This window comes from Carboxylicivirga sp. (assembly GCF_982718395.1).
In genome coordinates this window covers 1-55,534 of record NZ_CEXQWX010000016.1, presented here as the reverse complement: position 1 = coordinate 55,534, position 55,534 = coordinate 1, and the positions used below count along the sequence as shown (strand labels likewise).

The following is a 55,534-nucleotide window of genomic DNA, read 5'->3' as shown; positions in this document are numbered from 1 at the left end:
CGACCCCTTGGGTGTAAACCAAGTGCTCTAAACCAACTGAGCTAATCGCCCTGAATACTTTCAGGTAATTCAATAAATTACATTCAATGATTTCGTTTAATCATTATCAGGTGGGCGATGAGGGAGTCGAACCCCCGACCCCTTGGGTGTAAACCAAGTGCTCTAAACCAACTGAGCTAATCGCCCTGAACTGCCCATCTCTTTAGAAAAGCGATGCAAATGTATATCTCTTTTTGCTCTCCTCCAAATTTAATTAGTACTTTTCTAGAATATCTGCTACAATGAAAGTGCTTCCACCGATGAAAATCAGATCATTGATGCCAGCGTTTTTTTTAGCTGCTTTTAAAGCTTCATCAACGTTTTCGAAAGTTTCTCCTTTTAATTCAGCTTTATGAGCAAGTTCCTGTAGTTTCTTTTCATTTAAACTACGTGGAATTGCTGCCTTTGTGAAATAATAAATGGCATTTTTTGGCAAAATTTCTAATACTGCTGCATGATCTTTATCGTTTACCATTCCTAAAACCATATGTAGCTTTTCGTGTGGGGTGTTCATTATTTGTTTAACCAGCATGGTCATCCCGTCAAGATTGTGGCCAGTATCGCAAATTATCCTTGGATTATAACCAAGGTATTGCCACCTGCCCAATAAACCAGTGTTTTTAGTAACATTACTTAAACCATTGTAAATATTAGTTCTTGATACATCTAGCTTTTTCCCAAGTTCTTCAATGGCCACTAATACGGTTAGAACATTTTTATGTTGGTATGTTCCTAATAAATCAAGTTTTAAGTCTTTGTATCTTATATTCCCCTCTTTGTAAATTTGAAGAATCTGTCTTTCATTAATTGACAAAGTAGCTGTAGAGATATCAAGCTCAACGTCTGCAAACCGAATTGTTGCACCGGCTTCCTTTGCTTTTACTTTAAAGATTTCTTGAGTTTCTTTTTGAGTTTGACCGATAATAACAGGTGTCTGTTCTTTAATTATTCCTGCTTTCTCAACTGCTATTGAACCTATTGAATCTCCTAAAAAAGCAGTGTGATCTAATCCAATGTTTGTAATGACTGAAAGTTCAGGATTGATGATATTGGTTGAGTCGAGTCGTCCACCCATTCCAACTTCAACCACTGCAATATCAACTTGTTCATGCCTAAAGTAATCAAAAGCCAATGCAACTGTCATCTCGAAAAACGAAGGTTGTAATTCGCTTATAATATTTTTGTGCGATGCAACAAAATCAGTAACGGCTTGTTCGTTTATCATCTGTCCGTTCACCCTAATTCGTTCCCTGAAATCTTTTAAGTGTGGTGATGTATATAATCCAACTTTATATCCGGCTTCTTGAAGAATGGATGCAATGCAGTGGGATACAGATCCTTTACCATTAGTGCCGGCAACATGAACCGTTTTGTAAGCTTTATGCGGATGCTTAAAATACTTGTCTAACTCAATTGTAGTTTCCAGGTCTGCCTTATATGCGGCTTTACCCACTCTTTGATACATCGGGAGTTGAGCAAACAAAAAGTCAAGTGTTTCTTTGTAATTCATGATGCAAATTTATTGCTTATTCCGAATCAAGAGGTGTTTTTTTCTATATCTTTAAGAGAAACAAAACCATAACTTATGGCGAAAAAACTTTTTATTTTAGACACTAATGTTCTTCTGCACGATCACGGATGTATTTACAATTTTGAGGAAAATGATGTGATAATTCCTATCGTTGTGTTGGAAGAGCTTGATAAATTTAAAAAAGGAAACGATTTAATTAATTTTCAGGCACGTGAGTTTGCACGCGAGATGGATAAAATGGCTGGAGAAAAGGTTTTTAACGAAGGTATTCCACTCGGTTCTGATAAAGGTAAACTATTTGTAGCTACAGGTAAACCTACACCTGAAGTAATGAAAGAATCTTTTAATGAATCTACAGCTGATCATCGGATTCTTGCCATATCACTTCATGTACAGACAGCATTTCCAGAAAGACTCACAGTACTGATTACGAAAGATATTAATCTGAGGCTAAAAGCTAAATCACTTGGATTATTGGCTGAAGATTATGAGAACGATAAGGTTAAGGATATTGATATTCTTCACAAAGGAGTTGAGATACATGAAGAGTTTGATAAGAGTTTGATTGAAGCGCTTTATCAACATCAGGGAATCCCGATAGATGAATTTCCTATGGATGAAAACCTTCCGGCCAATCAGTATTTTGTCTTGAGAAATGGCAATCAGTCTGTGTTGGCACATAATGATGCATTCTCAAATCTGATCCGAAGAGTCGAGAAGCATGGTGCATATGGAATTGATCCTCGTAATGCCGAACAAACTTTTTCATTAAATGCTCTGTTGAACCCTGATATTAAACTTGTTTCGCTCACTGGAAAGGCTGGGACCGGAAAAACTTTGCTTGCCTTAGCCGCAGCGTTGCAACAACACAAGCAATACCATCAAATATTATTGGCTCGCCCGATTGTGCCTTTAGCAAATCGTGACTTAGGTTTTTTACCTGGTGATATTAATGAAAAGATTGGCCCTTACATGCAACCTTTGTTTGATAACTTAGGAGTGATAAAGAGTAGGTTCAAAGCAACCAGTAAAGAGGTAAACAATCTCGATGAGATGCTAAAAAACGAGCAGTTAATCATTACGCCACTTGCTTATATCAGAGGTAGGAGTCTTTCAGATGCCTTTTTTATTATTGATGAAGCTCAAAACCTTACGCCTCACGAGGTGAAGACCATTATAACCAGGGCCGGGGAGGGAACCAAGATGGTATTTACCGGCGATGTGCAACAGATCGATTCACCATATTTGGATATGCAATCAAATGGTCTGGCCTATCTGACTGATAAAATGAAAGGGCAGGAAATCTTTGCACACGTCAATTTGGTAAAAGGTGAGCGGAGTTATTTGGCTGAACTTGCTTCTGATCTACTATAGTTTTATGGGCTTTTCACTTGAAAAGCCCTTTTAGGTAACTCCTTATAAGCTTTTTTCTACCTTTGCAGTTTCATTTATAATTTGCAATGATAGATAATTCAGTATTTGAGAATAAGAAAGTTGCGTTTCATACTTTTGGATGTAAGCTAAATTTTAGCGAAACATCAACTGTGGCGCGCACAATGATTGAGGCGGGATTTGCAAAAGTAGATATTTCAGAATCAGCTGATGTTTATTTGTTTAATACCTGTTCAGTAACTGAGCTGGCAGATAAAAAATGCAAACAGGTAATACGAAAGGCTATAAAAAAAAATCCGAATGCTTTTATAGTAGTCACGGGTTGTTTTGCACAGCTGAAACCAGATGATGTATCGAAAATTGAAGGCGTTGATTTAGTTCTTGGTTCCAATGAGAAGTTTGATATTCTGCAATATATCAATGACTTTAAAAAAGGTGATGATGTTGAGATTCATGCTGGAAAAATAGGAAGTAATAAGGAATTCAAACCTTCATATTCATTTGGTGATCGTACACGTTGCTTTTTAAAAGTGCAGGATGGTTGCGATTATTTTTGTAGCTATTGTACTATTCCATTCGCGAGAGGTCGTAGTAGAAATGATACTATTTCAAATACGGTAGAGCAAGCACAAAAAGCAGCTGCCAATGGAGCAAAAGAAATTATCCTGACAGGAGTTAATATTGGTGATTTCGGACAAGGGAATGGAGAATCCTTCCTTCAGTTGATAAAAGTTCTTGAAAAAGTTGATTCAATTCAACGATTCCGAATATCATCAATCGAACCAAATCTTTTAACCGACGAAATAATTGAGTTTGTAGCTGAGTCGAATAAATTTATGCCACACTTTCATATTCCATTACAATCAGGTTCTGATAATGTGCTTAAATTGATGAAACGGAAATATGATACTGCATTATTCAGATCCAAGATTAATAGAATAAAAGAGCTTGTACCTGATGCATTTATAGGTGTTGATGTTATTGTTGGAGTCAGGGGTGAATCAGAAGAAGACTTTAAGATAACCCATGATTTTCTGGCTGATTTAGAAATTTCGCAGCTGCACGTATTTACTTATTCAGAACGACCAAATACGCAAGCACTTAAAATTCAGGATGTGGTTCCTGTATCAATAAGAAAAGAGCGAAGCAGGATTTTGCATCAACTATCTGATAAAAAGTTCAGAGCTTATTATAAAGATTATATTGGGCAAACAAGATCAGTGTTGTTCGAGGGAACAGAAAACGATGGCATGATTAATGGTTTTACAGATAATTACATCAAAGTTGAGGTGCCTTTTAAGAAGTTGCTTGGTAACACCATTCAGAGGGTTAAACTGAAACATTTGTCGTTTGATTCACTTAATATGATAGGTGAACTCATCTAATTAAGTAATTTTAGTGTATGAATCACGAAGCAGTTTGTAAACAGGTCTGTGAAATAGCCAAGCAAGTTGGTAGGTATATTAAAGAAGAGCGAGCAATTAACCAGGTTAATGTCGAGATAAAAGGAAGCAATGATTTCGTTACCCAAGTAGATAAAGGTGCTGAGCGCAAGATAGTTTCTGAACTTCAAAAAATATTGCCTGATGCGGGATTTATAGCGGAAGAAGGAACAGCAGAGTCAAAAGGCGAAGTTTATAACTGGATTATTGACCCTATTGATGGTACAACTAATTTTATTCATGGAGTTGCGCCATATGCCATTAGTATAGCTTTAATGGAAAATGAAGAGTTGGTTATTGGAGTTGTTTACGAGATTGGACTGGATGAATGCTTTTATTCATCTAAAGGTGGGCCTGTGTACCTGAATGGAGAAACAGTTAATGTGTCAAGTACCTCAAGTATTAAAGATAGTTTAATAGCAACTGGTTTTCCTTATTCTGATTACTCACGACTTGATGGCTTTATGGAATCAGTGCGGTACTTTATGATTCACTCAAGAGGTCTGCGGCGGTTAGGATCAGCAGCTACGGATTTGGCGTATGTTGCTTGTGGTCGTTTCGATTCATTTTATGAATACAATTTAAAACCCTGGGATGTTGCAGCAGGAGCATTTTTAATCAAGCAAGCAGGAGGTAAGGTTTGCGATTTTGATGGGGGAGATAACTTTTTATTTGGAAGGGAGATAATTGCCACGAACAATGCAACATATAATGAGTTTAAGAAAGTCATATCTGAATTATTGACTTAGTATGAGTAAAATAGGTACATACATTGCATTAGTTTTTTTGTGGTTGCATAGTCTTCTACCCTTCTTTGTTCTTTATCTTTTCTCTGATATATTATATCAATTTATTCGATTAATTGGTTATAGACGCAGTGTTATCAACGAAAATCTAAGGTATTCTTTCCCGGAAAAGACAAAAGAAGAACTAAGATCAATTCGCTTGAAATTCTATAGAGGATTTTGCGATACACTTGTTGAGACCATTAAGATTCCTTCAATCAGTGAAAAACAGATGCGAAAAAGAGTACAGGTAAAGAATGTCGAATACCTGAATAAGCTAGCCGATGAAGGTAAGGATGTTGTTGCAGTTATGGGGCATTATGCTTGCTGGGAGTGGGTTTCTTCTATTAATCTGCACACAAAACATTTGTCTTGTGCTACATATCGTCCATTGAAAAATAAAGTATTCGACGAATATATGTTGAAATTAAGAAGTAAATGGGGCAGTCTTAATTTTACAATGAAGGATACAATGCGTGAAATTGTAAAGTTAAGAAGAAAGAACCAGCGTTTTTTAATTGGATTAATCGCGGATCAATCTCCGGATCTTTTTAAGATTCAATACTGGACCCAATTTCTTAATCAGAATACTGCAGTTTTGTTAGGTCCTGAAAAGATGGCTAAATCGTTGAAGGCACCGGTTGTTTTCTTAAAGATGTGGCGTATAAAAAGAGGGTATTACGAGTTAGAAGTTGTTCCATTGGTTGAGAGCCCGGAACACACAGATGAATTCGAAGTGACTGAAAATCATCTTAAATATCTTGAAAAAATTATATTGGAGCGACCTGAAGATTGGCTATGGTCGCATAAAAGATGGAAATATTCAAAGAATCGCAAAATTCAGACAGATAATTAAAAGAGAATATGATTAAGGTAGCTGTTGCTATATTGAATTGGAACGGAAAGGGTTTACTTGAAAGGTTCTTACCGATCGTAATCAAGAATTCCAATTGTCCTGGTGCAGAAGTCGTGGTAATCGACAATAATTCAGATGATGAAAGTGTCGATTATATAGCTCATCAATTTCCATCAGTTAAAATCATCGAGTTAGATAAGAATTATGGTTTTGCAGGTGGATATAATGAAGGACTGAAACAGATTGAAGCCGAATATTTCCTGTTGCTGAATAGTGATGTTGCGCCTGAAGCCAATTGGTTAAATCCACTTATGGAGCAAATAGAACAGGACACCAATATTGGTGCATGTATGCCAAAAGTGAGAGCATATAATGAGCCGAGTCACTTTGAATACGCAGGCGCTTCAGGTGGATATATTGATTATTTGGGGTATCCATTCTGTCGGGGTCGGATTTTAAATCATATTGAGGAGGACAAAGGACAATATGACGAACCGATTTCAATATTTTGGGCGACAGGTGCAGCTTTGTTAATTCGGTCAAATTTATACAAGATTACAGGTGGACTTGATGAATCGTTTTTTGCGCACATGGAGGAAATCGATTTGTGTTGGCGGATAAAGAACTTGGGTTATACAATTATGGCGGTTCCCCAGAGCGAAGTTCTTCATGTTGGAGGGGCTACTTTAAGCCAGCAGAACTCTCACAAAACCTATCTTAACTTCAGAAATAACCTGGTGATGATGGTGAAGAATCTTCCTCAAAAACAACTACTATCAGTGTTGTTTATCAGGATGGTTTTAGATGGGGTTGCAGGATTACATTTTATATTTAGAGGAGAAGTAAAACACTTTGTCGCTGTTTTGAAGGCTCACTTCAGCTTTTACAGCCGATTAGGAGATGTGTTACTAAAACGCAAGAAATTGACTGCTTACCGCAAAATAGGGCACCATCAAGAGGTGTATCCTCAAAGTATAATCTGGGCGTTCTATTTCAAGAAACTAAGAAAGTTTAGCGAGTTAAAGCACTTTCATCTTGATTAAAGATATTTAAGCACTTCTTCAAGTTTATTACTTCTCGACCCCTTAATTAGAATATAAGATTCGTAAATAGGGTGCTTGGTAATACCATCAATAAGAGATTTAGTATCCGGGTAAACCTCCATATCATTAGCATTGTCTTTTAGAAACTCAAATTCATCACCAATGAGCAAAACGCGTGTTGTGTCAATGGATTCGATTGCTTTTATCAGTTTCTTGTGTTCATTGATACAATCTTGCCCTAACTCTTTCATGCCACCCAAAATGAGAACCTTGTTTTCAGCATTCGTTTCGGAGAAGTTTTGAAGTGCCACTTGCATACTGGTTGGGTTGGCATTGTATGCATCCATAATAATTTGGTTACTTCCCGACTGAATAAATTGTGATCGGTTATTAGTAGGAGTGTATGTCTTAATTGCTGTATTAATATCTTCCTCAGATACGCCTAATTCCAAACCAACACAAATAGCTGATAGTACATTTTCAAGATTGTAAGCTCCAATTAGATTTGTGCTTATAAGGTGTTTATTTTCATTTGAGGTTTGCCAATTGATTGAGATAAATGGTGAGTTTGTATTTATTTTACCGGTTACACTTCCTTTTGAACTTCCATATTCAATACGATTGACTATTCCTTCTGCCATTTTATTAAGGTGAGGATTATCAGCGTTAATAAACAATTTTCCATTTGTTTGTTTCACGAATTGATAGAGTTCTCCTTTAGCTGTTTTTACCCCTTCAAAAGATCCAAATCCTTCCAGATGCGCTTTGCCAACATTGGTGATAAGTCCATAATTTGGTTCTGCTATATGACATAGTATTTCAATCTCTCCAACATGATTAGCGCCCATTTCAACAACACCAATTTCAATGGACTTATCCATGTTTAATATAGTTAGTGGCACCCCAATATGGTTGTTAAAATTTCCTTTTGTTGCACTTACAACATACTTCTTTGATAGAACAGCAGCTACCAGCTCTTTTGTCGTCGTTTTTCCGTTGGTACCCGTTATGCCAATAATCGGAATGTTTAAAAATCGTCGATGGTATTGCGCTAATTCCTGAAGTGAAGTTAGTACATCGTTTACTATAAAAACATTCTCAATATCTTTCAACGATTCATCATCGGCAACGGCATATTTAGCTCCATTCTCTAGTACTTCCTGTACATATTTGTTACCATTAAAATTTTCCCCTTTTAAGGCAAAAAACATAAAGCCAAGATTGTTCTGACGGCTGTCAGTAGATACACCTTTTGATGATAAATATGCCTGATGAATTAACGCGATCTGATCCATTGAAGATTTTGATTATTAATATCTGTTTGCTAAGAGCAAAAATAAAAAAAGAGGCTAACTTTTAAAGCTAGCCTCTTGAGATTATTCTGCTACGGGAATTATTTCTTTTTACTTTGTATTGGACTACCAACACGTGTCATGGCACAACGGAAGCCAAGATCATCACGACTTTCTCTTTCGTCAAGATAGCGGCGTGCACCTGGTGCTAACCAATAAGCGCGGTCTCTCCAACCACCACCTTTGTATACCCTTGAGCGATCTGATACCAAACTTCCAAGGTCGCTGTTTGCGGCACCTGAGTACATTGTACCTGTATTGTTGTCAACGTCGTTCCAGTTATCTCCAACAATAGCATTTGAGGTTGCGTCACCATCAGCATAATTACGGTTATCTGCCGTGCGGTAATTCTTACGGTTCAAGATATCTTTATCTTCTTCGGTACGGTAACGAATACGACCTAAACTATCTTTTTCAACAATGTATCCCTCTTCGTCTAAAACTTTTTGTTTAAATACATTACCACGGTAAGGACTGAATTCATCCATATCTTCAAACGAAAGTGGACGATAAACATCAGCTACCCACTCATTAACGTTTCCAGCCATGCAATATAAACCGTAATCGTTAGGGTAATATGATTTAACATTAACTGTAATGTCACCACCATCATTTAAGTTGCCGGCAAGACCCATCATGTCACCAGTACCTCTCACAAAGTTGGCCATCATTTTACCTCTTTCTTTTTTATCAGGATTTCTGGTAATATGACCATTCCAAGGATAAATACGACGATCTGTCATTCTTTCGTCATAAGAATTACCAATTAAACCAAGAGCAGCATACTCCCATTCAGCTTCGGTTGGGAGGCGATAACGAGGTAATAACATACCGTCGTCCCATCTTACTCTACGAGTATCATTATTTGGATTTAGATCTTCCATTGGGTTTTTACCCTGGATACCTTCATACTGACCATATAAGTATGCTTCTGTGTTGAAGTTATTTTCACCAATTTGGTTAACATCAAACTCAAGAATGCCTTCATCAACCAAGATCATTTCATTTACACGGTCTGTACGCCATTTACAGTAATCTTGGGCTTGAATGTGGCTTACTCCAACTACCGGATATTCAGCATAAGCTGGGTGACGAAGATAGTTTTCAACCATTGGCTCGTTGTAAGCCATCGGACGACGCCAAACTAAAGTGTCAGGTAAAGCTTTCCTATAAACTTCCGGATAATCAACATATACACGTTGAATCCAGAACAAATATTCCAAATAATCAATGTTTCTTACTTCTGTTTCATCCATGTAGAATGAAGGTACAGTTACTCTTCTGGGAGCATTGTTCCATTCGTATAGTACGTCTTGCTCAACACGTCCCATAATAAATGTACCACCTTCGATAAATATTAATCCGGGTCCGGTCTCTTGCTCATAGCCCGACTTATACTCAAAACCACCAAAGTCAGGATTGTTATATTCCCAACCTGTTGCAGAAGAAACAGTTTTGCTTCCACCGCTTTTACTACATGACGATAAGCCTACTAAGCTAAAAGTCAAAACAGCTAAAATAACTGCGGTATTTAATCTCATAGCAATTTGATATTGTGTTCTAATTATCAATTATTTACGAACTTAATTCAGATTCACGCTTGCCGTGTAACTGACTACTTTATACTGCAAAAATAAAAAAAGGTTATAGCTATGCTTCTTTTTCACTCGTTTTTTTAGAGTGTACAAAATACGCGCTATACAATTTTTCAAGATTCTAAACGTTAAAAATAGAAATTTCTTGCACAGATAAAGTTATTTTTGTGCTTTTTGATGAACAATTACCACTAAATGTAGTATAACTTGCATGTTGAGTATGCAAAAATAAGAGTAATTTAAATTGATTTACGGGAGGAAAGATGAGAAAATACCTATATATAATATTTTTGTTTTGCAGCGCTTTCATTGTCAACGCTCAAGAATTAAAAGTGAGTGAATCATTCACTTGGTTGGACAATGAGGTTATAGAAGACGACATTAAATTTAAAATTTCAGAATCAGCTGAAATTGATGATTTAACTGGTTTTCCCGTAAAAGTATCAATGTTTCCATTACCCGCATACTTAGATTTGGATTCTATCCGCATTACGCATCAAGTTAAAAGTAGTACTGTAGTTGAACCAGAAATTTATAATCAAATTGGTTTACACTTTGAAAATGTTAACCTAATTAGAAAGCGAATTGTGTGTATTCAACGGCAATACTATTTGCAACTGGAAATTATACCAATTATATACGATGATGAACAAAATGCATTTGCAAAAATAAATGAACTTGAGATACAAATTAATATACCTGAAATAAAAATTGCAAAACAGTTAAAAAGTAAGTCATCGACTATTAGTAGCTCAGTTTTGTCAAGTGGGAAGTGGGTAAAAATTAAAGTAGTTGAAAGTGGAGTTCATAAAATTCCCTATACACAGCTTTCTTCATGGGGTTTTAGTGATCCTTCAAAAGTTAATGTGTTTGGCAACGGTGGAAATTTGCTTCCAAGAGCCAATTCGGCTTTCCGGCATGAAGATTTAACTGAAAATGCGGTTATTCATGATGGAAATGCAATTTACTTTTATGCCCAAGGGCCTACTGGCTGGACTTATAATGAGCAACGTAAAATGTTTGTTCATCGCTTGCATGACTATACCGATGTGACCTATTATTTTCTATCAGATGATAATGGAGAAGGAAAAAGGATACAACCAAGTGAAGAAACAAGCGAGTCATTTACAAATGAAACAGATGAGTATGATAGTTATCAGTTTCATGAGTTAGAGAATCAGAATATTCTTAGCTCGGGCATAGAGTGGTATGGTTTAGGGTTTGATCCAGGACAAACACGTTCTTATTCATTTATTTTTAACAATAGGGTGAAAAGCTCTGAGGTTAAGGTCTTATCCAATGTAATTGGTCGTTCAAATCCATCATCAACCTTTCAGTTAAGTCACGGAGGTAATTTACTGAAAGAAGTTGGCATACCTTCCATTGACTATAGCAATAATGTAGGTGCTTTTGCTAATGAAGGTAATATTTTGAGTCTTTTTATGACAGATAGTGATGTTATTGATCTAGATCTGACATTTAATTCTCTTTCTGGAAGTGCCAGTGGTTGGTTGAATTATATCTGTATTAACGCCAAAGAATCAATTGAATTTGATGATCAATTGACGTTTAGGAATATGGATGTAACCGGACCAGAGCAATCAACAAGATTTTATTTGAATGGAACAAACACATCAACTATACTTTGGGATGTAACAGATCATACACAACCCTTAGAGGTAGACATTAATGCTTATAATGGTAAAAAAGGTTTCACTTATAAAACAGAAGAGCTAAAAGAGTTTGTTGCATTTAATAAAGATGGAAATCTACCGCAGCCAATATTTGAGGAAACTGTTGAAAACCAAAATATCCATGGAATTGATGTTCCGGATATGTTAATAGTTGCGCACCCATTATTTGAAGGTGAGGCCAAAAGGTTGGCAATGATTCACATGAATAACTCAGGATTACAGTGCGAAGTTGTTTTTCCATACCAGATTTATAATGAATTCTCATCTGGTTCTCCTGATATTAGTGCAATAAGAGATTACGCCCGATACCTATATAATAGCAATGATCGCTTTAAGTACCTTTTGCTTTTTGGAGATGGCTCGTTTGATAATCGTACCTACAATGATGATAATACCAATTTTATATTGACCTATCAGTCGGATAACTCAATTAATATTAAGGATTCCTATGTGTCCGATGACTTTTTTGGTTTTCTAGACGACAATGAAGGGAGCAATATGCTATATGACAAATTAGATATTGGTATTGGTCGTTTTCCTGTGAGCGATATTGATCAGGCTAAAGCAATGGTTGATAAAATTGAACGATATTTAAATGGAAGTGCTGTAGGCCCATGGAAAACTGAGCTAACATTTTTAGCCGATGATGGAGATGGCAATCTGCATATGCGTCAGGCTGATCAATTATCAGATCAGGTTTACTCAGATTTTCCGTCATTCAATCATAACAAGATATATCTTGATGCCTATCCTAAAACAACAACTTCATCAGGAGATCGATACCCAGATGTTAACAAGGCTATTATAGAAAAAGTTGAAGGTGGAACATTATTGTTTAATTATACTGGGCATGGAGGGGAACGTCAATTGGCTCATGAAAATGTATTAGATAAAACCGCTATTAAGCAATTCACAAATTTAGACCGCCTGCCTGTTTTTGTAACCGCAACTTGTGAATTTAGTCGATACGACAATTATCATGAAACATCAGCAGGGGAATGGGTAGTACTTTCTCCATTAGGAGGTGGTGTTTCAATGTTTACAACAACTCGTATTGCATGGTCAAATGAAAACTTTCAGATCAATAAGAGCTTTTATCGAAATATATTCAGGGAAGATCAGAATGGAGAAAAGATCAGGTTAGGGGAAGTTATTCGTGATACCAAAAATGAAATTGGAGGAAGTGTGAATAAGCTAAATTTCACCTTGTTGGGTGACCCAGCTTTGCGGTTGGCTTATCCAACTGGAGATATTATCACCCAAAGTATTAATGGAATACCTGTTGTTGAAGAGATAGATACTTTAAAAGCCTTGTCCTTGGCTGAAGTAAAAGGAGCATTGAATCCATCTGTTTCAAATAGTTCTGTTGTGACAATGCAAGTTTTTGATAAGCCAATTACTGTGAAAACATTAGGGAATAAAGGTGCCGTTCCATTTGAGTATCAGGTTTATCAAAACCGTATTTTTAAAGGACAACTGGATGCTGAAGGAAGTGATTTTCAGGCATCTTTTATGGTACCAAAAGATATTCGATATAATGTAGCTGAAGGAAGGATCAGCTATTACTCACATGATGAAGGTGGTTACGAAGCCTTTGGAGCAGATAATACCATCCTCATTGGTGATGTGATAGGTCATCAACCAGATGATACAACGGGGCCAGATATTGAATTGTGGTTAAATGATTTGAAGTCTGCTAGTGGACAATATACAGGTTCACAGCCTGTATTAACGGCTAACCTAAGCGATGAAAGTGGTATTAATACAAGTGGTGTTGGCATTGGGCATGATATTACCTTGGTGATTGATAATATGCGTTCGTTACCAATTAATTTAAATGCCTATTATACCGCCGATAAAAATAGCTATACAAGCGGAAAGGTGGTTTATCAGCTGCCAACGCTGGATGAAGGTAAGCATTCAATTGAACTGAAGGTTTGGGATAATATGAATAATTCATCTGTTAAAACTATCGATTTTGAAGTTAAATTAGATGGGAACTTAATGGTATCAAATGCTACAGTTACGCCAAATCCGGTAGAGCCTGGCGGTACTGTACAGATTTATTTTGAGCATGATGCACCAAATCAGATATTGGATGTTACTTACAGTGTATATAGCACAAGTGGGCGATTAATTGAGAAGTATGAAACTAAACAAGCATCTGTAGGAAATAAGATTAACCCAATAGAGTGGACACCTGGTGCACTTCCTAAAGGAATTTACATTGTCTATTGCGAGATTAGTTCAGCAGAAAATCAAATAGGAAGTTTCTCAAAAAAAATACTCATTATTAAATAATAAAAACAGAATTTTGTAGTTCTGTAAATACTCACCTTATCCAATAACACTAATTTTGTAAGAGAGTAACGTATATGAACCATAATATGAAGCAAATAAGTATTAAAATAGGCCTGATCGCATTGGTTTTTCTTTTTAGTTGGAATGGAACCAAGGCTCAAAGTGATGATAATAATGCGATTACTACAGCAGCTCCCTTTTTGAATATTAATCCGGATTCAAGAGCAGCGGGTATGGCCGACGCGGGTGTGGCAACATCACCTGATATGAACTCGCAATTTTTAAATCCGGCCAAATATGCCTTTATCGATGGAGAAATGGGAGTTTCAATTTCGTTTACACCATGGTTACGTAAATTAGTGAATGATATTAATATGTCAACAGCGGCTTTTTATTATCGAATCGATAAAATGCAGACTGTGAGTGCCTCATTAAGATATTTTTCGTTAGGGGAAATTACTTTCTCAGATGGTCCCAATGATCCGGGATATCAGGGTAAGCCTAATGAGTTTGCTTTAGATGCAGCCTATTCCAGAGTATTATCTGAAAAGTTCTCCGGAGCCGTTGCATTTCGTTATATCTTCTCTGATTTAACGAATGGTTATTCAAATACAGGTGAAAGTTTAGAACCTGGGCATGCATTTGCGGCTGATGTAGCTTTTTACTTTAAGCAACCAATGCGTGTGAATCGTAACGATGCAGAATTTACTGCCGGTATTAATATTTCAAATATTGGTTCAAAAATCACCTATGATGGGGTGAATAAAGAATATATCCCAACGAATTTAAAATTGGGAACTGGATATTCGATGGAGCTAGATAGGTATAATTCAATTGCGTTTGCTTTGGATATTAATAAGCTGTTGGTGCCATCAAACCAAATTAAGCCTGATGATGCTGGTGATGATTGGGTAGATCCTAATGATGACAAATCTGTGCCAGCTGCTATATTCGGTTCATTTAGCGATGCTCCAGGCGGTTTTCAGCAGGAACTTCAGGAAATTACCTTTTCATTAGGTGCAGAATATTGGTACAACAAGCAATTTGCTATTCGTGCAGGTTATTTTCATGAACATGAGAATCAAGGGAATCGAAAGTTTGCTTCGGCAGGTTTTGGGTTAAAGTTTAATATGTTTACCCTTGATGCTTCTTATATTATCCCAATGGTACAAAATAACCCACTGGCCAACACAATGCGATTTTCATTATCATTTGATTTGAGCGATATGCGATAACAACATTATTCATTATATTTGAAAAGACCTTAAGGTACTTCCTTAAGGTCTTTTTATTTTATGCATATGAAGATTAGAGTTGGATTTGGTTACGACGTTCACAAATTAGGTGAAGGTGAGGAATTATGGATTGGTGGTATCAATGTAGAACACACAAAGGGAAGTATTGGACACTCAGATGGAGATGTACTTATTCATGCCATCTGTGATGCTCTGTTAGGTGCAGCTAATATGCGAGATATTGGTTATCATTTCCCGGATAATGATCCGTCATTGAAAGGGATTGATAGTAAGATATTACTTAAAAAAACTATCAAATTATTGGATGATAACGGGTTTTCTATTGGTAATATTGATAGTACCATTGCTCTGGAAAGGCCTAAGCTTAAAGATATAATTCCACAAATGCAGATGACTTTATCTGATGTAATGGGGATAGAACCTGAAGATATTGCAATCAAGGCGACCACAACTGAGAAGCTTGGATTTGTTGGAGAACAGATGGGAATAGCTGCATATGCAACGGTTTTAATAGAGAAACGTGATTAATTAATTTTCAAGAATAGAATGGAGTTAGCAGAACTGAAATATTTCTCACACGATAACTGTAGTGTATGTAAAGTGCTTTTGCCAAAAGTAAAAGCACTAATTGCTTCAGAATATCCTCAGATGAGTTTTCAGTATATAAATATAGAGGAGAACGCACAAGAGGCCGCAGAGTATCAGGTTTATTCAGCCCCAACCATCCTTATTTTTTTTGAGGGAAAGGAATATTATCGTTTCGGTAGAAATGTTTCTTTGCAACAGGTTGATGAGGCAATTCAGCGCCCATACAGTTTATTATTTTGATAGTATGGCTACTCGTATTTTTGATCAATATGTAATGAAGATAAAGTGATATCGCAATATAACCCGTTAAGTCCTAAAGAGAATTGTTGATTGAAAAAGAGACTATTATTCATATTACTATTCTTTCTTTCGTTTGTTGTAAACGGGCAAGAGCTGCTGAAAATTCGTAAGGTTTCATTTAAGGGAAATAGGTTTATTCGATCTTCTCGTTTAGAAGATGCAATCAATATAAAAACTGCAAGCGGCATTGGTGAAAAGTTCTTTGATAAATCAGCAGATAGGTATAGTAAGGCCCTTTATGATGAAAATATTAAGCTAATAAGCTATCTATATCAGAAAGAAGGATTTTTGAATGTAAGGTTCTATCAGCCGGAAATAAAAATAACCGGCCGTGACAAAGTTAAATTGAAATTTAATTTGGATGAAGGAGAGCCTGTGCAAATCGATAAAATCACTTACACCATTGATTCCCTAACAGTTTTTGAAGACTTCTTTAATAAGAAGATAAGAAGGAATATTCGCTTGCAATCCCAGTTAAAAGTCAAAAAACGTTTTCGAGATGAATCTTATTATGCCGACCAGACTTTTATTAATGGAGAGCTTAATAATATGGGATACGCCTATGCTCAGGTTAAGCATAAACTGAAAGTCGATACAATCAATAATACTGCATCACTTAACTGGATTATTGACAAAGGAAAACAATGTTACTTCGGGCCAATTGTAGTTGAAGGTAACGAAAGGGTACCAAAAGAAAAGGTAATTAAGCAACTAAAATTTAAAACAGGTGATATTTGGTCAAGGTATGAGATTGATGAATCGCAGAAACAGATTTATAACCTGGGAATGTTTCGTGTTGCTTCAATTAAAACGCTATTGAGTGAAGAAAAACCAGATACTTTACCAACGCTCGTGGCATTAAAAGAAGCACCTCGTTGGATAACGCGGTTTGGAGTTGGATATGGTAGAGAAGATAATTTCCGGGTGTTTACAGACATTCAGTATATGGGCTTTGTAACAAAGGCGGGCAGGGCTAATTTATATGGGAAGCATTCTAGTCTCGAACCTTATAATTTTCAATTTAAATTTACTCAACCCGCTATTTTATTTCCTTTTAATTCTTTGATTGTTAATCCCTTTTTGTTAAAGCAGGATGAACCAGGTTATCGAATTGCACGGCATGGTATCAATTTTACAATGCTGCAACACTTTACAGAACGATTTAACTCCTCGATAAATTTTTATCTTGAAGAAGTGGCAGGAGATTCGGCCAGAGTGTTTGAAACAAAACCGCTAAGTCTTTCTGATTCAACGTTGGCTGATTACGGTAAGTCAGGAATTTCATTAGGTTTCGTATATTCCAGCGGGCAGCCAATATTAGATCCGGTAACAGGTTTTTCCATTGCAATAAATATCAAACGAAATGGTACTTTGGTTGAGGAATCAGTTCCGTTTTACAGATGCTTGATCGATTATCGAAATTACCTGGGAATAAAGTCTGGTTTAACAATTGCTCTTAAAACAAAAGTGGGAATGGCTATGTTGACGCAAAGTGATGAGTTAGTACCAGTAGAGGAACGTTTTTTTGCAGGAGGAAGTTATTCTGTCAGAGGCTGGGGGCGCTCTCAATTAGGGCCTAAATATCCTAATGGACAGCCAGTAGGAGGGAATAGTTTATTAGAAGGGAGCATTGAAACAAGGTATCAAATATCTCCGAAAATTGTTTTTGCAGCTTTTTGTGATGCTGGAAATGTATGGCTCGATTCGTTTAAATACCAACTTAACGACTTGCGCTATTCTGCAGGATTTAGCTTTAGATTCAAAACTCCGATCGGGCCGGTTGGACTTGATTTTGCACGACCGATTTTTGATGAAGAGAAAACATGGCAAATTCATTTTAATATTGGTAATCCATTCTGATTTATGGCGAAAAAGGTATTAAAATATATTGCTTTGATTCTGGGATTATTACTACTAATGATTGCAGGATTACTAACTTATACTCAGACAGCTTCGTTTCGTAATGTTTTGCGTCATCAGGGTTTGAAGATTCTGAATCCTAAGCTTAATGGTGAAATAAACATTGGGAAGATTCATGGTAACATATTTAACACCCTGCAATTAGCAGGTGTTTCATTGGTGTTGGAAGACTCTACAGTTTTTAGTATCGATTCAATATCGCTTAAATACCATTTAGCTGATTTCTTCAAAAAGGAAATTGAGATTGATTCAATAATGATCAATGAGCCTGAATTTTATTTGTGGTTTCTGGATAGTACAACATTAAATGTTAATCATATTTTTGAAAACTTTAATTCGTCAGATAAAAACAATGCCCCCACTTTCCCCATAATTATCGATGTTAATAATGTAATTCTAAAGAATGGTCTGGGATTTTACCAAACAGGTTATGGAAAATCTGCGATAAAGCTTAAACAAATTAATCTTGAAGCAAAAGGATACTTTAAAGATAAGCATGTAGAGATCGATTTAAATGAGTTGGAGATAAATGTTAATAATCCAGATATCGTGCTTAAAGATTGTGGTTTTCATTTTATTAAAAATGGACCCCAAATGGTTCTGGATAGTTTTTATCTCCAAACGCAGTATTCAGATATTAATCTGGAAGCAGAATATAATGGTCGAGATACTTTCAATCTTAACTTAATTGGAGCACCATTACATGAGGAAGATTTCAAAAAACTTCTTCCTGGATTACCACTGCGATCGATAGAAAGATTAGAACTTCTTGGTCAAGCGAGTAACACAGGTAGCAACATTCAACTCAAAGTTGAGAAGAGTAGAAAGTCAGTAGAATTATTCCTAAAGTCCGGTAATGTTTTTGAGCTCATAAGAGAATTAAAAAATCCGATAGGTTATAATGCAGAAATTAAACTAAAGGATTTCGCACCTGAAGAGTGGTTCTATATTGATAGTACTAATACAGAATTTAATGGTTTAGTTAAGTTACAAGGGGCTGATTTATTTAATTATAAGGATCAGCTGAAATTAAGTGCCCGATTAAATCATTCAAGTTATCATCGTTTAGTAGCTGATACATTTAATATTGACGCAATTCAGAATAAGAATGAAATTGATGCTAAATTATTATTTATTAATGATCAAACAATAGTAGAAGGACTTTTTAAAGTGAAAGATTTGTATCATGTGCCAATCTATCATGCTGATGTTGAAACAAGCAACTTGAATATAGAAGCCATTAATTCACTTGTAAAGAAAACAATTGTTAATGGTAATTTAATCATTGATGGCAGATACATTGTTTCGAAGGATAGACAAGTGAAGGTAGAAGGAAAGTTGAATAATAGTCTATTATTTGATGTGCCGGTAGATTCAATAACCTTTGTTTCAAATATAGATTCTGAAGGAATAGAAGCCGATACATTTAGGGTAGATCAACCGGGTAATACATTGTTTGGGTCTGGCGAATACAATTTTAGGGAAAGAACATATAGTGGCCAAGGCCTCCTAATGAGTAACTACTTTGATCTTTCTGAGCGTTTGGGTTTACCACCTGTGGTGTATAAATCACTGTTAAGTGATTGGCACCTTAAAGGCTCTGATACAATCATTAATTATGATGCTGAGATGAGTTTTTCAGAGGCTCAGCTAGCCGGGATTGAGTCTGACACTATAGTCGTAAAGGTAGATGGTGATTATGGGCCTGACATCATGAATGTGAAAGGTGAGATTGCTTTGAGAACTATCCAAAATGATTTTCTAAGACTGGATACCTTAGGCGTTGAATTCGATTATCAGCAGAATCAATTGTACTCAAATATTGATTTTGAGAAAACTGATACATTGACTGGGCATATGAATGTATTTATGAATTATGGGGATACAATTGCACTAAAATTTGAAAATTCGAGTGTTTCAACAAGTGATGCACAATATTATCTGCCAGACACAATCCAGGAAATAAAACTTATTGATAAATCTGTATGGATTGAAAATCTTCAGATTCTTGACCGAAAGAATGACCTCTTTAGCTTAAAAGCCGATGGATATTTGAGCCAGGATTCAACGCAGGCATTTGAGTTGGATGTGAAAAGTTTGGATTTAGGTATATTGAATAGTTTTTTAAGTAATAATGATTCAATCAAAGGACAATTGTTTTCTAATATCAAAGTTGATGGGAGATACGACTCGTTAAATATTAATGGAAAGTACCTGATTGAAGAATCAGGTTATAAAAGCATCCCAATTCCAACTTTAAAAGGAGGAATTAAGTACGTCAATGGTTCTTTATACCTTGATACATGGGTTCCTTCACTCGACAGCAGCGTTTTCGCAAATGCAGTAGTGCCTTTAAAGTTGAATTTGGATTCTCAAAAAAAACAGAGTGTCGAGCTGTCAAATGATTTTAAGGCAGGACTATATATTGACTCATTGAAAATAAGCAGTCCACAGGTATCTGAATATCAATACCTGGATGCAGGTGGATACCTGAGAGGTTCAATTCTGGCAGAAGGACAATTTACAAAGCCTGTTTTTAATGGAGAATTGGTTGTAGACAGTGGTTATGTTTTAAATCAAAAACAAGGGATTTATTACAAGGATATTAATGGGATTGTTTCTTTTAAAGACAGCACAATAAGTATTGATACTTTGTTTGTTAGTTCCGATAAAGGTTATTTCGCCAGTAAAGGAGCAATGGTGTTCGATTCAACAATTATTTCCGGCAAATTAACGTCATCCAATATTGAGACTGCAATTGATGGATTTCATGTTGTTCAGCATAGTGATTACGACGTTAATATAAGTGGTAATCCATATTATAGATCAGAGGCAGATGGCAATCCTCGGTTCGGAGGTAAAGTGCGAGTCAACAGATCGTCTTTCAACTTACCCGGACTTATTAAAACAGAAGGTCAATCAGATAATAAAGACAATGTTCCTTTGTTACTACAAGCCACTCAACAAGCAGATACAATTAATTTAGAAATTGAAGATGTTCAGAAAGGCGAGATTTCTCCATTGATCAAACAATTAAGAGGGCGACTAACCATTGATATCCCGAGAGGTACCTGGCTAAAGGGAGATGATATGAATATTGAAATTGCCGGTGATTTTGATATTGCTAAAAACGGAGATTATTTCGAGTTATTTGGCGATGTTGAGGTGGTTCGAGGTTATTACATTCTTTATGGTCGAAAATTCAATATTGAAAAGGGGGTGATAACCTTTACCGGTGGAGAAATTCCAGATCCAAGACTTGATATTACTGCTGAATATACATTTCGAAGTAGTGATAAAGAAAAGCACATCCTAAGATTATCTGTTACTTCCTTGGTATCAAAGCCAGAAATTGCATTCACCCTTGATGATGATGCTATCTCAGAATCCGACGCAGTTTCAATCATGATCTTTGGTAAAACAATGGATGAATTAAGCTATGTTGGACAAAATGGAATTATTGGTTCTGTAGGTTCCAATATGTTGGCCAATATGATTACTTCATCGCTGAATTCGACAATAGGACAGCGCTTGAAATTAGATATGATTGAAGTAAACTCAACAGAGAATTGGCAAAGTGCTGCATTTGTAGTTGGTAAATACTTGACAAATGACTTGTTTGTTATTTACCAACGTGGTTTTGGAGAAACTGAAGATGACGAAATAACCCCTGAAACAATTACGTTGGAATACGAATTAAGTAAACTTTTATTCTTTAGATTGCAGGGTGGGAGTTCCAAAACATCTGGTTTTGATGTAATTTTGAAATTTGAATCCTCTAAATAGTCAAGTCATGATGAATGTAAAGGAAATAAAAGATAAGTATAGTGATATCTGTAATTATCTATCGCACAAGAATATTAAGGATAGCTTGGATGTGTTACAGGTATTGGTAAAGGAATCGCAGAACGGTGACTTGATTGATAATCATTATAATATTGAATTTACCTATAAAAATATACTAAAGTACACGGTTGAGGGGATTTCTGATCCTGAACGACAAAAAATCTACAATCATCTGGTCAGAGATGTCTATCATCTGGCAGATAAAGTGGCAGATCTGTTGTTGAGTAAATATTCAGGGGAACTTATTTATGAAATCAGGAATAAATATGATGTTGAAAGTTTTCAATCGATAATAGGTGAAATTAATACATTATGGAGTAGTATTGAATTGCAGAAAGTAGTTGACCCAACTGCTGAAAATAAGCCTGAATTTCATCGGTTGATAAATGACTTGTTTCATATTATTTGGTCATACTCTACCATCGGAAATAATAATAAAGAGCTATTGAGTCAACTGTTTAAGAGTAATACCTTTCCGGTTCATTATAAGTCAGTTCTGATTGGAGGTATTAATCTTTCACTAATGAATGCGTATTCGTATGATTATATGCAATTACTACTTGAGTTATCTGACCATCCACAAGATGAGGTAAGTGGTCGTGCGATTGTGGCATTGATTTTATCACTTAACCGCTATGATGCCCGATTACCGTTATACCCAGAGTTGTACACGCAATTGTTTATGATGATTGAAGAAAAAGGGCTTCAGGCTGTCATACAAAGTGTGGTGATTCAGCTAATACGTACCCGTGAGACTGAACGGATATCGCAAAAGTTAAATGACGAGATTCTGCCAGAAGTTGTTAAAATGCACCCAAAACTAAAAGATAAGCTCGATCTGGATAATCTTATAAGTGATAGTCTGGCAGAAGGCAAAAATCCTGATTGGGAAGATGTTTTTAAAGATTCTCCAAATTTAATGGATAAGATGGAAGAATTGACACAATGGCAAATGGAAGGTGCTGACGTTTTCCTATCTACCTTTAAGCACCTGAAACATTTCTCATTTTTTAATGAGATAACCAATTGGCTATTGCCATTTTACCCTACACAGCCCGAAGTTCAGCATGCGTTGCTAAATGAAGATGCTGTTTTTAGTAACCAATCATTGCTTGACGGACTTGCTTCATCACGTTTTTTGTGTAACTCCGATAAATATTCGTTAATTCTCAGTATTCCTCATATGCCGCAAATTCAGAAAGAAATGATGGGGCAAATGTTTTCAGCTGAAATTGAACAAATGGTTGAGATGCAAAAGGACGAGGCTATGTTGCAAGCGAATCAGAAAAAACTAATATCCAGTAACCAGTTTATTCAGGACTTATATAGGTTGTTAAAAGTCCATCCGCAGAGGCATCAGTTTGATGATTTTTTTGCGCAGAAAATGGATTTTCATAACCGTTGGTTTTATAAACAATTAACGGATGATGGCTCGTTAAGAGAAATTGGAGAGTATTATTTTAAAAAGAATTACTTCAATGATGCACTGGAAATTTTTGATAGTTTAAATGATAAGGAGGTAGAGGAGATAGTTCAGAAAAAAGCTTATTGTTATCAACAATTAGGTAATTATGCAGAAGCTTTAAAGTGTTATCTGCAAGCAGATTTGATCAAATCAGAAAGTGTTTGGAACAAGAAAAAAATAGCTCTCTGTTATCGTCATTTAAAGAACCCACAAATGGCACTGCAGTATTATAAGGAAGCAGAGAAGTTTGGTCCGGATAACTTGCATACACAAGTATTGATTGGACATTGTCTTCTGGAACTAGAGGATTTTGAAGAAGCGTTAAAATATTATTTTAAGGTTGAATATTTGGATCCTGGAAACAATAAAGTTGGTCGACCTATTGCATGGTGTTCCTTCGTTTTAGGTAAGTTTGATCAGGCCGAGAAATATTATCATAAACTATTAGTATCTGAGAAAAATAAGCATGACCTGATAAATCTTGGACACACTTTATGGTGTAAGAAAAATCGCAAAGAAGCGTTGTCTTATTATCAAAAAAGTATACAGTTAGCTAATCATTCATTGGTGGAATTCATTGAAACTTTCGAGGGTGATATTTCTTATTTGCGAAAACATGGTATCGAATCAGGCGACATTCCTTTAATGCTGGATCAAATCCGTTATTCGTTAGAAAGCTAGAGTAAGTAGGAATGGCTAAGAAGAAAATAAGCTGGGAATTATATAGCTATGGTGAGTATAGTCGTTGGGAACGAACGTCTAAAAAATTACCAAAACTCCTAAAGATTACGGATAAAATTCGAATACAGCCTGATATTGAATTTGGCTATGTAATTAAAATAAAGGGAGCAAAAGGTAAGGTAGTTGAATTTTGTATCGACCATCCGCCATTCAAGAATGATCAAGGAAAAGTAATGCCTTCATTTAAGGGAGAATACTTTGTCAATTCAAATGATTATGAGTTTTTTCTTGGAGATACAGTATGGGAACCCTATGATGACAAGGCAGGAGAGTGGACACTTACTACACAAATGGATGGGAAGGTGATTGCACAAAAGACTATCACACTTCATTTGTGATTATTTTAGTTCATCAATACCATTATCAAAAACATGATAAACCCAAGTAACGCAATAATAAGCGCTACTTCAATAATCGAATAAATCAAGATCTTACGTTTTAGTTTAATCGTGATATCTGTTTCCTTTTTCATCGTTTCTCCTTCTGCGCAATTTGTATTATACTCAATTTGCAAACATACAAGGCAAAAAGGGAAAATCAAGATTCTTTAACAGTAATTAACAGGTAGTTGACTTTTTTTAACCATAGCTAACGCTAAGTGCATGTATTTATTTCGTCAAACAATGTCAAAGCATTTGATTTAAAGATGGTAGTTGAATGTTAACTCAGATGTTTTTTAATTTTCCTGATTAAATCTTCTGGTTGAAAAGGTTTACTAATATAGTCATCCATTCCCGAGGCCAAACACTTCTCTTTATCTTCAGGAAAAGCATTAGCCGTCACTGCGATAATTGGCGTGTGTGTACCTGTGCTTTTTTCAATTTGCCTTATCTTTTCAGTGGCTTTGAAACCATCCATAATTGGCATTTGTACATCCATTAAAATAAGGTCGTATTTAACTTTGCCAAACTTGTCGAGGGCTTCTTTACCATTAAAAGCTACTTCAATTTTCTTTACTTCATCTTTAATGTATAAGATGATAATCTGTTGATTACTGAAATTGTCCTCAACAAGCAATATGTTAGCATCGCCAATCTCAACCACAGGCTTAAAGTAGTTCTCTGATTGCTTTGTCGGAGGTTTAATGTTTTCGATCGATTGGCTTTTGACATTTTCCTTAAACGAAGCTGAAAATTCAATTATTGTTTTAACCGAATCAGGTATTATTTCGATTGTGTTGCCATCCATCTCAATAATCTTTTGAGTAATTCCTAAATCAAGATGGTTAATGTATTTTGATCGATTTAAATGGATTACATCAGTGGAGTGAGGCACATTTTCACCAAGGTCTGATTTTGGAATAGGAACAACTGTGTTGCTAATGATTCTGAATTTTAAAACAATCTTATCTGGCAACAACTCTTTTCTCGAAACTTCGATGTTAACTGTTTTAAGCTCTGATTTATTGTATTTGAGAAGGCTGTTGAGCAGGTTAAGAAACACTTGCTTTATTTTAATGCTGTTACCCACCAAATTTGTCGGGATATCCGCAGAAAGAGAAAGGCTGAACTTTTTCTTGTTTTGCTCATCCTGAAAGAGTTTAATAGTGTTGTTGATGGTTGAATAAAGGTTAAAGCTCACCTCTTCTGCAGGTATCTGGTTAAAATTGGTTTTAGACGCTGCCACCATATTATTCACAACATTGACAAGGTTGTTCGATGATGCATGTATAGTGTTGATATAATCGCGCTGATCATCATTAAGGCTTGTTTTTTCAAGAATATCAATGATTCCTGTGATATTACTTAATGGCGTTCTTATTTGATGCGATAATTTGGAGATAAGTTCTTCCTGAGTTTTTGTGAAATTTTGAGAGTCGAGAACCCGACGTTCTTTTCTGAGTATTATTTCTGTGTATGTATAGTGAATAGCATAAGTCGTTACAAAAAATATAAAGTAGAAGGACAAAAAGACCATCTTTTCTGTGAGTGTATATTTTTTTGCTTGAGCAACTATATTGGCATCATTTAAAACCAGAATAACCAAGGAAATAATTGCAAGGAAAAGCATTGAGAAAATGGCACCACGTCGCATCCCCATTAGTGATATTATAAATGGAGGAAAGAGAGCTGCCCAAATAATATTGATACCAGTACTGCTACCATATACAACAAAATACAAGAAAGTCACACTGGAAAAGAAAAATAAGGAGTTTTGCATGCCTTTAGCTCGCGAATTCCGGCTGAGGTACACAAAATGAAAAGCAAATATTAAACTAAGAGTAAGTAAAGGAATTGCATAAAATATATCTTCAGTTCTTAAGCAAATAATTCCTTCAACAAAGACGATACAGAACAAGAAGAAATTAATCAGGTTGTTGATTAACATTGGTGTCTGCTCTTCAACCTCCAATTTTTCTTTATTGTCTGGTTTAAATAAAGTGAGAAATTTATTTAGTAGTTTCATTCGTCAGTTTAGTTTATAATCACAACATTTTGAAAATAGGCAATTTTTAGGTACCGTTGTTGGCAATTTTATATTATTAAACTTTTTAATTGCCTCAATGTTCTGAATGATTTTTGTTTATGTAAATATTATAATCTCTTCTGGTAATGAGACCGCAAAAATAAGCGAAAACTTACTGAAATTAAATTTCAATACTTTTTTTTGAAATTCAATAAAAATATTTGAAAATCTTGTAACAGTTGAAGGCGCAAAAAACGTATGAATTGAGAAAATATATAAGATCATGAATAAAATTTTATTGTCATTTTTGAGCAGTTTAATAATAAGTACTGCACTGAAAGCAAAAGACCATGTTCCAACAGCGGAAGAGTATCAGGCATTTCTAAATACAAAAACACTGGTTGTGATGGATGCAAATCCTATGAGTGATTTTAATTTCAAGATCAAAGAAGTAATGGAATCTGTTTGGACTTTAACAGACTTCGAGTTTATAACCAATGAAGAGTTCGAGGATAAAAGAAATGATCCGGCTTATTCATTCTTACTAACGACGGTGGCAACTTTTGATGCAGATAAAACAAAGGCCAGATATAATTTTTTGAGTTTACTACTCGGAGAAACTGATACCCAGGTAAGGGATCTACCTGATCTATGCTCTCTACCTTTATCATATCTGAGAGTTGAAGATACGAGCTATGCCTATAAGTTAGAGGCCTTTGTTCGCTTTATGCAGGATCATGTTAATTTAATGAATAAGCAGCCAGAGCTCATCAAAGCCAATGCATTTAAGTATTATAACAATAATGTTAAATCGCTGGTTGGGAAAACTTTGTATCTAGTTAAGGAGGATTTGGCTCCTGAAGTAAATTCATTAGCGAAAATCAAAAGTATCTACCCATATGACGTTAAAATTGTGAGCCAGGAAGAAGTTGAAGATGCAATTGAGCGAAAGGATAATAAAGTGGTGTTTATGCACAAAGTAGGCCCAGAAGGTACTAAATATAAAGCCCGATGCTACAAGATTTTGATAGGAGCTGATAGTTCAACTTTTTTCTATTTTGATTATCATATGGTTAATAAAAAAAATAGAGATGGCTTGTTACCGAAGGATTTTAAGAAAATGGCATCGTAGAGCCTACGATGCTAAATATTTGGTTGTAAGTAAATCAATATGCTACGAGTGATATAAATCTTGTCAATTTTACGTAGGTAATTGATTCATCATTCAAAAACTTAATTAATTTTGTAGGATTGTTAAACAGCAGAAAAGTTCGCTATGTCCTTAACAAACCGTAAAAAAAACAATTTGGTCCCTGAACCTGCGCTACGCAGGATGCCGTGTTATCTTGCATACCTGAAGTTGGCACAGAAGGAGGGGTTGAAGCATATATCATCCACTTTGATTGCTCGTGATATGGGGGTTGACCCTACACAGGTGACTAAGGATTTATCTTATACAAGTATAGTAGGAAAAACGAGAGTGGGCTACGAGGTTGAACCTCTGATTGACGTGTTAGAGGATTTTCTTGGCTTTACAGTTGTGGATGAAGCCTATTTATTTGGTGTAGGAAGTTTGGGTAAGGCATTACTGCACGATCACGGTTTGAAACAATTTGGATTGAAGGTCGTGGCCGCTTTTGATGTAGATCCGGAGGTGGTTGGTAAAACAATTGAAGGTGTGCCTATTTACCATTTTGAAGAACTGGTGAATATGCATGAAGAAACAGCGAAAATTGGAATTTTGACTGTGCCTGTTGATAAAGCTCAGGATGTTGCAAATAAGCTGGCTGAAGTTGGTATAAAAGCTATATGGAACTTTACACCAGTACGAATTAAGGTTGAAGATAATGTTGTTGTTCAGAATACATCATTATATGCACATTTGGCTGTAATGTTCAATAGAATGAAAGCAGAATAATAGTAATAAGATTAAGATATAGATAAAAAAGGTGCAACGCGAGTTGCACCTTTTTTATGCTTAAAATGTTAATGTAAATTTGGTTGCCTTTTCAGGTTCCGAGTAAGCTGTAATATTTCCACCGTGCAGACGAAGTATTTGCTTTGAAAGACTTAAGCCAATACCTGAACCTTTTGGTTTGGTTGTAAAAAATGGAATGAAAATTTTATCCAGTACATTGGGCAAGATTCCTTGTCCATTATCAATTATTTGAATTGTAATCCGTCCTCTTTGATTAAGGAATGCATTGAGCTGTATCTCAGGATTGTCAGTGGAATCTAAAGCTTGTATTGCATTTTTGACCAAGTTGATGATAACCTGCTCAATTAGTTTTTCATCGGCAGATAATTCCAGTGAATTAGGTTCAATATTGATTGTACACTTAATACCTTTGGCCTTTATCTCTTCCGAATGTAAACCTTTTATGTTGTTCAATAGCTTACTAACAGGGAAAATTGAGAAAGTTGGAGTTGGTATTCGTGTTAAGTCACGATAAGTATTGACAAAATGTAAAAGTCCATCTGTCCTTTTATGAATGGTTTCGAGAGCACCTTCAACCTCTTTGATGGTGTCAATATCATCTTCCTCTATGTTCTTATCTTTTAAGTTCTCAGATAAATCCTTTAATATCATTGTAATCGTTGAAGATAATGAGGAAATAGGCGTAATGGAGTTCATTATTTCATGAGTGAGTACTCGTATTAACTTTTGCCATGATTCCATCTCCTTTTCTTCTAACTCATCCTGAATGTTTTTAATGGAGGTAAGCAGAATGGTTCGATTATGAATCTTAAACTCAGTTGCATAAATGGCCAATTGCAATAGCTCATCCTTTTCTTGGACCCGAATAAGCGTGTTTTCCCCATGTCGAATGGTTAGGAGCTTTTGAACCAGTTCAGGACTAAAATCTTTTAATGACTGAATATTGTTAAGTGCACGAACCTGAAAGAGTTTTTTGGTAGCATTATTAATGAGTTCTACTTTGCCATCTTTACCATAAGCAATCAAGGATATACCAATATGCTGGATGACTGTTTGTAAGTAGTAATAATTCTCTTCCTTTTCAGCTCTAACTTCCTGAAAATCTTTTATAACTTCATTAAATGATTTTTTAAGTTTGTCAAAAGATGAGTCAAGGCTCTCCACTTGAAAGGTTCTTGTGAAATCAGAATAACGAATGGATTCTAAAAAATTGTTTAATACCCTATTGGTTCTGTCAACATAGTGAATCATTGCAAAAATTTGGAAAGCAATGAGTAGACCAACCAATACCAGGGTCATTGTAAGTTCGGTATTGAAGAATAGGTAGAAGAATGCAAAAATAGACCCTGCTAATAGCAAGGTCCTCACAATGAAGTTTATTCTAAAGTTATTATAAACCATGTTTTTCCAGTCTTCGATATAAAGATGTTCGAGTAAGTCCTAAATCAGCAGCAGCTTTCGATACATTACCACGATTCATACGCAATACTTTCTCAATAATCTGTTTTTCGATTTCTTCAAGGTTATAGGTATCAAATTCAAAACCTTCCGAAGAAGTTGGTAATGATGAAAGTTGAAAATCACTTTCCTCAAGATTTGCCGATTCACTCATTATTACCGTGCGTTCCAGAATGTGTTGAAACTCTCTGACATTTCCAGGCCATGGATAGTTAGTCAATTTCTTAATAACCTTAGCCGATAGCTTGTTGACTTTTTTCTTGTATTTTTTTGAGAATATCTTTAAAAAATGGTCGGCCAAAACAGGAATATCTTCAGGCCGTTCTCTCAATGGCGGCAGCTCAATTTCGACTGTGTTGATTCTATAAATTAAATCCTGACGATAGCTATCTTCCATTGCCATCTGTTTCAGATTCATGTTGGTTGCACAGATCAGACGAATATCAATTGGTTTAGATTTATTAGCACCGACTCGAGTTACTTCTCTACGTTCTAAAACAGTTAATAATTTAGCTTGAAGTGGTAAAGAGAGGTTTCCGATTTCATCCAGAAATATTGTTCCTTTTGAAGCAAGTTCAAAACGTCCCGGTCGATCAGCTTTAGCATCAGTAAATGCGCCTTTAACGTGTCCAAAGAGTTCACTCTCAAACAAGGTTTCACTAAGAGCACCTAGGTCAACACTTATAAAACTTTCGTTGTTACGCAGTGAGTTTCGATGAAGTGCTCTGGCTACAAGTTCTTTACCTGTCCCATTTTCTCCAAGAATAAGCACATTAGCATCTGTTGCCGCTACCTTTTTAATGGTATTGAATACGTTTTGCATGCCTGGCGAAACCCCAATGAAATCAGCAAATGGTTGATCTAAGATGGTATTTATTTCTTTTTGCTTTGATTTCAGATCCTTCACCTCATTTCGTGATTGGCGAAGTTGAATCGCAGAGTTAACAGTTGCAAGTAGCTTCTCGTTTTGCCAGGGTTTAAGAATAAAATCGGTTGCACCAGCTCTTATAGCTTTAACCGATTTTTCTACATCGCCATATGCTGTTATAAACAAAACAACAGCCAAAGGATCAATCTGAAGTATTTTTTCTAACCAATGAAAACCTTCTTGACCACTAATTGCATCTTTTGTAAAATTCATATCCAAAAGAATAACATCAAAAGAATCGTCAGCCATTAAAGCAGGTATCTTATTCGGATCAGTTGAAGTAGCAATGTATTCAACATGTGGTTTTAGTAAGAGTTTTAATGCAAATAATATATCGGCATTATCATCTATTGCTAATATACGTCCAGATTTTTTTGTCATCTTATTTTGTTTTTCGATACTAAATATACCATAAAATACGTACAACAACCTTAAAATATGTACGAAAGCGTACGGTTTATTTTGCACTTGCACCATCCAAAAAGGGTGCCGTTTTTATAATTGCCTTGATTATAAGGCGTTAATGCTTGTGGCATAAAAAGTGATGAAATATTCTTGAAGAATTGATATACATTAGTGTCGTTAATTTGAAGAGAGATTGTTGTAAGTGTCAGGTTGTTAGTTTATTGTCGGTTGTGTGTGATTGGTTTATAACAAGTTGTACTTACCGTAGGGGAGATTTATTAAGTCATTATAAGTAAAAACAGATGTTCGGTTTCGTACAATGATGTTTCGAAACCGTACATAATCGAAATAGATATGATTCATGCCCGTAATTTGACTAAGACTGTTAGAAGTGGTGCAATTGAGACAACCATTCTGCAAAATGTCAACTTAGACATTGAGCAAGGGGAATATGTTGCAATCCTTGGTCCGTCTGGAAGTGGGAAAACTTCTTTAATCAATACAATTGGGTTGATTGAGCAACCTACCTCAGGGGAGTTATTTTTTATGGGGCATGAGGTAAGCCGTTTAAAGGAACGACAACGAAGCAATCTTCGACGTGGAGGTATTGGATTTATTTTTCAGAACTTTGGATTAATTGATGAATTGAATGTATACGAGAATATTGAATTACCTCTACAGTATTTAAAATATTCAAATAAATCAAGGCAAATTAAAGTCAATGAGGTCATTTCTAAATTGCAATTATCTCATTTGCGACAATATTTTCCAAAACAATTATCGTCATTACAAAAACAATTGGTTGCTATTGCCCGGACAGTTGTGATAAATCCTGACTTAATAATTGCTGATGAACCAACAGGTAATTTATCTTCATCGTGTGGAAGTAAAGTCATGGAGATATTATCGGGATTAAATGAAGAAGGATATACAATAATAATGGCTACACATTCTGCTATGGAGGCAGATCGTGGTCAACGAATTGTTCAACTTTTTGATGGACATATTATTACCGAAAAACTAACAAACAGATTGTAATGATGCTTAACCATCATATTAAGGTTGCTATTCGAAATATTCGTAAACAAGGAATATACGCCTTGCTGAATATTTTCGGACTGTCAGTAGGTTTAGTATTGGGATTGTTTGTTATCCTGCTTGTGCGAAACGAGCTAAGTTATGACACTTCCTTTTCTGACAGTCACCAAGTGTTTCGGATGGCTACAGAAGGTGTACTAGGTAATAACGTAATAAATAGTGCAACATCTCCAATGCCACTTGCTCACGTGTTGGATGAAATGGATGAGGTTGAAAGTGTAGTTCGATTCATTCCTGGAGCTAACAATGTTGTTCAGTATGACGATAAACTTTTTAATGAAAGTGGCTTTGTTTTTGGAGATGCTAACTTCTTTCAAATATTTGATTTAAATATTATAAATGGAGATACTTCTGTTTTACTAGACAAACCAAGGCAGGTTATCGTAGATCAGGAAGTTGCAGAAAAGTATTTTGGTAGCTCAAATCCTGTTGGGAAACACATCGAACGTGAGGGAATTAGTTATGAAGTTGTTGGGGTGTGTGAAAATTTACCTTCAGCTACTCATTTTAATTTCGACTTTGTAGCATCATTAAGTACAATTGATGAAATTTTGCTTAAAAAAGGAGATTCTGCCTATGTGAAAAATTGGAAGTCGGATTGGTTATACCTCAATTGTTATACATACATAAAGTTAAACCCTGAAACAAACCAACAAGATTTTATTAAAAAGGTAAATGATGCTAAAGATCTGTTACTAGCTCCACAAGTAAAAGAAGTAATGGAAACGGAACTTTCAACAGATAGTATCGAGTTATCTTTTTTTGCGCAGAATATTCGAAGTATCCACTTTGCATCACACTTAGACGGTGAATTGAAAGCAAATTCAAAACCAATATATGTCAAATTGTTTGTTTTTGTGGCCATTTTTGTGCTACTCACCACCTGCATTAATTTCATGAACTTAACAACGGCTAAGTTAAGAGTGAAATATAGAGAAGTTGGTTATCGGCAATTGGTTGGAGCAACACGACCACAACTAATATCTCAATTCTTAGTTGAGGCACTTGTTTATGGTTTAGGTGCTATGTTTATAGGAATGGTGCTATTGGAATTAGTATTGCCATTTTTAAATGCATTTTTTGAGCTGAATTTGCAGTTTAGTTTTATGAAAGGATGGATTGATTTCTTTGGTATATTATTGATCCTGCTGTTCATTGGCTTGTTAGCAGGGAGCTTTCCAGCCTTTTTCTTTTCAGGAAGAAAACCAGAAAAACTTATTTCAGGTATTTATAATATTGGGAAAACTGGATTTGTAATACGCGGATTACTTGTAACCAGTCAATTTGGTGTCGCCATGTTTTTAGCAGTTGTAGCTTCGGCAATGTGGTGGCAAATCAACTATGTAAAAACAAATGAACATGGTTTTGAAACTGATAATATTCTTGTTGTTGAGAGAGGTCATGCTGTTCGCAATAATTTAAGTGAATTTAAGAATGAAATTAAGTCAATTTCGGGAGTTAATCTTGTAAGCGCATGTAATAGTTTGCCAGGAGATGATTACTATCAAGGGACTTTTCGGCTGAGCAGTGGAAATGGAGAAAAAGTGATAATGCTTCCGATTAACTATGTGGATGAAGAATATTTTAAAGTTCTTGGATTGAAACTCAAACAAGGGCGATTTCTAAGTAGTGAACTTGGTGATAGCTTAGGGGTAAATCTTAATGTTGCTGCTGTAAATTACCTTGATCTTCGTAAACCACTTGATAAAGAAATTGAAGTATTTGGTAAAGATAAGTGGGTACTAAATACAGTAGGAGTAGTTAAGGATTTTCATTATGAGTCTTATTTTACAGAAGTTAAACCGCTCGCTTTAATTTTATTACCTGAAAAAATGCGGTTCGAATATATATTGATCAAATTAAGAAACGATGCCGCTGTTAATTTTGATGATATTCGGGAAGTATGGGATAAATACTCAGATGGAGCTCCCTTTGTTTATAACACATTAAATAACCGCGTAGATAGTTTATACGAAGAGGATGTTCGTATTGCAAAAATTATGTCGGTGTTTGCCTTTTTGTCACTTTTTGTGGCATTACTAGGCGTGATTGCACTGGTTGCTTTTATTATAGAATATAAGTCAGACGATATATCCATTAAAAATGTACTTGGAGCACCAAGACAGGCCGTCATGAAACAAGTATTTTCCATGTATGGAATATATGTGGTTGTTGGTGTTGTGATGGCTTCATTTCCGGCATTCTGGGCCATACAGGCTTGGGGAAATACCTACGCTTATTTTGATTTTATTGGAACAGGAACATTTTTCTTCTGGGGTTTTATCTTAGTTGCATTGTCCTTAGGTGTTACATTTATTCAGACTTTCAGGGGTGCCAACCTTCGTTCATTTTCTGTATAAGACAGTAATCTTTGTTGTGATTTATATTGTTCAACGATGGATTTATCTTGCTTTCATGCTCAATATCAATTAACACTTCTTTTTAAGGCGTCTATATGAAAAAATTCGATATATTTGCGCGACTAAGAAATGAACTTCGTCAAAACGAATTATAAAAATTATTAACAAATGCAGAACAAAGGAGCTATTAGACTTTTTGCCATTTTATTGGTATTAGTCAGCTTATATCAATTGATGTTTACATTCCAGACTCGTAGAGTGGAAAATGTGGCGAAAGAGATAGCAGGTGGCGATCCGGATAAAGAATTTGCCTACCTGGATTCAATAAAAAACGAGACGGTTTATAACTTTTTATGGGTGGCTCGTAAGTATACCTACCAAGAGTGTAAAGAGCGAGAAATAAATTTTGGCCTCGACTTAAAAGGAGGTATGAACCTGATTCTTGAGGTTAAAGTAGCTGATGTTGTTCGTGCCCTATCGAATTATAATACAGACGAGACTTTTGTAAAAGCTTTAAGAGCTGCAGAGGAGGCAGAAAAAAGTTCTTCTGAAGATTTCATCAAGTTATTTGGTGAGGAGTTTAGCAAGATTGATGCCAACGCTCAGTTAGCAACTATTTTCAATACTGTTGAGTTGAAAGAACGTGTACGTTATAACTCGACCAATGAAGAAGTTTTGAAAGTTATCAAGGAAGAGTCTGAAAGTGCTATTGATAATGCCTTTAATATTCTACGTTCACGTATTGACCGTTTTGGTGTGACACAACCAAATATTCAACGTTTAGAAAAGGCTGGTCGTGTTTTGGTTGAACTACCAGGTGTGACTGATCCACAACGTGTTCGTAAATTATTACAGGGTACTGCAAGTCTTGAATTCTGGGAAACATACGAGAACTCAGAGTTATTCCAATATCTTGTTCAAGCTGATGCTAAAGTGCGGGAAATGGAAGCTGCGAAAGCACCGGTTAGTGAACCAGAAACAGAAGAAGTTGTATCTGAAGAAACAGAAGAAGAAACGTCTTTAGTTGATCAATTAGCGGCTGAAGCAACGGGAGCTGATTCATTAGAAGTTGCTTCTGCTAAATCATTATTCACTTACTTGATGCCGTTACCTCAGCAACAGGGGCCTGTTGTCGGGATTGCTTTGTCAAGAGATACAGCTGAAGTTAATGACTATCTTTCAAATTCAACTGTTAGAAGTCTTTTCCCAAAAGATGTTCGTTTCAACTGGACGGTTAAACCAATCGATCAGGAATACATGTTGAATGTGGCAAAAAGCTATGGTAAGAGTGTTAATGAAAAAGAAACAGCATATCAACTTGTAGCTATTAAAGTTAGTACGCATGATGGTCGTGCTCCTTTAGAAGGAGACGTAATTACATCAGCTCGTAGCCAAACTAACCAACGAGGTCAATTTGAAGTTAGCATGAGTATGAATGCAGAAGGAGCTAAAACATGGTCACGCTTGACAGGTGCCAATGTTGGTCGTAGTATTGCCGTGGTTCTGGATGGATTTGTTTATAGTTTTCCAACAGTTAACCAAAAGATTGATGGAGGTCAAAGTCAGATTACAGGTAACTTTACACCGGAAGAATCTCAGGATTTAGCAAATATTCTTAAGTCAGGTAAATTACCTGCTCCAGCACGTATTGTTGAAGATACTGTGGTTGGTCCTTCACTTGGTCAGGAAGCAGTTGACAGTGGTTTAACTTCTTTCATTTGGGCATTTATTGTTGTATTAATTTACATGTTATTATATTACGGTATTCGTGCTGGTTGGGTTGCGGATTTCGCATTGGTAGCTAACATGTTTTTTATAATGGGTGTTTTAGCATCCTTTGGTGCTGTATTGACACTTCCTGGTATTGCCGGTATTGTCTTAACAATTGGTATGTCGGTTGATGCCAATGTACTTATCTATGAACGAATAAAAGAAGAATTGCGTTCCGGGAAAGGTATTCAATTGGCTATAAAAGATGGATATCGAAATGCATTCTCTGCAATTATTGATGCCAATGTTACAACATTCTTAACTGGTGTAATTTTATTCTTATTTGGAACAGGGCCTATTAAAGGTTTTGCTACCACTTTAATGATTGGTATTGCAACCTCTTTTTTCTCGGCCATTTTTATTACGCGTTTGATCTTTGAACAAATGCTAAGTAAGAATAAGACATTAGTTTTTGATACTAAGGTGACACGCAATTTATATAAGAACCTTCATGTGAAGTTCCTTGAAAAGAAAAACATGTTCTTCGTTATTTCAGGTATTTTCATTGTGTTGTCAATCGGTTCTCTTGGTGTTCGAGGTCTGAAGCAAGGTATTGACTTTACTGGTGGGCGTACTTTTGTTGTGCGTTTTGATGAGAAGGTTTCATCAGTGGACGTTCAGAAAGCACTTAGCGATGAGTTTGAAGGTGCACATGTTGAGGCAAAACAATTTGGTAATGAAGGAAACCAGGTGCGCATTGCAACTAACTTCATGATTGAAGAAAACTCTGAGGAGATTGATAATAGTGTAGAAGGAAAATTGTACAACGGGCTTAAGTCATTTATCAAGGGTAATGTTACTCAGGACGAATTCCTATCAGATTACCGCATGAGTTCTCAGAAGGTCGGCCCAACTATTGCAAGCGATATTAAGAAGAATGCAGGTCTGGCAATTGGGTTTAGTTTAATAGTAATCTTCCTCTATATCTTAATTCGTTTCCGTAATAAAGAATATGGATTTGGAGCTTTGGCAGCTTTGGTGCATGATGTATTAATTGTATTAGGTGTATTCTCATTAACCTATTCAATTATGCCATTCTCTATGGAGATTGATCAGTCATTTATAGCGGCAATCCTAACTGTGATTGGATACTCAATTAACGATACGGTAGTTGTATTTGACCGTATTCGTGAATACTTCAAGTTGTACCCTAAGCGCGCCAAAGATGAAGTTGTAGATGCAGCCCTTAACTCAACAGTGAGCCGTACTGTAAATACTTCATTAACCACTTTTGTAGTATTGTTAGTGATATTCCTTTTTGGAGGTGAAGTTATCCGTGGATTTGTATTTGCATTAATGGTGGGTGTACTGGTAGGTACTTACTCTTCATTGTTTATAGCAACTCCAGTCGCTTTCAATTTCATTAATAAGAAGGCAAAGAAGAAGTAATTCTAAATAATATAAGAAGTAAGCCCCATGGATTCTGCCATGGGGCTTTTCTTTTATAAAGATGATGCTATTTTATTATCTTTGAATCTGAAAAATAAAGATATGAGTACGATTCTGTTTATTTCCGGCGGAGAAGTTATAATTGTAATTTTGGTTGTATTGTTGTTATTTGGCGCCAAAAGCATCCCTGATGTAGCCAGAATGCTGGGGAAAGGAATGAATGAGTTCCGACGTGCTTCAGATGAAATTAAGCGCGAATTTAGAGCCAATACAAGTGATATTACAGATGTTGTTGAGGAAACGAAAAGTGAGCTTAATAGCGAGATAAAAGAAGTTAGTTCAGCTGTTGAAGAAGATACCTCGGGTATTGATCCATATAACTTAAATGATAATTCAACAGAAGATGATTTGGATTCTGGAAATAAAACTGACACTCCTCCACTCAAAGAAGACGGTTCCGTGTCACGTGAAGATTCAATCGATTAATATATAAAGTTTTTATGCCTCCAATTTTGTTTTTACTAGCCGGTTTTGTGCTATTGTTTTTTAGTGGTGACTGGCTCGTGAAATCGAGTGTGCAGTTAGCGCGTCACTTTAAAGTATCTACGCTTGTTATCGGTGTAACAGTTGTTGCCTTTGGTACCTCGGCACCCGAGTTATTGGTCAGCCTTCGCGCAGTGTTTGATGGAGCTGCAGATATCTCAGTTGGAAATGTTGTAGGCTCCAATATTGCCAATGTGGCCCTGGTTTTGGGGATGGTAGCAATTGTTTATCCGGTCAAAGTTAAAAAGAAAGGAGTTTGGTTTGATTGGCTCATAATGATGGCTGCAACTGTAGGATTGATAATAGCAAGTCAAAACCTGGAACTTAGCATTATTGAAGGATTAGTGTTTTTGATTTTACTGGGGTTATATATTGCCTGGTCAGTATATCATAGTCGCAGGCAGAGTAAGTCTCAAGATAAAATAGAGGAACCGAGCATGATGCTTTGGAAGGCTTTGCTTTTATTTTTATTGGCTGCAATAGGACTTTATTTTGGAGCCGATTGGCTGGTTGTTGGAGCGAAAGATATAGCTAAGAATTTAGGTGTAAGTGAACGGGTAATCGGCATCTCCGTTGTAGCAATTGGAACCAGTGTGCCTGAATTAGCAACATCATTAATGGCTGCCATAAAGAAAGAAACAGATATTTCAATTGGTAACATTATAGGTTCAAATATTTTTAATATATGGGCAGTCCTCGGTACAACCTCTTTTATTAAGCCAATTAATGTTAATGCATCTATGGTATCTATAGATTATTGGTGGATGTCAGCAATTTCAGTATTATTGTTTGTTGCTATACTGCCTTTATCAAAGGGGTTGGTAAGTCGTTGGAAAGGAGCTATCCTATTATTTATATATGTATTATATATTTACCTCTTATTCATTTAAAGTATGATTCATTGTCAACAAATACGGAAAAGTTATGGTAATCTTGAAGTTCTAAAGGGGATAAACCTGGATATTGAGGCGGGTGAAGTTGTTTCAATTGTTGGTGCCAGTGGTGCCGGCAAAACAACACTTTTACAAATATTAGGGACTTTAGATAAACCATCTTCTGGAGAAGTAGTTGTTGATGGAATCAACTTGAATAGTTTAAGTGGTAAAAATTTGTCGAAATTTCGAAATACGAAGATAGGGTTCGTCTTTCAGTTTCATCAACTATTGCCAGAGTTTACTGCCCTTGAAAACGCAATGCTGCCAGCTTTAATCTATGGTAAATCAAAGAATGAGGCGGAACATAATGCTAAAGAATTGCTGACTTTCTTAAGTTTAGATCATCGATTGGAGCACAAGCCTTCAGAATTGAGTGGTGGAGAAAAACAGCGAGTTGCAGTAGCACGGGCTTTAATCAATAAGCCATCAGTTATTTTTGCGGATGAACCATCAGGAAACCTGGATTCTCATAGTCAGGAAGAGCTGCAAAAACTATTCTTTGATCTTCGAAATGAATTTAATCAAACGTTTGTCATTGTCACTCATGACTATCATTTGGCTGAAATGTGCGATCGTATGATTGAGATTAAAGATGGGATGATCCATAATCCTTAGGTATGGAATTGCGTGAAATTAAAGCCTTTTTGGATGAGAAAGTAGAAAAATACAACCATTCTGCTTTTATTGAATCTGATCCAATTTCTATTCCACATCGCTTTTCTCGTAAAGAAGATATCGAAATAGCTGGTTTCTTGATTGCTACTATTGCATGGGGTCGACGAGACTTGATATTAAAAAGTGGAGAGTTCTTGATGCAATTGTTCGAATTTGAACCTTATGAATTCATTATAAATGCTTCTTCAAAGGAGTTGGATCGTTTTCAAGAATTTTATTATCGAACTTTTTCGTCTATTGATTGCGTTTATTTCATAAAGGCATTAAAAGAAATTTACACCCAATGTGGTGGGCTTGAATCGGTATTTATGAACAAGTATAACCGTGGAGATATCAAGCCTGCATTGATCCACTTCCGCGATGTTTTTCTAAGTTTTGCTGCACCAGATAGAACACATAAACACATAGCCAATATAGAAAAGGGAGCATCTGCAAAACGGTTAAACATGTACCTGCGATGGATGGTTCGAAATGATAATAAAGGTGTTGATTTTGGAATATGGAAGAAAATCTCACCTTCAGATCTTTTGTTGCCATTGGATGTGCATACAGGCAATGTTTCACGGCAATTAGGGTTGCTACATCGTAAGCAAAATGATCTTAAAGCGGTAGATGAATTAATGATTAACCTTAGGAAGTTTGATAGTAACGATCCTGTGAAGTATGACTTTGCTCTTTTTAGTTTAGGGGTAAATGAAAAGTTTTAATAATGCCCAATACCTATTTTCAGTTTAAGCAATTCATAATACATCAGGACAAAGCTGCCATGAAGGTTGGAACCGATGGCGTTTTACTTGGAGCTTGGGCATCCGTTGATAAATGTAGTCGAATACTTGATGCCGGTACCGGAACAGGCTTAATTGCAATAATGCTTGCTCAACGAACAGAAAATACGTTAATAGAAGCGATAGATGTTGATAAAAACGCAATAATTCAGGCTCAAGAAAATATTGCTTTATCACCATGGAGTGATAGGATTAAAGTTATAAAATCCGCAATTCAGGATTTTAATACTGAAGATCAAAAAGTTTTTGATCATGTGATTTCCAATCCACCTTTTTTTGCTAATTCATATAAAAATAAAGATATATCAAAAGCTATAGCTCGCCATACCGATACGCTTTCATATTCAGAATTAATTGTAGCAGCAAATAGATTGACAAGTGAAAAAGGTAGGTTATCTGTAATAATTCCATTTGACACTGAGGCAGATTTTTGTTATGTTGCAAGACAGGAAGGTTTTTTTCTGAAACGCATTTTACGAATAAGGCCAATTCCCAAACGATCATATATTCGTGTTTTAATTGAGTTGTCAAAGGAACCTGCTGATAGTATTGATGTTAATGAAATGATCATTGAAGATAAAGGAAGACATGGGTATTCTGACAGGTATATTGATTTGACAAAGGACTTTTATGTCAAAATGTAATATTTTTTAACGTAATAAATGTAACTTATTAAGTCATTCTTCAGTATGGGGAAATATGTGATGGATGCATTGTTTATTATCGTTTTGTTTTAGTAGTGGATTGAATTATAAAAGGATAGTAAAATATAATCACTATTTTAGTGTTGGAAAACAAAAGAGATGTTTAAAAGAAAGTATACAGATAGTGAGTTGTTAGATGCCGTTTACGAGAGAGATAGTAAACTGATAAAACACATTATGCAGTTAGTATGGAGTCAGGTGCGTACAATTGTTACTGATAATAATGGTACAAATGAAGATGCCATGCAAATCATGCAGGAAGCATTTATTGCCATCTATTCTAAAAAGGAGAAACCTATACTGGTAAGTACATTCAGTACTTATTTTATTTCCGTGTGCAAGAATCTTTGGCATTACGAACTTCGAAAAAGGAAAGTAAAACCAATTTATCAAATGTTGAATGATGAGATTCCTGAATTAGAAAGTGAAATTCAGGAAAAAGAACTTTTTGAAAAACGCAGACGTCTGTATTTAAAATATTATAATAAGATTCAGAAAGTTTGTCAGGAAGTTTTGCGTTTGGTTGCAATTGGGTTTACAAACGAACATATAACTACAGAACTTGCTTTTAGTTCTGTAGCATATACAAAGAATAGGAAATCGATGTGTAACAAAAAATTGCTGGAAATGATTAAATCAGATCCGGAATATAAGGAGTTGAAGTATGGATTATAATAAAAAAATACTACAGTTTTTTACCAACGAATTAGACTCAGAGCATCGCAATGAATTAAAGCTTGAAATGGCTAATAATGTTGGGGTTGAGGAAGACATGAAACTTCAGCAAGAAGTTCTTTATACTATTGCTAATCAAGAGGAAGACTATTCAGAATTTAAACAACAGTTACAGAATATTGGTGGCGAATTCTTAGAGGAAGAAGTTAATAAACAGTCGTCATTCAAAATGAATTACTGGCTGGCTGCTGCATCTGTAATTGTAGTTATTGGTCTTGGTAGTTATTTGGGATTATTGCAAGATAATCACTATTCTGGAAATCAGATGTTTGTTGAATACTATGCGCCTTATGGTTCTGATATGACAGTTCGTGGGGGTGAGCAATCTTCCATCTTTGATGTTGCCTTGGAAAAGTATCAGGCTGGAGACATGAATGGAGCAATAGCTTCGTTTAATGAAATAGCTGATGAGAATCAAGAGTTAGCTGGATTTTTCACTGGATTGTGTTATATGGAGCTTGGCGATATTCAAACAGCTAAGCAACAGCTTGTTGCCACGCAGGAAATAGCAATATTCTATGAGGAGCAGGTTAAATGGTATTTAGCACTTTGCCACCTTAAATTAGAAGAGTTTAAAGAAGCTGAGTTATTATTAACTCAAATTCAAACAGGAGGCAACAAATATGCTCAACAGGCTAAAGAGCTTTTGGAAAAGATAGATATCTAACGAGATTGTTTTCTATCGTAGTAGAATAGTAAGATAACAGACAATATCGCAAATGCCATGAGGTAGAAAAAAATACCTTTTGGCATTTTTTGTTTAATGGGCTGTGTATTACCTGCCAATACATAATTTGCCCAATAATAAGGGTGAGATTTTATTCCATCTGCAGCAGCAAGATAATTAAGTTTGCTTTTCTGCAAAGCCTTATTTTTACTTAATCCTGTACTTAGTTGTTTGTAGAAGAGTTCAGTAATTTCAGCACCACTAACATCATTAACTGGCCAAAGAGTCATTACTTGAGCGTCAGCTCCTGCAAAAGTAAAAGCTCTGGCAATACTTAATATGCCTTCTCCATTTTTCTTTAAACCTTTTCCTGTGCTGCACGAACTTAATACAATTAGAGGCGATTTAATATTGTAATTGTAAATCTCCGCTGCTTTAAAGCTACCTGAAATACTGTCTTGTGATGCAAAAACAATCTGTGAATTGAACGGTTGAATTTCATCGTTAAGAGAGTGCATTGCCAAATGAAGTACATCATTGTTTTGCATTGCTGAAATAAAGTTCGTTTTGTTGGCATTCTTTCCCTCAAAAATATTTGTTGAAAATGATTCTTCAATGGCATGGATTTCCTTTTGTGCTCCAGCTAATGGCACAAGAACAGTGTCAAGAAACTGCTTTGTATTTAAGTTAATTGAATCAATGGATGTTTGACCAGTATAATGTGGGGCAAAAGCTAAAACTTTATTAAAGGAAGCAGGACTCAACGATGACTTTGTTAACATAGCTGTATTGTACGAATAACTAATAACTTGTCGTTTAATAAGCCAGGGAAACTCTCTGAACCTGGGTTTATCAAACTTTGAATCTTTGGTTAATAAAGTTTCAAAAGGTAAATATGCTAACTCAGAATGTGGAACAATTATCAATTCTTTGCCATAGGTGAACGATTCGATATCTTTGAGCAAGGTACAATACAAATTATATGAGGCACTTGCGTACTTACGAGTATGATCAAGCTTATGTTGACCGATAAATGGGGTTGATATCTCTTTCAGAACAGATGATAAGTTCTCATCAAATATTTTGTCGAGAGGAATTATATCACATCTATGGTCTTTTTTAGAAATTGAAAACCTAAAAAGTTCAGTTTTAGTTTGGAAATAATCAACTATGATCTGATTTTTATTTAAACGCTTCTGAATTTCTTTGATACTAATAAAAGGTGCTTTAGTTTTATTTATCAGATAGTTAGGGTAATCATTTTTTATAACTGAATTTAAACTATCTATTTTAGCCATACTATGGCTCATCTTTTCACTTAAGTTAGCCATTAAGCTACTATCAGAATTTTGCGATAAAAGAGCATCGTTGTACCTTACTTCAAATCGGTCGTATTGCTCTTTATTATGACTTAGTGCATTTATTATTTCAATTGGAATTCCTGAATTTAATTTATATTGTTTCTCAGTGACTCCTTGTAACAAGGCATAAGATTTCCCTTTTTGAACAAATTCGAAAGCTTCATGAAGATATTTTTCTTTACCAGTTGCTTCATACAATGCTATTGTCACCTTAGTACTTTGTTGAGTAAATTCATGAAACAATTCCCCAGTAATTAATCGATCCCGATCATAGGTTTGTTTATTTCTTAAACTTTCTAGCGCGTTATCGGCTTCATATATGTATGATATGGCATGTTCCAGTAATTTGAAATCTCTTGATTCTTCATATTCTTTATAAAGGTTCTTTACCAAACTGATATTAACTTTACGGAATAAACTTCCAATTTGACTACCCTGAATACTTGACGATTGATCAATCAAGTGAGGATACTGCTCGCGCATGTTAGCATTGGTCTCAACCAGTAATTCTAGCGCTTTGTTTATTTGTTTAAGATGATAATAGCATTTAGCTTTTTCAAAGTTATTATTCCACTCATAGTAACTTGTATAATTACTATTGGCTTTCATGATCTGACTAATATTCTCAAGATGATGGAGACATTGAGCATATTGTTCCAACTCTAAGTAAGCAGCTGCAATGTTGTCTTCAATATTCCTGTTAAGCGGTAAGTTTAAAGTTTCGTAATATAAATGCTTGGCCGAATCAATGTAGGCGTACGCTAGGTCGTCTTCGTATGTTTTAGCCAAATAACGTCCCGCATACAAATAAGCATCAGCTAGTAGCTTCTGGTTTGTTTGTTTACATTCCTCTATATCTTTAAAAATGTAAAACCTCATCTTATCAAATTGCTGTAGATGAAAGTAGGTGTATGTTAAAGTGGCATTTGCAGATGATCTTATATATTGAGAATTCTTTGAAATGGTTGTATTTGAAAGAACTTTTGTAGCGTAGAAGATCGTTTTAGTGTAATTGTTTTGTTCATCGTAGTTGAAGCAAAGAAATAAATATAGTCTTGCCAAATCTAAGTTGTATATCAAGTCTTTTGTGTTATAGAAATGAATTAGCTTGTCAGCCAAATGTAAGGCCTTTGTTTCTTTTCCCATTTTTATTAGAAGATCAATATAGATTTGGTATAAAGAATGATTAATCTCGTTTATTTTCTTGTTGAAAGGTAACGCTAGTGCTTCCTGATATACATGATATGCTTCCTCAAATTGTTTATATTCTCTATAAAGGGTGGAGCCAAAAACTTCTACAGATAGATTATAGTTTTCAAAGTTGGTACTGCTAAGTAGAGTTTTCTTTTCTAGTTCAAAAGATTTGGTTAAGTATTTAAGGCGAAGTTCTTTTTTTTCCTCTTGTGAATAAATCACAGCAAGGTTATGATAGATTTTAGCTTTGACAGAATCAACTAAAAAAGATTGATCATTTTTCTTCAATAAATTATTGAAAACTCTTTTACCATGATCTGTCTTATCTACAGCTACTGAGAGTATTGCATTATAAAGCTGAATATAACTATTGAATAACGGGGCATTTTCTTTTTTACCTATTTCCTGAGTCCACAAATACGCGCCATTAATGTTGTTGGATAAAAGGTAAGAGCGGATTGTTTTATAAAGCAACCTATATTGTTCCTCATTTTTAGGTCGTTGTTCCTCTGATGATAAAATAATACTACCAATTTCTGCAGCCTCTGAGTATTTTTTCTCAAAATAACACTTCTTAAAATATATTATGTTACTGTTATTTTCTTGCGAATAACTTTTTTTTATTGGATTTAACATGCACGCTATCAGTGATATAAAAATAAATTTCTTCATTTTATAAAAAAAAAGTTTCAAAAAAGGTGTTACGTTTCCCGACTTCTGCAATTAACCTATAGAAACCATTAAAACAATAGCATCATGAAATCCCTAGTAAACACCCAAAAGCAGGAGCAATTTAAGAAGTTTATGGCAAAAGATTCATCTTTCTTAAAAAAGATAGTTGGAGGTGACGATAAGGATAAGGTAAACTACCCAAATGATAAGATTAAAATATAAATATCATTAATAAGATCTTACCAAGATGGGTTCGATAAAGAAATTAAAAATATATAAGATTATCCCGATTAGTAGAAGTCTGAACGCAGACTGTTTGTAGGCACAAAGAAGGTGAGGCGGTTTCCCTTATAGATTCCCGATTCTCACATTATCTCACCTCGTACCCCTCACCTTCTTTACCTTCAAATTTATAATCGCAAAACAGTAAAGAAACAATTTGGCACAGTACGAAGTACATAAAACAATTGCGCTGATAGACCTAGAAATCAGACGCAAAGAAACCGGTTCACCAATAGAGTTAGCCGGGCGTCTCTGTATGTCCGTACGTATGTTATATTTTTATATTGATATGATGTCATCATTGGGTGCTATAATTCGGTTTTCGACAGAGATTAATAGCTTTGAATATGAGGAGGACGGTTTTTTTCAAGATGGTATTCGTTGGATGGAATATCAAAAAGTTAAAGTGGCCAAGTAGACCTTGTATAAGCTTTAAATAGTGTTAATTGCTACTTCTATAAGAAAAATTGTTATTTTCGGGAAGTAGCTTTTTTTATTATGCCTCTCAAACCACTTAAACAATCTGAAAAGAAAACTAAATTTCATCACTACACAGCGTCAAATTATCGCGGATATAAACTTTATTGGTTTATTCTTATCTTCATTTTTATTGGGTTTGCATCTTTACCTTTTATTGAAGTCGACGTATCGGTACAAAGTAGAGGTGTCATTACCTCTATCAATAAAATGGCTCCAATAAACTCACCTTTAACGGCAAAAGTTATTCAAGTCAACATTCAGGAGAATGCTTTGGTTAAAAAAAACGATACTCTTGTGATATTACATCAACAAGGTATTGTTAATGAGGTGAATATTAAAGGTGACCAAATAGAGCTTCAGCAGAAGTATATTACCGATATAGATCTATTGCTAAAAAAAAGTGGACATGCTAAAGTTCAAACATTGTTATACACAAAAGAACAAGAGGAATTTAACAACTCGGTTAATAAGCATGTGCGGAAGATCAGGAAATTACATGTTGATTTTGATCGAACATCAACCTTATATAACGATGGAGTTTTGCCATTGTCAACTTTTCAGGAAGACTCGTTCAAACTGAATGAAGCTAAAGATGAGCTTGTAGCGTACAAAACATCAGTATATGCCCGATGGGAAAGTGAACGGAAAAATTACACTTTAGCAATTCATGATCTGAAAGGACAAATTGAGAATTTGAAGCAACAGCAAAGTCAATATGCAATTTTCGCTCCATTTACTGGAAGTATTATTGACTTTAAGGGCATTGCACCTGGAAATTTCTTAAATGAGAATCAGTTGATTGCGTATTTGTCGCCTCAAGAGGAGCTGATCGCTGAGTGCTATATAACACCAACCGATATTGGCTTTATAAAAAAGGGAATGCCTGTAAGGTTGCAAATTGATACTTACGACTATAATCAGTGGGGGTTATTGGATGCTCAGGTATTTGATGTTGCAGATGATGTAGCATTGGTGGGTGAAGAATACCGTTATCTGATAAGATGTAGATTAGAAAGTGATTATTTGACTTTAAACAATGGACTGAAGGGGCCTATGAAGAAAGGGATGAGCTTAACTGGTCGTTTTATAATCACTCAACGCACGTTGTTTCAATTATTATTTGACAAGGTAGACGATTGGTTGAATCCCAAAGTTGTTGCAGTTGGTAACAATATTGTGAAATAAAAGAATAGTATGAAGTTAGGTGTTCAACAATATAGTGCTAATGATTGCGGAGCTGCTTGTCTTACTTCAATTGCACGTTATTACCGATTACGTATTCCACTGTGGAATATCCGACAACAAGCAGGAACTCACAGAGGTGGGACTAGTGCCTATGGTTTGGTTCAAGCAGCTGAAAACATAGGTTTTGATGCTAAAGGTGTAGAGATCGAGTCGAAAGACTTGACAGAAATACCTTTGCCTGCTATTGCTTATTTAAAACAACCATCAGGTAATCATCATTTTGTGGTGGTATATAAAGTAGGGAAAAAGAATATTAAAGTGATGGACCCAATGTTAGGCAGAGTAATTAAAGTGCCTGTTGATGATTTCAAAAGTCATTGGACGGGGGTAGTTATTCTCTTAATTCCATCTGCTACTTTTAGTCGGGGGGATAAAACAACCAGTAATGTCAAGCGTTTCTGGAATGTAATTGCCCCACACAGGAGTATTTTTATGCAATCGGGAATCGGGGCATTAGCTTTCTCTTTACTTGGACTTTCAACCGCCTTTTATATTCAAAAGTTGACGGATTTTGTTCTGGTTGGTCATAACAGGAATCTATTGCACTTGATGGGGCTTATCATGATTACGATTTTTATCTGTCAGCTTATTATTGGAACATTACAATCCTGGTTTGTTCTCCGGGTAAGTCAGAGTATTGATACATCACTAATATCAGGTTATTTCAGGCATTTAATTAAATTACCGCAAAAGTTTTACGACGGTATTCGTATTGGTGAGTTGATTTCTAGAATCAATGACGCCGTTAAGATCAGGAATTTCGTCAATCAGGTGGCTGTTGAGTCAGTTGTAGATAGTTTAATCATTTTGATTGCATTTTTGGTGATGCTAATGTTTAACTGGAAATTGGCGTTACTATCATATGCAGTCATACCAGTTTATCTTGTATTGTTTTCCATTACGAATAGGTTAAATCGCAAACTTGAGAGAAGAAAGATGGAAGATACGGCTGAGCTGGAAATTCAGTTGGTTGAATCTTTAAGATCGGTAAAGACGATTAAGCAAATGGGCGCCGAAGAACATTTTGCCGGTTCAGTCGATCATCGTTTATTAAAAGTATTGGATAACGTATATCAATCGGGCAAGATTGATATTTTCTCAACATCATCACTGGAGTGGGTGAATCGTACGTTAACATTAGGCATTTTGTGGGCTGGTGCTGAGTTGGTTATTCAAACCGAATTATCTTCAGGTGAACTGATGTCATTCTTTGCTATATCTGCCTATTTTACCGGTCCTGTTGCCCGTCTGGCAGCTTTCAATAAAAATATTCATGGGGCTCTTATTGCCATGGATCGATTATTTGAACTGCTAGAGCTTGATCATGAGCATAAAAAAGAACAGACCTTAAGTATAAACCACTCCGATGTTGGTGATATTGTGTTTTCTAAAGTGAACTTTTCATATACCCTTGAACAAGATCTGTTTGTAGATTTTAATATGCAAATAAAAGCCAATACTATCTCTGTCTTGTTGGGTGAAAGTGGCTGTGGTAAATCAACTTTGGGAACGCTAATACAAGGCCTTTACAAGGTAAAAAGCGGTCAGGTAAAAATTGGAAAGGTTGATATTGCTAATGCCAATTTGTTTAATTTACGCAAGGTGGTAGGCATCGTGCCACAGGATATCGAGTTGTTTGCAGGTAATGTTATTGAGAATATTGCTCTTGGTGATCCCCAACCTGATACCAAACGAATACTGGATATTATTCATCAATTAAAGCTGGAAGAAACCATTGAACAAATGGCAGAAGGTTTATATACCTGGCTTGGTGAAAATGCCAACCAACTTTCAGGTGGTCAGCGCCAAAGATTAGCTATTGCCCGAGTACTTTATCTTAATCCTCAGATCTATATATTCGATGAAGCAACATCTTTTCTTGATGACCGCTCTGAAAAGGTAGTTAAGGATTTAATTTTAAAGCTTAAAAAAGAAGGTAAGACCATTATTATGGTTGCTCATCGAATGAGTGTGATTGATATTGCCGATGAGGTATTTGTTTTTGGTAAGGGAAATATCATTCAGTCAGGAACTGTTGCTAATTTAAAATCTGATAGAGAAGGGCGCTTTTATGAAATGTGGAAACATCATTTGGGATAAACAAATACCTGTTTTCAGCGTCATACTTTTAGCTACTTTTGTGATTCATTTTAAGTAGCAATCAATGACAAATAGTTACAAAGCGCATTATTGGCCGAATATTAAGTTGGCAACACCAGTTGTTTTGGCGCAAGCCGGACAAATGTTAGTTAATGTTGCTGATACAGTTATGGTAGGTCGTGTTGGTACCATTCCTTTGGCAGCAGCTTCCTTTGCCAACAGCATTTTTATTAATGTACTTGTGTTGGGAATTGGTATTTCTTATGCTATTACACCATTGGTTGGTAAGGCTTATGGAGCTAAACATAAAGATGAATGTGGCCATTGGTTTCAACAAGGAATGTATGCTAATGTAATAATTGGGATACTGCTTTCGGTTTTGGCTGGCAGCATAGTACTCTTAATGCCATTTATGGGGCAGGAAACCGCTGTTGTTGATGCCGCGATTCACTATTATATTCTGTTAGTTTTGTCTATTTTGCCTCTTCAGGTTTTCAATAGTTATAAGCAATTTGCTGAGGGACTCAGTAATACTAAAGTGGCTATGTTTATCACCATTGGTGGAAATGTTTTGAATATCCTGCTCAATTATATTTTCATCTATGGAAAGTTTGGAGCTCCGGCTTTAGGTTTAATTGGAGCTGGAATTGGTACTTTAACATCTCGTATTGCGATGGCAGTTGTTTTTTATTGGTTATCCAGGCAGTTGAGTTTGTTTAGGGAGTACAGGTCAAAACAGATTGAAGCCTTTTCAAAAAAAGCATTTTCCCGTATTTGGAAACTGGGTTTGCCCATCGGTCTGCAGTCGGTTATTGAAGTGTTCGCCTTTAGTTTAGGAAGTATCATGATGGGATGGATTAACGCCGTGAGCTTGGCAGCTCATCAAATTGTTCTGAGTATGGCGAGTGTGACCTATATGATGTCTTCGGGATTGGCTTCTGCTACAACAATCAAGTTGAGTATCTTCAGAGGGAAGAAGAATTATCCAGCCATAAAGCACAGTGCTTTTGCATCAATACACCTCGTATTGTTATTCATGACATCCATGGGAATTATCTTTCTATCACTCCGGTGTTGGCTGCCATCTTTGTTTGTAGAAGAAATGGATGTGATTGAAGTAGCTGCAGGTTTGATGTTGGTTGCTGGCCTATTTCAGATTTTTGATGGTGTTCAAGTGGTTGCATTAGGTATTCTCAGGGGGCTCGAAGATGTATTGATGCCGGTTATAGGTGCAGGAATTGCCTATTGGCTTATATCATTGCCTGTTGGATATGTTACGGCATTTGTTTTTAACATTGGACCAATTGGAATATGGATTGGTTACTTGACTGGATTGGCATCTGCTGGAATATTCTTGCTAACACGTTTTAGATTGTTGTACCGAACAAGGTATTGTTCTTAATCTGAGAAATGAATGAAAATTGATGTAGTTGCGACAGCTCAACAGGCTAATAACTCAATTGTTGAAAACAAAACAGTTGTGGTGATTGATGTTTTGAGAGCAACAACGGTGATGGTGAAGGTATTAAATAATGGAGCTAAAGGAATAATACCTGTTTTGTCACCAGATGAGGCTTTTAAGATTAAAAAAACTGAAACAAGCAATGTTGTGTTGGGTGGAGAGCGTAATGCTGATCTTATTGAAGGGTTTGACTATGGTAATTCTCCTCTATCTTATTCTGACGAGGTAATTAAGGATAAATTACTTGTGATGACGACCACTAACGGAACGTTAGCAATTAAAAATAGCTTATCGGCCAAAGAACTATTGATAGCAGCTTTTGTCAATGATAAAGCAGTTGTTGATGTTCTTAAAAGCAAGGAAGATATTGTACTGGTTTGTTCTGGCAATAACGGTTTATACACGCTTGAAGATGCTTTATGTGCTGGTAGGATTATTGCACTCTTAATTGATCAGAACCTTAACATTCAATTGTCTGATTTTGCTTTGTCGATTCATCAGTTGTATTTACATAGTCAAACTGATCTGATAAAAATGGCTGCGAAAGGGTACCATTATAATGTATTATCAAAAAAAGGCTATCATAAAGATTTGGAATACTGTTTTAATAGTGATCAATGCAAAAATGTACCAATTTGGAATGGTTCGATGTTGGTAAATTATGTAAGGGATTGGACAAAACAATCGGAGATAAAGCAAACTAGTAACTAATTACTTTATCTCCGACTTAATACTTTGGCCCTGATTTTTTTAATCAATCATTTTGTTGAGAATAACATGTGCTGCAGTACCTCCAATCAATAAAAGAGCAGCAAAAATTAATGGTGTATTACTTGCCGGGGTATCGATTGAATAAATTCCCAAAACAACAACTCCCAAAATGATAAGGATAATTCCGAAATTCTTTAAAAATGTATTCATGGTGATTCTTTTTAGGTTCACACAATATACAAACTATAAACAGATTAGCAAAGATCAACCTATCTTTGAATTTGTTAATTGCTGCATGAAACGTAAGTTTTAGTTTAAGTCCACGCAACCCATCTGAATGTTGAGCGTCTTTTATTTGCACCCTTTAAGGAGTTATGCTTTGGGGTGATTTGGTTAGAAAGATGATTTACGAACGTTATTACTACGTAAGAAGCCTGATGCAATAGTTGTGATTTGAACTTGCTTAACGCAAAAAGTTCATGACTAATAGTTCCCACTCTCAGCATCAGGCTTTTTTACGGCATACATCATTCAATAATAATCGTAACTAGAGTTACTCTACCATCAGAACCGGCGACATAGCCTTTAAATTGACCTGGTATCGGCCGGATGGTATAATATCCCTTTGTCCCACCAGTCTTCCAGTTAATACCATTATCAGTCGAATAATCAAAACCTGTTTTACCAATCGCAACAGCTATTGTGTCATTATTATTTGAAAAATATTGAACACAGGAACGAAAACCAGAAGGCATGGTCTGTGCCAGCTGCCATGTTGTTCCACCATCATTTGTATAGCATGCAATTCTATCATTCTGCTCTGGGAATTGATAGTTTCCACCGACGATCAGACCATTATTGTGGTTTTTGAAGCAAATAGAGTAAATACCATCGGCTTTTTGATTGCTTTTAAAAGGGGTATTTGCAACTTGCCAGTGTTGACCATTATCTTTTGTGTAAAATACCCTTACTGTTGAACCTCCGCAGGCTATCCAGGCATGACTTGGTTCGATGTATTCGATGCAGGTGTTTGAAGCAGCAAAATTGCTTTCTCCGTCCAAAGCATTCGGAAGAGTAGAGCATCTCTGCCAACTTTTTCCCTTATCCTGTGATTGAATGACGAAGAATTGATCATCGACAGGGTCGGAAACGGCCATGCCATCCATCTTGTTGCTAAACTTTAAAGAATTAAAAAATAATCCGGGAGCTGAAAGGGAATCCGCCCGTTGCCAGGAAGAACCACCATCGTTAGTGGAATAGATAATGGCAGGATTGTTAATACCTAACACGAAGGCATGTTTGGAATCAAAAGCATGAATACTCCGGAAATCATTATCAGATTCACTGTCAATGGTGCAATCAATCCAATTTTTTCCACCATCTTCAGTTCGAAACACTGATCCTTCTGAACCCGACAGCCAGATGTTGTTTTCATCAATAACATGCAGTCCGCGTATCGAAGCTTTGGTTTGGATTTCTATCGGCTTAAACTGAAATGAGATACTTTCCGACTTTTTACAGGCAACAAAGAATGTTAATGAACTTATTGCAAGAATGATGTATTTCATAATTATAGGTTTGAGGAATGATTGGCAAATCTATAAATCTTTACATGATTAAAGTGATTAGTGGTTAAATAATATGCATCCTCAGTTCAAAACATATTCCACCTATAATCTATGGAAATAGTTATATCTTTTGCACTATACACCTGATTCTGATGAATTAATTGTAGTTTCAGGCATAAATTTTAAAATATGAAACAAAGAATATATACAGCTTTTTGTCTTTTTGCCATTTGTATAACCCTTGTTAGTTCACAAAATAAGGTAAACAAAACTCCGAATATTGTGCTGATAATGGCCGATGATGTTGGTTGGGAGTGTTTTAGTTGTTATGGAGCCGATGATTATAATACACCAAATATTGATCGATTGGCTGAGGAAGGAGTGAAGTTTAATCATTGTTATTCGACTCCTTTATGCACGCCTTCACGTGTAGAGTTGATGACAGGAAAATACAGCTTTCGTAATTACACCTACTTTGGATATCTAGATCCTAACGAAAAGACAATAGGCAATTTGATGCAGGAAGCGGGTTATAAAACGGCCGTAGCAGGTAAATGGCAGTTAAATGGATTGTATCACGAAGCTGAGGGGGGCGATGATAATACAAGACCATATAAAGCGGGCTTTGATGAATATTGTTTATGGCAATTAACTCGTGGTGCACGAGGTGAAAATGGAAGCGAACGTTTTTGGAGTCCACTCCTTGAATGCAACGGAAAAGTCCTTTCAAAAGAAGATAATGATCAAAAGTATGGGCCGAACATTATGTCTGATTTTGTTTGTGATTTTATCGAGCGGCATTCCGATTCACCTTTCTTTGTTTATTACCCAAGTGTATTAGTTCATGATCCTTTTGTGCCAACGCCAGATAATATTGGTAATCGTAGCAGGTCTCATCAGGCTAATGTTGAGCCAAAAGATTATGAATCTAAAAAAGAGAATTTTGTGGCTATGGTTGCTTATCTGGATAAGATCATAGGTAAGATCGTTGATAAACTGGATGAAGTGGGGCAATTGGAGAATACCATTATACTATTTACAGCTGATAACGGGACACATCGAAAGATCAGATCAACGTGGAACGGACAAACAATAAAAGGCGGGAAAGGTTATACGACCGATATGGGAACACATGTTCCGTTAATTGTTAGTTGGAAAGGAAGAAGCCCCAAAGGTGAAGCTAATAATGATTTAATCGATTTCTCAGACTTTTATGCCACACTTGGCGAGGCTGCCAAAATAAAGATTGATGGTCAGCCGGACAGTAGAAGTTTTTATCCACAAATAATAGGAGAGAAGGCCCATCCAAGAGATTGGCAGTTTCTGCATTATCAACCTTATTGGGGTAATTTCGAAGGGGATCAGTATATCCGAAACCAACAATATAAGCTCTATCGATCAGGTCGTTTTTATAATATTTTGAATGATATGCGCGAAGAATCTAATATCATTGATGATCTAAATAAACAGGATAAAAAAGTCTATAAAAAATTAACTAAAGTCCTTAATGAAATGC

At 35.7% G+C, this 55,534-nt stretch carries 41 protein-coding genes and 2 tRNA genes (1 of these 43 cut by a window edge); 31 read left to right on the top strand and 12 right to left on the bottom strand.

The features are described from left to right. The 3 genes from AC4MRQ_RS05350 to AC4MRQ_RS05340 form a co-directional block, all read right to left on the bottom strand. Window positions 1-51: transfer RNA gene (locus AC4MRQ_RS05350), tRNA-Val, on the bottom strand; it reaches 124 nt to the left of the window's first position. A 60-nt stretch (window positions 52-111) separates the two neighbouring features. Beyond that, window positions 112-186: transfer RNA gene (locus tag AC4MRQ_RS05345), tRNA-Val, on the bottom strand. Window positions 187-253: 67 nt separating this feature from the next. Beyond that, the gene (locus AC4MRQ_RS05340) at window positions 254-1,549 is read right to left on the bottom strand and encodes a bifunctional folylpolyglutamate synthase/dihydrofolate synthase (protein WP_491196622.1); all 1,296 of its coding nucleotides are present in this window, start codon (window positions 1,547-1,549) and stop codon (window positions 254-256) included. Between the two features lie 75 nt (window positions 1,550-1,624). Here AC4MRQ_RS05340 and AC4MRQ_RS05335 point away from each other — a divergent pair, with 75 nt between their 5' ends. The 5 genes from AC4MRQ_RS05335 (at window position 1,625) to AC4MRQ_RS05315 (ending at window position 7,088) form a co-directional block, all read left to right on the top strand. Next, a complete protein-coding gene (locus tag AC4MRQ_RS05335; RefSeq protein WP_491196621.1) occupies window positions 1,625-2,944 on the top strand; it encodes a PhoH family protein in 1,320 nt (439 codons plus the stop codon). Between the two features lie 86 nt (window positions 2,945-3,030). Beyond that, on the top strand, window positions 3,031-4,347 hold the full coding sequence (gene mtaB, locus AC4MRQ_RS05330) for a tRNA (N(6)-L-threonylcarbamoyladenosine(37)-C(2))-methylthiotransferase MtaB (RefSeq protein WP_491196620.1): 1,317 nt from the start codon (window positions 3,031-3,033) through the stop codon (window positions 4,345-4,347). 17 nt (window positions 4,348-4,364) lie between these two features. Next, on the top strand, window positions 4,365-5,153 hold the full coding sequence (locus AC4MRQ_RS05325; RefSeq protein ID WP_491196619.1) for an inositol monophosphatase family protein: 789 nt from the start codon (window positions 4,365-4,367) through the stop codon (window positions 5,151-5,153). Window position 5,154: 1 nt separating this feature from the next. Beyond that, window positions 5,155-6,045: a lysophospholipid acyltransferase family protein gene (locus AC4MRQ_RS05320; protein ID WP_491196618.1), complete on the top strand. Its 891-nt coding sequence runs from the start codon at window positions 5,155-5,157 to the stop codon at window positions 6,043-6,045. 8 nt (window positions 6,046-6,053) lie between these two features. Further along, a complete protein-coding gene (locus tag AC4MRQ_RS05315) occupies window positions 6,054-7,088 on the top strand; it encodes a glycosyltransferase family 2 protein (protein ID WP_491196617.1) in 1,035 nt (344 codons plus the stop codon). On the opposite strand, the gene AC4MRQ_RS05310 is transcribed toward AC4MRQ_RS05315, so the two are convergent. Together AC4MRQ_RS05310 and gldJ are read right to left on the bottom strand one after the other, a co-directional pair. After that, window positions 7,085-8,383, bottom strand: a complete 1,299-nt coding sequence (locus AC4MRQ_RS05310; RefSeq protein WP_491196616.1) for a UDP-N-acetylmuramoyl-tripeptide--D-alanyl-D-alanine ligase — start codon at window positions 8,381-8,383, stop codon at window positions 7,085-7,087. The genes AC4MRQ_RS05315 and AC4MRQ_RS05310 overlap by 4 nt on opposite strands. A gap of 98 nt (window positions 8,384-8,481) precedes the next feature. Beyond that, window positions 8,482-9,981 (bottom strand): gliding motility lipoprotein GldJ, encoded by a 1,500-nt coding sequence (gldJ, locus tag AC4MRQ_RS05305; RefSeq protein ID WP_491196615.1) that lies wholly within the window; start codon window positions 9,979-9,981, stop codon window positions 8,482-8,484. A gap of 386 nt (window positions 9,982-10,367) precedes the next feature. Between gldJ and porU the strand changes: the two genes are divergently transcribed. The 8 genes from porU (at window position 10,368) to AC4MRQ_RS05265 (ending at window position 24,484) form a co-directional block, all read left to right on the top strand. Beyond that, complete coding sequence (porU, locus tag AC4MRQ_RS05300; protein ID WP_491196614.1) at window positions 10,368-14,030, top strand: type IX secretion system sortase PorU; 3,663 nt, start codon at window positions 10,368-10,370, stop codon at window positions 14,028-14,030. An 86-nt stretch (window positions 14,031-14,116) separates the two neighbouring features. Beyond that, on the top strand, window positions 14,117-15,265 hold the full coding sequence (gene porV, locus AC4MRQ_RS05295; RefSeq protein ID WP_491196613.1) for a type IX secretion system outer membrane channel protein PorV: 1,149 nt from the start codon (window positions 14,117-14,119) through the stop codon (window positions 15,263-15,265). Window positions 15,266-15,331: 66 nt separating this feature from the next. Then, entirely contained in the window at window positions 15,332-15,814 is a 483-nt protein-coding gene (gene ispF / locus AC4MRQ_RS05290; protein WP_491196612.1) for a 2-C-methyl-D-erythritol 2,4-cyclodiphosphate synthase, read from the top strand. A gap of 18 nt (window positions 15,815-15,832) precedes the next feature. Beyond that, a complete protein-coding gene (locus tag AC4MRQ_RS05285) occupies window positions 15,833-16,114 on the top strand; it encodes a thioredoxin family protein (protein ID WP_491196611.1) in 282 nt (93 codons plus the stop codon). A gap of 90 nt (window positions 16,115-16,204) precedes the next feature. Continuing rightward, a complete protein-coding gene (locus AC4MRQ_RS05280; RefSeq protein WP_491196610.1) occupies window positions 16,205-18,034 on the top strand; it encodes a BamA/OMP85 family outer membrane protein in 1,830 nt (609 codons plus the stop codon). A 3-nt stretch (window positions 18,035-18,037) separates the two neighbouring features. Further along, window positions 18,038-21,880 (top strand): translocation/assembly module TamB domain-containing protein, encoded by a 3,843-nt coding sequence (locus AC4MRQ_RS05275; protein WP_491196609.1) that lies wholly within the window; start codon window positions 18,038-18,040, stop codon window positions 21,878-21,880. A 7-nt stretch (window positions 21,881-21,887) separates the two neighbouring features. Then, a complete protein-coding gene (locus tag AC4MRQ_RS05270; RefSeq protein ID WP_491196608.1) occupies window positions 21,888-24,086 on the top strand; it encodes a tetratricopeptide repeat protein in 2,199 nt (732 codons plus the stop codon). A gap of 11 nt (window positions 24,087-24,097) precedes the next feature. Further along, complete coding sequence (locus tag AC4MRQ_RS05265) at window positions 24,098-24,484, top strand: DUF3859 domain-containing protein (RefSeq protein WP_491196607.1); 387 nt, start codon at window positions 24,098-24,100, stop codon at window positions 24,482-24,484. A 5-nt stretch (window positions 24,485-24,489) separates the two neighbouring features. Here the strand turns inward: AC4MRQ_RS05265 and AC4MRQ_RS05260 are convergent, their stop codons facing one another. Together AC4MRQ_RS05260 and AC4MRQ_RS05255 are read right to left on the bottom strand one after the other, a co-directional pair. Beyond that, window positions 24,490-24,618, bottom strand: coding sequence for a hypothetical protein (locus AC4MRQ_RS05260; RefSeq protein ID WP_491196606.1), 129 nt, complete (start codon window positions 24,616-24,618; stop codon window positions 24,490-24,492). Between the two features lie 188 nt (window positions 24,619-24,806). Then, a complete protein-coding gene (locus tag AC4MRQ_RS05255; protein ID WP_491196605.1) occupies window positions 24,807-26,552 on the bottom strand; it encodes a response regulator in 1,746 nt (581 codons plus the stop codon). A gap of 283 nt (window positions 26,553-26,835) precedes the next feature. Between AC4MRQ_RS05255 and AC4MRQ_RS05250 the strand changes: the two genes are divergently transcribed. Next, window positions 26,836-27,684: a hypothetical protein gene (locus AC4MRQ_RS05250; protein WP_491196604.1), complete on the top strand. Its 849-nt coding sequence runs from the start codon at window positions 26,836-26,838 to the stop codon at window positions 27,682-27,684. 144 nt (window positions 27,685-27,828) lie between these two features. Then, window positions 27,829-28,470, top strand: a complete 642-nt coding sequence (locus tag AC4MRQ_RS05245; RefSeq protein ID WP_491196603.1) for a redox-sensing transcriptional repressor Rex — start codon at window positions 27,829-27,831, stop codon at window positions 28,468-28,470. 60 nt (window positions 28,471-28,530) lie between these two features. Here AC4MRQ_RS05245 and AC4MRQ_RS05240 read toward each other — a convergent pair whose 3' ends face one another. Together AC4MRQ_RS05240 and AC4MRQ_RS05235 are read right to left on the bottom strand one after the other, a co-directional pair. Continuing rightward, window positions 28,531-29,742, bottom strand: coding sequence for a sensor histidine kinase (locus AC4MRQ_RS05240; protein ID WP_491196602.1), 1,212 nt, complete (start codon window positions 29,740-29,742; stop codon window positions 28,531-28,533). Between the two features lie 139 nt (window positions 29,743-29,881). Beyond that, window positions 29,882-31,258 (bottom strand): sigma-54-dependent transcriptional regulator, encoded by a 1,377-nt coding sequence (locus AC4MRQ_RS05235; protein ID WP_491196601.1) that lies wholly within the window; start codon window positions 31,256-31,258, stop codon window positions 29,882-29,884. Between the two features lie 378 nt (window positions 31,259-31,636). Between AC4MRQ_RS05235 and AC4MRQ_RS05230 the strand changes: the two genes are divergently transcribed. From AC4MRQ_RS05230 to AC4MRQ_RS05185, 10 genes are all read left to right on the top strand, one after another. Beyond that, window positions 31,637-32,320: an ABC transporter ATP-binding protein gene (locus AC4MRQ_RS05230; protein ID WP_491196600.1), complete on the top strand. Its 684-nt coding sequence runs from the start codon at window positions 31,637-31,639 to the stop codon at window positions 32,318-32,320. Next, window positions 32,320-34,740, top strand: a complete 2,421-nt coding sequence (locus AC4MRQ_RS05225) for an ABC transporter permease (RefSeq protein WP_491196599.1) — start codon at window positions 32,320-32,322, stop codon at window positions 34,738-34,740. The genes AC4MRQ_RS05230 and AC4MRQ_RS05225 overlap by 1 nt, the downstream gene beginning before the upstream one ends. Before the next feature lie 168 nt (window positions 34,741-34,908). Then, entirely contained in the window at window positions 34,909-37,899 is a 2,991-nt protein-coding gene (secDF, locus tag AC4MRQ_RS05220; RefSeq protein ID WP_491196598.1) for a protein translocase subunit SecDF, read from the top strand. Between the two features lie 102 nt (window positions 37,900-38,001). Next, window positions 38,002-38,385: a twin-arginine translocase TatA/TatE family subunit gene (locus AC4MRQ_RS05215; RefSeq protein WP_491196597.1), complete on the top strand. Its 384-nt coding sequence runs from the start codon at window positions 38,002-38,004 to the stop codon at window positions 38,383-38,385. 14 nt (window positions 38,386-38,399) lie between these two features. Next, on the top strand, window positions 38,400-39,332 hold the full coding sequence (locus tag AC4MRQ_RS05210; RefSeq protein WP_491196596.1) for a calcium/sodium antiporter: 933 nt from the start codon (window positions 38,400-38,402) through the stop codon (window positions 39,330-39,332). 3 nt (window positions 39,333-39,335) lie between these two features. After that, window positions 39,336-39,992: an ABC transporter ATP-binding protein gene (locus tag AC4MRQ_RS05205; RefSeq protein WP_491196595.1), complete on the top strand. Its 657-nt coding sequence runs from the start codon at window positions 39,336-39,338 to the stop codon at window positions 39,990-39,992. Between the two features lie 2 nt (window positions 39,993-39,994). After that, window positions 39,995-40,759: a TIGR02757 family protein gene (locus tag AC4MRQ_RS05200; protein WP_491196594.1), complete on the top strand. Its 765-nt coding sequence runs from the start codon at window positions 39,995-39,997 to the stop codon at window positions 40,757-40,759. Window positions 40,760-40,761: 2 nt separating this feature from the next. Next, window positions 40,762-41,481, top strand: a complete 720-nt coding sequence (locus tag AC4MRQ_RS05195; RefSeq protein WP_491196593.1) for a tRNA1(Val) (adenine(37)-N6)-methyltransferase — start codon at window positions 40,762-40,764, stop codon at window positions 41,479-41,481. Between the two features lie 159 nt (window positions 41,482-41,640). After that, entirely contained in the window at window positions 41,641-42,216 is a 576-nt protein-coding gene (locus AC4MRQ_RS05190; protein ID WP_491196592.1) for an RNA polymerase sigma factor, read from the top strand. Then, a complete protein-coding gene (locus AC4MRQ_RS05185; protein ID WP_491196591.1) occupies window positions 42,206-42,943 on the top strand; it encodes a tetratricopeptide repeat protein in 738 nt (245 codons plus the stop codon). Before AC4MRQ_RS05190 ends, AC4MRQ_RS05185 begins: the two co-directional genes overlap by 11 nt. On the opposite strand, the gene AC4MRQ_RS05180 is transcribed toward AC4MRQ_RS05185, so the two are convergent. Further along, window positions 42,940-46,170 (bottom strand): CHAT domain-containing protein, encoded by a 3,231-nt coding sequence (locus tag AC4MRQ_RS05180; RefSeq protein ID WP_491196590.1) that lies wholly within the window; start codon window positions 46,168-46,170, stop codon window positions 42,940-42,942. The two genes, AC4MRQ_RS05185 and AC4MRQ_RS05180, sit on opposite strands and share 4 nt — an antisense overlap. 84 nt (window positions 46,171-46,254) lie before the next feature. Between AC4MRQ_RS05180 and AC4MRQ_RS05175 the strand changes: the two genes are divergently transcribed. From AC4MRQ_RS05175 to AC4MRQ_RS05155, 5 genes are all read left to right on the top strand, one after another. Further along, window positions 46,255-46,392, top strand: a complete 138-nt coding sequence (locus AC4MRQ_RS05175) for a hypothetical protein (protein WP_491196589.1) — start codon at window positions 46,255-46,257, stop codon at window positions 46,390-46,392. Between the two features lie 747 nt (window positions 46,393-47,139). After that, window positions 47,140-48,117 (top strand): HlyD family secretion protein, encoded by a 978-nt coding sequence (locus AC4MRQ_RS05170; protein WP_491196588.1) that lies wholly within the window; start codon window positions 47,140-47,142, stop codon window positions 48,115-48,117. 9 nt (window positions 48,118-48,126) lie between these two features. Beyond that, window positions 48,127-50,277, top strand: a complete 2,151-nt coding sequence (locus AC4MRQ_RS05165; protein ID WP_491196587.1) for a peptidase domain-containing ABC transporter — start codon at window positions 48,127-48,129, stop codon at window positions 50,275-50,277. A 64-nt stretch (window positions 50,278-50,341) separates the two neighbouring features. Then, the gene (locus AC4MRQ_RS05160; protein ID WP_491196586.1) at window positions 50,342-51,679 is read left to right on the top strand and encodes an MATE family efflux transporter; all 1,338 of its coding nucleotides are present in this window, start codon (window positions 50,342-50,344) and stop codon (window positions 51,677-51,679) included. Between the two features lie 12 nt (window positions 51,680-51,691). Then, a complete protein-coding gene (locus tag AC4MRQ_RS05155; protein ID WP_491196585.1) occupies window positions 51,692-52,450 on the top strand; it encodes a 2-phosphosulfolactate phosphatase in 759 nt (252 codons plus the stop codon). Window positions 52,451-52,489: 39 nt separating this feature from the next. On the opposite strand, the gene AC4MRQ_RS05150 is transcribed toward AC4MRQ_RS05155, so the two are convergent. Beyond that, window positions 52,490-52,660 carry a hypothetical protein gene (locus AC4MRQ_RS05150; RefSeq protein WP_491196584.1) on the bottom strand — a complete coding sequence of 57 codons (171 nt, stop codon included), beginning with the start codon at window positions 52,658-52,660 and terminating at the stop codon, window positions 52,490-52,492. A 317-nt stretch (window positions 52,661-52,977) separates the two neighbouring features. After that, window positions 52,978-54,018, bottom strand: coding sequence for a WD40/YVTN/BNR-like repeat-containing protein (locus tag AC4MRQ_RS05145; RefSeq protein WP_491196583.1), 1,041 nt, complete (start codon window positions 54,016-54,018; stop codon window positions 52,978-52,980). 189 nt (window positions 54,019-54,207) lie between these two features. Here AC4MRQ_RS05145 and AC4MRQ_RS05140 point away from each other — a divergent pair. Further along, on the top strand, window positions 54,208-55,534 hold a 1,327-nt coding region (locus AC4MRQ_RS05140), incomplete at its 3' end, for a sulfatase family protein (RefSeq protein ID WP_491196582.1).

Bases quoted from the DNA above. Each gene is read 5' to 3' on its own strand.
- AC4MRQ_RS05165 (WP_491196587.1), top strand. From the start codon at position 48,127: ATGAAGTTAGGTGTTCAACAATATAGTGCTAATGATTGCGGAGCTGCT.
- AC4MRQ_RS05320 (WP_491196618.1), top strand. From the start codon at position 5,155: ATGAGTAAAATAGGTACATACATTGCATTAGTTTTTTTGTGGTTGCAT.
- AC4MRQ_RS05180 (WP_491196590.1), bottom strand. From the start codon at position 46,170: ATGAAGAAATTTATTTTTATATCACTGATAGCGTGCATGTTAAATCCA.
- AC4MRQ_RS05185 (WP_491196591.1), top strand. From the start codon at position 42,206: ATGGATTATAATAAAAAAATACTACAGTTTTTTACCAACGAATTAGAC.
- AC4MRQ_RS05215 (WP_491196597.1), top strand. From the start codon at position 38,002: ATGAGTACGATTCTGTTTATTTCCGGCGGAGAAGTTATAATTGTAATT.
- AC4MRQ_RS05275 (WP_491196609.1), top strand. From the start codon at position 18,038: ATGGCGAAAAAGGTATTAAAATATATTGCTTTGATTCTGGGATTATTA.
- AC4MRQ_RS05285 (WP_491196611.1), top strand. From the start codon at position 15,833: ATGGAGTTAGCAGAACTGAAATATTTCTCACACGATAACTGTAGTGTA.
- AC4MRQ_RS05255 (WP_491196605.1), bottom strand. From the start codon at position 26,552: ATGAAACTACTAAATAAATTTCTCACTTTATTTAAACCAGACAATAAA.
- AC4MRQ_RS05145 (WP_491196583.1), bottom strand. From the start codon at position 54,018: ATGAAATACATCATTCTTGCAATAAGTTCATTAACATTCTTTGTTGCC.
- AC4MRQ_RS05200 (WP_491196594.1), top strand. From the start codon at position 39,995: ATGGAATTGCGTGAAATTAAAGCCTTTTTGGATGAGAAAGTAGAAAAA.
- ispF (WP_491196612.1), top strand. From the start codon at position 15,332: ATGAAGATTAGAGTTGGATTTGGTTACGACGTTCACAAATTAGGTGAA.
- AC4MRQ_RS05265 (WP_491196607.1), top strand. From the start codon at position 24,098: ATGGCTAAGAAGAAAATAAGCTGGGAATTATATAGCTATGGTGAGTAT.
- AC4MRQ_RS05240 (WP_491196602.1), bottom strand. From the start codon at position 29,742: ATGATTCACTATGTTGACAGAACCAATAGGGTATTAAACAATTTTTTA.
- AC4MRQ_RS05160 (WP_491196586.1), top strand. From the start codon at position 50,342: ATGACAAATAGTTACAAAGCGCATTATTGGCCGAATATTAAGTTGGCA.
- AC4MRQ_RS05340 (WP_491196622.1), bottom strand. From the start codon at position 1,549: ATGAATTACAAAGAAACACTTGACTTTTTGTTTGCTCAACTCCCGATG.
- AC4MRQ_RS05245 (WP_491196603.1), top strand. From the start codon at position 27,829: ATGTCCTTAACAAACCGTAAAAAAAACAATTTGGTCCCTGAACCTGCG.
- AC4MRQ_RS05225 (WP_491196599.1), top strand. From the start codon at position 32,320: ATGATGCTTAACCATCATATTAAGGTTGCTATTCGAAATATTCGTAAA.
- AC4MRQ_RS05315 (WP_491196617.1), top strand. From the start codon at position 6,054: ATGATTAAGGTAGCTGTTGCTATATTGAATTGGAACGGAAAGGGTTTA.
- AC4MRQ_RS05230 (WP_491196600.1), top strand. From the start codon at position 31,637: ATGATTCATGCCCGTAATTTGACTAAGACTGTTAGAAGTGGTGCAATT.
- secDF (WP_491196598.1), top strand. From the start codon at position 34,909: ATGCAGAACAAAGGAGCTATTAGACTTTTTGCCATTTTATTGGTATTA.
- AC4MRQ_RS05335 (WP_491196621.1), top strand. From the start codon at position 1,625: ATGGCGAAAAAACTTTTTATTTTAGACACTAATGTTCTTCTGCACGAT.
- AC4MRQ_RS05155 (WP_491196585.1), top strand. From the start codon at position 51,692: ATGAAAATTGATGTAGTTGCGACAGCTCAACAGGCTAATAACTCAATT.
- AC4MRQ_RS05210 (WP_491196596.1), top strand. From the start codon at position 38,400: ATGCCTCCAATTTTGTTTTTACTAGCCGGTTTTGTGCTATTGTTTTTT.
- AC4MRQ_RS05170 (WP_491196588.1), top strand. From the start codon at position 47,140: ATGGCTCCAATAAACTCACCTTTAACGGCAAAAGTTATTCAAGTCAAC.
- AC4MRQ_RS05205 (WP_491196595.1), top strand. From the start codon at position 39,336: ATGATTCATTGTCAACAAATACGGAAAAGTTATGGTAATCTTGAAGTT.
- AC4MRQ_RS05175 (WP_491196589.1), top strand. From the start codon at position 46,255: ATGAAATCCCTAGTAAACACCCAAAAGCAGGAGCAATTTAAGAAGTTT.
- AC4MRQ_RS05150 (WP_491196584.1), bottom strand. From the start codon at position 52,660: ATGAATACATTTTTAAAGAATTTCGGAATTATCCTTATCATTTTGGGA.
- AC4MRQ_RS05250 (WP_491196604.1), top strand. From the start codon at position 26,836: ATGAATAAAATTTTATTGTCATTTTTGAGCAGTTTAATAATAAGTACT.
- AC4MRQ_RS05190 (WP_491196592.1), top strand. From the start codon at position 41,641: ATGTTTAAAAGAAAGTATACAGATAGTGAGTTGTTAGATGCCGTTTAC.
- porV (WP_491196613.1), top strand. From the start codon at position 14,117: ATGAAGCAAATAAGTATTAAAATAGGCCTGATCGCATTGGTTTTTCTT.
- AC4MRQ_RS05195 (WP_491196593.1), top strand. From the start codon at position 40,762: ATGCCCAATACCTATTTTCAGTTTAAGCAATTCATAATACATCAGGAC.
- AC4MRQ_RS05260 (WP_491196606.1), bottom strand. From the start codon at position 24,618: ATGAAAAAGGAAACAGATATCACGATTAAACTAAAACGTAAGATCTTG.
- AC4MRQ_RS05310 (WP_491196616.1), bottom strand. From the start codon at position 8,383: ATGGATCAGATCGCGTTAATTCATCAGGCATATTTATCATCAAAAGGT.
- AC4MRQ_RS05235 (WP_491196601.1), bottom strand. From the start codon at position 31,258: ATGACAAAAAAATCTGGACGTATATTAGCAATAGATGATAATGCCGAT.
- mtaB (WP_491196620.1), top strand. From the start codon at position 3,031: ATGATAGATAATTCAGTATTTGAGAATAAGAAAGTTGCGTTTCATACT.
- AC4MRQ_RS05270 (WP_491196608.1), top strand. From the start codon at position 21,888: ATGATGAATGTAAAGGAAATAAAAGATAAGTATAGTGATATCTGTAAT.
- gldJ (WP_491196615.1), bottom strand. From the start codon at position 9,981: ATGAGATTAAATACCGCAGTTATTTTAGCTGTTTTGACTTTTAGCTTA.
- AC4MRQ_RS05325 (WP_491196619.1), top strand. From the start codon at position 4,365: ATGAATCACGAAGCAGTTTGTAAACAGGTCTGTGAAATAGCCAAGCAA.